This is a genomic window from Arthrobacter sp. JSM 101049 (assembly GCF_041679245.1).
Lineage (GTDB): Bacteria > Actinomycetota > Actinomycetes > Actinomycetales > Micrococcaceae > Arthrobacter_H.
Genome location: NZ_JBGFFC010000004.1, coordinates 57,672 through 113,478, shown reverse-complemented (window position 1 = coordinate 113,478; position 55,807 = coordinate 57,672). Strand labels below are relative to the sequence as shown.

At 68.2% G+C, this 55,807-nt stretch carries 53 protein-coding genes (2 of these 53 only partly in view); 18 read left to right on the top strand and 35 right to left on the bottom strand.

Translation table 11 applies throughout. The features are described from left to right. From mltG to AB8M85_RS12635, 7 genes are all read right to left on the bottom strand, one after another. Positions 1 to 42, bottom strand: the 5' end (the start) of a protein-coding gene (gene mltG / locus AB8M85_RS12665; RefSeq protein WP_372699186.1) for an endolytic transglycosylase MltG. It extends 1,536 nt beyond the left edge of the window; 42 of the gene's 1,578 nt are visible here — the first part of the coding sequence; its start codon is at positions 40 to 42; the stop codon falls past the left edge of the window. A gap of 13 nt (positions 43 to 55) precedes the next feature. Next, a complete protein-coding gene (gene ruvX, locus AB8M85_RS12660) occupies positions 56 to 565 on the bottom strand; it encodes a Holliday junction resolvase RuvX (protein WP_372699185.1) in 510 nt (169 codons plus the stop codon). Between the two features lie 14 nt (positions 566 to 579). Beyond that, on the bottom strand, positions 580 to 3,273 hold the full coding sequence (alaS, locus tag AB8M85_RS12655; RefSeq protein WP_372699184.1) for an alanine--tRNA ligase: 2,694 nt from the start codon (positions 3,271 to 3,273) through the stop codon (positions 580 to 582). Between the two features lie 50 nt (positions 3,274 to 3,323). Continuing rightward, entirely contained in the window at positions 3,324 to 3,569 is a 246-nt protein-coding gene (locus AB8M85_RS12650; protein ID WP_372699183.1) for a hypothetical protein, read from the bottom strand. A 9-nt stretch (positions 3,570 to 3,578) separates the two neighbouring features. Beyond that, positions 3,579 to 3,950 carry a DUF948 domain-containing protein gene (locus tag AB8M85_RS12645; RefSeq protein WP_372699182.1) on the bottom strand — a complete coding sequence of 124 codons (372 nt, stop codon included), beginning with the start codon at positions 3,948 to 3,950 and terminating at the stop codon, positions 3,579 to 3,581. Positions 3,951 to 4,189: 239 nt separating this feature from the next. Beyond that, positions 4,190 to 4,816: a 30S ribosomal protein S4 gene (gene rpsD / locus AB8M85_RS12640; protein WP_372699181.1), complete on the bottom strand. Its 627-nt coding sequence runs from the start codon at positions 4,814 to 4,816 to the stop codon at positions 4,190 to 4,192. Between the two features lie 190 nt (positions 4,817 to 5,006). Next, positions 5,007 to 6,431, bottom strand: coding sequence for a replication-associated recombination protein A (locus tag AB8M85_RS12635; RefSeq protein ID WP_372699180.1), 1,425 nt, complete (start codon positions 6,429 to 6,431; stop codon positions 5,007 to 5,009). An 84-nt stretch (positions 6,432 to 6,515) separates the two neighbouring features. Here AB8M85_RS12635 and dtd point away from each other — a divergent pair, with 84 nt between their 5' ends. After that, positions 6,516 to 6,956, top strand: a complete 441-nt coding sequence (gene dtd, locus AB8M85_RS12630) for a D-aminoacyl-tRNA deacylase (RefSeq protein WP_372699323.1) — start codon at positions 6,516 to 6,518, stop codon at positions 6,954 to 6,956. Positions 6,957 to 6,990: 34 nt separating this feature from the next. Here the strand turns inward: dtd and AB8M85_RS12625 are convergent, their stop codons facing one another. The 3 genes from AB8M85_RS12625 to hisS all read right to left on the bottom strand — a co-directional run bounded on the left by AB8M85_RS12625 (position 6,991) and on the right by hisS (position 12,024). Continuing rightward, positions 6,991 to 8,499: an HNH endonuclease gene (locus tag AB8M85_RS12625; RefSeq protein ID WP_372699179.1), complete on the bottom strand. Its 1,509-nt coding sequence runs from the start codon at positions 8,497 to 8,499 to the stop codon at positions 6,991 to 6,993. 264 nt (positions 8,500 to 8,763) lie between these two features. After that, positions 8,764 to 10,563 carry an aspartate--tRNA ligase gene (gene aspS, locus AB8M85_RS12620; protein WP_372699178.1) on the bottom strand — a complete coding sequence of 600 codons (1,800 nt, stop codon included), beginning with the start codon at positions 10,561 to 10,563 and terminating at the stop codon, positions 8,764 to 8,766. 123 nt (positions 10,564 to 10,686) lie between these two features. Beyond that, the gene (hisS, locus tag AB8M85_RS12615; protein ID WP_372699177.1) at positions 10,687 to 12,024 is read right to left on the bottom strand and encodes a histidine--tRNA ligase; all 1,338 of its coding nucleotides are present in this window, start codon (positions 12,022 to 12,024) and stop codon (positions 10,687 to 10,689) included. Positions 12,025 to 12,248: 224 nt separating this feature from the next. On the opposite strand from hisS, the gene AB8M85_RS12610 reads away from it, so the two are divergent. Together AB8M85_RS12610 and AB8M85_RS12605 are read left to right on the top strand one after the other, a co-directional pair. Continuing rightward, positions 12,249 to 13,766, top strand: coding sequence for a DUF349 domain-containing protein (locus AB8M85_RS12610; RefSeq protein WP_372699176.1), 1,518 nt, complete (start codon positions 12,249 to 12,251; stop codon positions 13,764 to 13,766). A gap of 95 nt (positions 13,767 to 13,861) precedes the next feature. Further along, positions 13,862 to 14,458 carry a hypothetical protein gene (locus AB8M85_RS12605; RefSeq protein WP_372699175.1) on the top strand — a complete coding sequence of 199 codons (597 nt, stop codon included), beginning with the start codon at positions 13,862 to 13,864 and terminating at the stop codon, positions 14,456 to 14,458. Here AB8M85_RS12605 and AB8M85_RS12600 read toward each other — a convergent pair. From AB8M85_RS12600 to AB8M85_RS12555, 10 genes are all read right to left on the bottom strand, one after another. Further along, a complete protein-coding gene (locus tag AB8M85_RS12600) occupies positions 14,455 to 16,683 on the bottom strand; it encodes a bifunctional (p)ppGpp synthetase/guanosine-3',5'-bis(diphosphate) 3'-pyrophosphohydrolase (protein WP_372699322.1) in 2,229 nt (742 codons plus the stop codon). The genes AB8M85_RS12605 and AB8M85_RS12600 overlap by 4 nt on opposite strands. Before the next feature lie 238 nt (positions 16,684 to 16,921). After that, entirely contained in the window at positions 16,922 to 17,929 is a 1,008-nt protein-coding gene (gene secF, locus AB8M85_RS12595) for a protein translocase subunit SecF (protein ID WP_372699174.1), read from the bottom strand. Continuing rightward, the gene (gene secD, locus AB8M85_RS12590) at positions 17,922 to 19,640 is read right to left on the bottom strand and encodes a protein translocase subunit SecD (protein WP_372699173.1); all 1,719 of its coding nucleotides are present in this window, start codon (positions 19,638 to 19,640) and stop codon (positions 17,922 to 17,924) included. The genes secF and secD overlap by 8 nt, the downstream gene beginning before the upstream one ends. Before the next feature lie 92 nt (positions 19,641 to 19,732). Then, positions 19,733 to 20,143, bottom strand: a complete 411-nt coding sequence (gene yajC, locus AB8M85_RS12585) for a preprotein translocase subunit YajC (RefSeq protein ID WP_372699172.1) — start codon at positions 20,141 to 20,143, stop codon at positions 19,733 to 19,735. Between the two features lie 130 nt (positions 20,144 to 20,273). Beyond that, positions 20,274 to 21,338, bottom strand: a complete 1,065-nt coding sequence (ruvB, locus tag AB8M85_RS12580; RefSeq protein WP_372699171.1) for a Holliday junction branch migration DNA helicase RuvB — start codon at positions 21,336 to 21,338, stop codon at positions 20,274 to 20,276. A 9-nt stretch (positions 21,339 to 21,347) separates the two neighbouring features. Then, on the bottom strand, positions 21,348 to 21,971 hold the full coding sequence (gene ruvA, locus AB8M85_RS12575; protein WP_372699170.1) for a Holliday junction branch migration protein RuvA: 624 nt from the start codon (positions 21,969 to 21,971) through the stop codon (positions 21,348 to 21,350). A gap of 98 nt (positions 21,972 to 22,069) precedes the next feature. Beyond that, on the bottom strand, positions 22,070 to 22,666 hold the full coding sequence (gene ruvC / locus AB8M85_RS12570) for a crossover junction endodeoxyribonuclease RuvC (RefSeq protein WP_372699169.1): 597 nt from the start codon (positions 22,664 to 22,666) through the stop codon (positions 22,070 to 22,072). A gap of 7 nt (positions 22,667 to 22,673) precedes the next feature. Beyond that, positions 22,674 to 23,432 carry a YebC/PmpR family DNA-binding transcriptional regulator gene (locus AB8M85_RS12565; RefSeq protein WP_372699168.1) on the bottom strand — a complete coding sequence of 253 codons (759 nt, stop codon included), beginning with the start codon at positions 23,430 to 23,432 and terminating at the stop codon, positions 22,674 to 22,676. Positions 23,433 to 23,434: 2 nt separating this feature from the next. Continuing rightward, entirely contained in the window at positions 23,435 to 24,112 is a 678-nt protein-coding gene (gene pdxT, locus AB8M85_RS12560; RefSeq protein WP_372699167.1) for a pyridoxal 5'-phosphate synthase glutaminase subunit PdxT, read from the bottom strand. Positions 24,113 to 24,272: 160 nt separating this feature from the next. Continuing rightward, positions 24,273 to 25,514 (bottom strand): CapA family protein, encoded by a 1,242-nt coding sequence (locus AB8M85_RS12555; RefSeq protein ID WP_372699166.1) that lies wholly within the window; start codon positions 25,512 to 25,514, stop codon positions 24,273 to 24,275. Positions 25,515 to 25,565: 51 nt separating this feature from the next. On the opposite strand from AB8M85_RS12555, the gene AB8M85_RS12550 reads away from it, so the two are divergent. The 4 genes from AB8M85_RS12550 (at position 25,566) to AB8M85_RS12535 (ending at position 29,136) form a co-directional block, all read left to right on the top strand. Continuing rightward, positions 25,566 to 27,587 (top strand): M3 family metallopeptidase, encoded by a 2,022-nt coding sequence (locus AB8M85_RS12550; protein WP_372699165.1) that lies wholly within the window; start codon positions 25,566 to 25,568, stop codon positions 27,585 to 27,587. Then, positions 27,584 to 28,291, top strand: coding sequence for a GNAT family N-acetyltransferase (locus AB8M85_RS12545; protein WP_372699164.1), 708 nt, complete (start codon positions 27,584 to 27,586; stop codon positions 28,289 to 28,291). The genes AB8M85_RS12550 and AB8M85_RS12545 overlap by 4 nt, the downstream gene beginning before the upstream one ends. Positions 28,292 to 28,448: 157 nt before the next feature. Continuing rightward, on the top strand, positions 28,449 to 28,727 hold the full coding sequence (locus AB8M85_RS12540; RefSeq protein WP_372699163.1) for a type II toxin-antitoxin system prevent-host-death family antitoxin: 279 nt from the start codon (positions 28,449 to 28,451) through the stop codon (positions 28,725 to 28,727). Between the two features lie 4 nt (positions 28,728 to 28,731). Further along, on the top strand, positions 28,732 to 29,136 hold the full coding sequence (locus AB8M85_RS12535) for a type II toxin-antitoxin system VapC family toxin (protein WP_372699162.1): 405 nt from the start codon (positions 28,732 to 28,734) through the stop codon (positions 29,134 to 29,136). A gap of 240 nt (positions 29,137 to 29,376) precedes the next feature. Here the strand turns inward: AB8M85_RS12535 and pdxS are convergent, their stop codons facing one another. The 3 genes from pdxS to thrS form a co-directional block, all read right to left on the bottom strand. Next, a complete protein-coding gene (gene pdxS, locus AB8M85_RS12530; protein ID WP_372699161.1) occupies positions 29,377 to 30,306 on the bottom strand; it encodes a pyridoxal 5'-phosphate synthase lyase subunit PdxS in 930 nt (309 codons plus the stop codon). Between the two features lie 138 nt (positions 30,307 to 30,444). Continuing rightward, entirely contained in the window at positions 30,445 to 31,005 is a 561-nt protein-coding gene (locus AB8M85_RS12525; RefSeq protein WP_372699160.1) for an HIT domain-containing protein, read from the bottom strand. Between the two features lie 3 nt (positions 31,006 to 31,008). Next, a complete protein-coding gene (gene thrS / locus AB8M85_RS12520) occupies positions 31,009 to 33,042 on the bottom strand; it encodes a threonine--tRNA ligase (protein WP_372699159.1) in 2,034 nt (677 codons plus the stop codon). 165 nt (positions 33,043 to 33,207) lie between these two features. On the opposite strand from thrS, the gene AB8M85_RS12515 reads away from it, so the two are divergent. Beyond that, positions 33,208 to 33,828 carry a maleylpyruvate isomerase N-terminal domain-containing protein gene (locus AB8M85_RS12515; RefSeq protein WP_372699158.1) on the top strand — a complete coding sequence of 207 codons (621 nt, stop codon included), beginning with the start codon at positions 33,208 to 33,210 and terminating at the stop codon, positions 33,826 to 33,828. 36 nt (positions 33,829 to 33,864) lie between these two features. On the opposite strand, the gene AB8M85_RS12510 is transcribed toward AB8M85_RS12515, so the two are convergent. The 3 genes from AB8M85_RS12510 to AB8M85_RS12500 form a co-directional block, all read right to left on the bottom strand. Continuing rightward, on the bottom strand, positions 33,865 to 34,338 hold the full coding sequence (locus tag AB8M85_RS12510) for a DUF1990 family protein (RefSeq protein WP_372699157.1): 474 nt from the start codon (positions 34,336 to 34,338) through the stop codon (positions 33,865 to 33,867). A gap of 72 nt (positions 34,339 to 34,410) precedes the next feature. After that, positions 34,411 to 38,028: a DNA polymerase III subunit alpha gene (locus tag AB8M85_RS12505; protein WP_372699156.1), complete on the bottom strand. Its 3,618-nt coding sequence runs from the start codon at positions 38,026 to 38,028 to the stop codon at positions 34,411 to 34,413. Then, positions 38,025 to 38,336 carry a DUF6504 family protein gene (locus tag AB8M85_RS12500; protein ID WP_372699155.1) on the bottom strand — a complete coding sequence of 104 codons (312 nt, stop codon included), beginning with the start codon at positions 38,334 to 38,336 and terminating at the stop codon, positions 38,025 to 38,027. Before AB8M85_RS12500 ends, AB8M85_RS12505 begins: the two co-directional genes overlap by 4 nt. Before the next feature lie 201 nt (positions 38,337 to 38,537). On the opposite strand from AB8M85_RS12500, the gene AB8M85_RS12495 reads away from it, so the two are divergent. After that, entirely contained in the window at positions 38,538 to 38,981 is a 444-nt protein-coding gene (locus tag AB8M85_RS12495; RefSeq protein WP_372699154.1) for a VOC family protein, read from the top strand. A gap of 87 nt (positions 38,982 to 39,068) precedes the next feature. After that, positions 39,069 to 40,610, top strand: coding sequence for a PQQ-binding-like beta-propeller repeat protein (locus tag AB8M85_RS12490; RefSeq protein ID WP_372699153.1), 1,542 nt, complete (start codon positions 39,069 to 39,071; stop codon positions 40,608 to 40,610). Positions 40,611 to 40,667: 57 nt separating this feature from the next. On the opposite strand, the gene AB8M85_RS12485 is transcribed toward AB8M85_RS12490, so the two are convergent. Genes AB8M85_RS12485 through AB8M85_RS12475 form a run of 3 tightly spaced genes read right to left on the bottom strand, consistent with a single transcriptional unit; the run spans position 40,668 to position 42,300 of the window. Next, positions 40,668 to 41,075, bottom strand: coding sequence for a VOC family protein (locus tag AB8M85_RS12485; RefSeq protein WP_372699152.1), 408 nt, complete (start codon positions 41,073 to 41,075; stop codon positions 40,668 to 40,670). 10 nt (positions 41,076 to 41,085) lie between these two features. Further along, the gene (locus AB8M85_RS12480) at positions 41,086 to 41,532 is read right to left on the bottom strand and encodes a helix-turn-helix transcriptional regulator (RefSeq protein ID WP_372699151.1); all 447 of its coding nucleotides are present in this window, start codon (positions 41,530 to 41,532) and stop codon (positions 41,086 to 41,088) included. A 3-nt stretch (positions 41,533 to 41,535) separates the two neighbouring features. Further along, entirely contained in the window at positions 41,536 to 42,300 is a 765-nt protein-coding gene (locus AB8M85_RS12475; RefSeq protein WP_372699150.1) for an SOS response-associated peptidase, read from the bottom strand. Between the two features lie 35 nt (positions 42,301 to 42,335). Here AB8M85_RS12475 and AB8M85_RS12470 point away from each other — a divergent pair, with 35 nt between their 5' ends. From AB8M85_RS12470 to AB8M85_RS12460, 3 genes are all read left to right on the top strand, one after another. Beyond that, on the top strand, positions 42,336 to 42,605 hold the full coding sequence (locus AB8M85_RS12470) for a mycoredoxin (protein ID WP_372699149.1): 270 nt from the start codon (positions 42,336 to 42,338) through the stop codon (positions 42,603 to 42,605). Between the two features lie 102 nt (positions 42,606 to 42,707). After that, positions 42,708 to 43,793, top strand: coding sequence for an S-(hydroxymethyl)mycothiol dehydrogenase (locus AB8M85_RS12465; protein ID WP_372699148.1), 1,086 nt, complete (start codon positions 42,708 to 42,710; stop codon positions 43,791 to 43,793). Next, the gene (locus tag AB8M85_RS12460) at positions 43,793 to 44,422 is read left to right on the top strand and encodes an MBL fold metallo-hydrolase (RefSeq protein WP_372699147.1); all 630 of its coding nucleotides are present in this window, start codon (positions 43,793 to 43,795) and stop codon (positions 44,420 to 44,422) included. The genes AB8M85_RS12465 and AB8M85_RS12460 overlap by 1 nt, the downstream gene beginning before the upstream one ends. Positions 44,423 to 44,481: 59 nt before the next feature. On the opposite strand, the gene AB8M85_RS12455 is transcribed toward AB8M85_RS12460, so the two are convergent. From AB8M85_RS12455 to AB8M85_RS12445, 3 genes are all read right to left on the bottom strand, one after another. Continuing rightward, complete coding sequence (locus AB8M85_RS12455; protein WP_372699146.1) at positions 44,482 to 44,895, bottom strand: DUF4262 domain-containing protein; 414 nt, start codon at positions 44,893 to 44,895, stop codon at positions 44,482 to 44,484. Further along, a complete protein-coding gene (locus AB8M85_RS12450; RefSeq protein ID WP_372699145.1) occupies positions 44,895 to 45,329 on the bottom strand; it encodes a DUF4262 domain-containing protein in 435 nt (144 codons plus the stop codon). Before AB8M85_RS12450 ends, AB8M85_RS12455 begins: the two co-directional genes overlap by 1 nt. Positions 45,330 to 45,535: 206 nt before the next feature. After that, positions 45,536 to 46,288, bottom strand: coding sequence for a biotin/lipoate A/B protein ligase family protein (locus AB8M85_RS12445; protein ID WP_372699144.1), 753 nt, complete (start codon positions 46,286 to 46,288; stop codon positions 45,536 to 45,538). Between the two features lie 37 nt (positions 46,289 to 46,325). Between AB8M85_RS12445 and AB8M85_RS12440 the strand changes: the two genes are divergently transcribed. Further along, complete coding sequence (locus AB8M85_RS12440; RefSeq protein ID WP_372699143.1) at positions 46,326 to 46,931, top strand: uridine kinase; 606 nt, start codon at positions 46,326 to 46,328, stop codon at positions 46,929 to 46,931. A gap of 77 nt (positions 46,932 to 47,008) precedes the next feature. Here the strand turns inward: AB8M85_RS12440 and AB8M85_RS12435 are convergent, their stop codons facing one another. Beyond that, the gene (locus AB8M85_RS12435; protein ID WP_372699142.1) at positions 47,009 to 47,872 is read right to left on the bottom strand and encodes a thioesterase family protein; all 864 of its coding nucleotides are present in this window, start codon (positions 47,870 to 47,872) and stop codon (positions 47,009 to 47,011) included. Between the two features lie 90 nt (positions 47,873 to 47,962). Then, the gene (locus AB8M85_RS12430) at positions 47,963 to 49,432 is read right to left on the bottom strand and encodes a YdiU family protein (RefSeq protein WP_372699141.1); all 1,470 of its coding nucleotides are present in this window, start codon (positions 49,430 to 49,432) and stop codon (positions 47,963 to 47,965) included. Positions 49,433 to 49,492: 60 nt separating this feature from the next. Here AB8M85_RS12430 and AB8M85_RS12425 point away from each other — a divergent pair, with 60 nt between their 5' ends. Next, a complete protein-coding gene (locus AB8M85_RS12425; protein ID WP_372699140.1) occupies positions 49,493 to 49,906 on the top strand; it encodes a DUF2809 domain-containing protein in 414 nt (137 codons plus the stop codon). Positions 49,907 to 50,025: 119 nt separating this feature from the next. Here AB8M85_RS12425 and AB8M85_RS12420 read toward each other — a convergent pair whose 3' ends face one another. Further along, the gene (locus AB8M85_RS12420) at positions 50,026 to 50,619 is read right to left on the bottom strand and encodes a TetR/AcrR family transcriptional regulator (protein ID WP_372699139.1); all 594 of its coding nucleotides are present in this window, start codon (positions 50,617 to 50,619) and stop codon (positions 50,026 to 50,028) included. A 298-nt stretch (positions 50,620 to 50,917) separates the two neighbouring features. Here AB8M85_RS12420 and AB8M85_RS12415 point away from each other — a divergent pair, with 298 nt between their 5' ends. The 3 genes from AB8M85_RS12415 to AB8M85_RS12405 all read left to right on the top strand — a co-directional run. After that, entirely contained in the window at positions 50,918 to 51,232 is a 315-nt protein-coding gene (locus AB8M85_RS12415; RefSeq protein WP_372699138.1) for an iron chaperone, read from the top strand. Positions 51,233 to 51,292: 60 nt separating this feature from the next. Next, on the top strand, positions 51,293 to 51,523 hold the full coding sequence (locus tag AB8M85_RS12410) for a hypothetical protein (protein WP_372699137.1): 231 nt from the start codon (positions 51,293 to 51,295) through the stop codon (positions 51,521 to 51,523). A gap of 743 nt (positions 51,524 to 52,266) precedes the next feature. After that, positions 52,267 to 55,807: the 5' portion of a helix-turn-helix domain-containing protein gene (locus AB8M85_RS12405; protein WP_372699136.1), read on the top strand. The gene runs 500 nt beyond the window's last position; only the first 3,541 of its 4,041 coding nucleotides appear in the window; it begins with the start codon at positions 52,267 to 52,269; the stop codon falls past the right edge of the window.

Sequence of the window (55,807 nt, the reverse complement as noted above, 5' to 3'; positions counted from 1 at the left end):
GCCGGATTCGGCACCGGCGCCCCCGGGATGCTTCTCGTTCATCAGTTGGTGTCCTTCAGTCAAGGTCCGTGCTGTCGGGTCGCGAGCCGTGCCCCACGGCCATTCCTACGTCCCGCTGTAGTGATTTTTGCATGTCCAGCGCTTGTTGCAGGATATCTGCCGCGGCCACCTGGTCCACAACCTGGCGGTGTTTGCGCCCGTCAAGGCCCGATTCGTGCAGCGCCCGGTGGGCCGAGACGGTGGTGAGGCGTTCGTCGATCAGGCGTACTGCGACGCCGGGGGCCGAACGGGCCAACTCCACGGCCAGGTGTTCGGCGTAGTCACGGGCCATGGTCGTGGAGGCCGTCTCGCTGCCGCGCAGCGAGCGGGGCAGGCCGACGAAGACCTGCACGGCAGCATGCTCCACGGCCATCCGGGCCAGGACCCGGATGTCGCTGTTCTTCTTCTGGTCGCGCTTGAGCGTCTTCAAGGGGGTGGCCAGGACGCCGTCGGGGTCGCACAGCGCGACCCCGACGCGGGCCATGCCCACATCGACGCCCAGTTTCACCCCGCGCGGGACGTCCACGCCCGCGGACGAAATCAGGACCGCCCCGAGATCTGCTGGACGACGGCGGAGAGCGCCTCGGAGGTCTTGGAGGCATCGGACCCGCCGCCCTGGGCCACGTCGTCCTTCCCGCCTCCCCCGCCACCGAGGATCCCGGCGGCAGTACGGACCAGGGCCCCGGCCTTGACGCCGAGTCCCCGGGCCGCCTCGTTGGTCGCCACCAGCACCAGCGGACGCGCATTCGCAACGCCGGTCAGCGCCACGGTGGCCGGATCGGAGCCCAGACGGGAGCGCAGATCCAGCGCCAGGGCCCGCAGGTCGTCCGCGGAGGCAACGGGACCGGCCTCGTGCGCCAGAACGCGGACTCCGGAAACGTCGTGTGCCTGCGAGACGAGTGCGGCGGCCTGGGCCGTGCGCTGTTCGGCCCGCAGCCGCTCGATTTCCTTCTCGGCGGCCTTGAGCTTGGCCAGTGTCGCGTGGACGCGGTCCGTCAATTCCGCCGAGGGCACGCGGAAGAGTTCCGTCAGCTCGTTGACGAGGGTTCGTTCGGCGGCACCGTGGCGGAAGGCCTCCATGCCCACCAGGGCCTCGACCCGGCGGTTGCCGGAGCCCACGGACTGTTCGCCCAGCAGCGTGAGCGTGCCGATCTGCGAGGTGTTGGACACGTGGGTGCCACCGCACAGCTCGCGGGACCAGGCCCCGTCGATTTCCACGACGCGGACGGTGTTGCCGTACTTCTCGCCGAACAGGCTCATCGCGCCGAGGTTCTTCGCTTCGGCCAGCGGCATGGTGCTGGTCTGCACCTCGTAGTCGTTCCGGATGGCCAGGTTGGCGACTTCCTCCACCTCGGACCGGGCGGCCGGGGACAGGGCCTCGGTCCAGCTGAAGTCGAAGCGCAGGTAGCCGGCCTTGTTGAAGGAGCCGGACTGCAGGGCCTCGGGGCCCAGGATCTGGTGCAGGGCGGCATGGACCAGGTGGGTGGCCGAGTGCGCCTGTTCGCCGGAACGCCGGCGCTGCGTGTCGACGGCGGCGGTGACCTGGGCGTCGGCGGGCAGCTCGCCCTCGCGCACGACGGCGCGGTGCACCGAGAGGCCCTTCACGGGGGACTGCACATCGAGGACCTCGACGACGAACCCGTCGCCGGTGATCAGTCCGACGTCGGCCGCCTGGCCACCCGCTTCCGCGTAGAAGGGGGTTTCGTTGAGCACGAGCTCGACTTCCTGGCCCTGTTCGGCGTAGGGCACCAGTTCGCCGTCGCGCACGATGCCGCGGACCGAGGAGCCGCTGGTCAGCTCGTCGTAGCCGGTGAAGATGGTGTCGCCGGCACCGTGGAGCTGGGTGAAGACGGACAGGTCGGCGTGGCCCGCCTTCTTGGCCTTCGCGTCCTGCTGGGCGCGCTGACGCTGTTCGGCCATCAGCGTGCGGAAGGCGTCCTCGTCGACGGCCAGACCGGCCTCCGAGGCCATCTCCAGGGTCAGGTCGATTGGGAAGCCGTAGGTGTCGTGCAGGGCGAACGCCTCGGCACCGGACAGTGCGCTGCCGGCTGCCTTGGACGCGGAGACTGCCTGCTCCAGGCGTGCGGTGCCGCTGGCGATGGTGCGCAGGAAGGCACGCTCTTCGGCGTAGGCGATGCGGGAGATGCGGGCGAAGTCGGTGTCGACCTCGGGGTAGACGCCCTTCATGGCGTCGCGGGAGACCGGCAGCAGTTCCGGCAGCACCGGTTCCTCCACGCCCAGCAACCGCATGGCGCGGACCGCGCGGCGGATCAGGCGGCGCAGCACGTACCCGCGGCCCTCGTTGGACGGGCTGACGCCGTCGCTGATGAGCATCAGGGCCGACCGGATGTGGTCGCCCACGACCCGCAGGCGGACGTCGTCGGTATGGTGGGGGTCTTCGGGGTCCTCGGTGGAGGTGTATTCCCGTCCCGACAGCTCGGCTGCGTGGTCCAGTACGGGACGGACCTGGTCCGTCTCGTACATGTTCTCCACGTCCTGGAGGATCATCGCCAAGCGCTCCAGGCCGAGGCCGGTGTCGATGTTCTTCTGCGGAAGTTCCCCGGCGACGTCGAAGTCCGTCTTGGAGCGCACCGCGGAGAGCTGGTACTGCATGAACACGAGGTTCCAGATCTCGATGAAGCGCGTTTCATCCACCGCGGGACCGCCGTCGCGCCCATAGGCGGGGCCGCGGTCGTAGTAGATCTCCGAGCAGGGGCCGCCGGGGCCGGCCTGGCCGGTGCTCCAGTAGTTGTCCTCCTTGCCGGTGCCCACGATGCGCTCTTCGGGGATGCCGATCTGGTCGCGCCAGATCGCGCGCGCCTCGTCGTCGCGCTCGTCGCCGTCCTCGTAGACGGTGACCCACAGACGGTCGGGGTCCAGGCCGAAGCAGCCGTCGTCGACGGAACCGGTGAGCAGCTCCCAGGCGAAGGCGATGGCCTCGGCCTTGAAGTAGTCGCCGAAGGAGAAGTTGCCAGCCATCTGGAAGAAGGTGCCGTGGCGCACGGTCTTGCCGACTTCGTCGATGTCGGCGGTGCGGATGCACTTCTGGACGCTGACGGCGCGGTTGTAGGGGGCGGTTTCCCGGGCGGTGAGGTAAGGGATGAACGGGACCATGCCCGCAACGGTGAACAGCAGTGACGGATCGCTGGAGACCAGCGAGGCGCTGGGCACCGGGGTGTGGCCCCTGGCGGCGAAGAACTCGATCCACCGGGTGGCGATTTCCTGCGATTTCATGGCTGCTGATGATCCCTTCGTGGAACGGCTGAGAGGCGGTGGGTGGCAGGTCAGCCGCGGTGGCTGGGGCCGGTGGTGTGGGCGGTGTCGAGGCCCAGGGCGGTGCGCAGCTCGGCCTCGCGTCCGTGCATGCCGTCGCGGAAGGCATCCGCCGAGTAGGCCAGGGCATCGGCCAGGCGGCCGACGGAACGGTTCAGGCCGTCACGGCCCAGGTTCTGCCGGAGGGAGCCGACCTTGCGCGTGGCCAGCACGCCGACGCCGACGCCGATGCCGACCCAGAAAAGCTTCTTGACCATGGTGTTCTCCTAGCGGCTGCGGCGGCCCGCGCCGCCGGATCGGGCGTTGAGGGCGCTGCGCACCCCGTGGGTGAAGGCCGCGACCTTGATCAGCGGGGCACCCAGGACGGTGGCGGCCAGGGACGACAGCGCGGTGACGTTCGCGGAGGCGTCGGAGACATTGTTCGTGATCCCGTCGACCTTCTGCAGCTGGGCATTGGTCGAGGCCACGGTCGTCGTCACTTCCTCGAGCAGCGGGCTGGTGCCGTCGGAGAGCTCCCGGACGGCCAGGCGCAATTCGTCGAAGACCTTCCCGAGCTTGATCACCGGCACGGCCAGCAAGGCGACGAGTATGGCGAAGACGCCTGCGGCGATGAGGCCGGCGATATCTGACCCGGTCATATGGAACTGCTCCTCCTGGTAGGGGCTAATCAACAAGGACCAACATTACCGTTTCCCCGCCCCGGCGCAGGTGGCCCACCCCGGATCGGCCCGAATCGCCGGTGGCGGCGGTGGGACCAGCGGACCCCCGCTGCGCCATGCACGACGGCGGCCCCCAACACACGGAGCCCGTGACCGGCTGGTCACGGGCTCCGTGTGGTGCGCGTACTGCGCCCCGTGGAATCGGCTGTTGCCGGTTCCTAGCGGGCGTAGTACTCGACGACGAGGTTCTCTTCGCAGGTCACAGGGACCTCGGAGCGCTTCGGGCGGCGCACGAGGCGTGCCTGCAGCGATTCCAGCTTGACGTCCAGGTAGGCCGGGGCGGCCGGAAGGACATCACGGTGCGCGCCGGCGGCGGCAACCTGGAACGGAACCATGGTCTCGGACCGCTCGTGCACGGCGACCAGCTGGCCTTCGCTCACGCGGTACGAGGGACGGTCAACGCGCTGGCCATCGACCACGATGTGGCGGTGGACGACGAGCTGGCGGGCCTGGGCGATGGTGCGGGCGAAGCCGGCACGCAGGACCAGGGCGTCCAGACGCATCTCGAGGAACTCGACCAGGTTCTCACCGGTCTGCCCGGCAGTGCGCTTGGCTTCCTCGAAGTAGCGTGCCATCTGCGATTCGCGGATGCCGTACTGGGCGCGCAGGCGCTGCTTTTCGCGCAGACGCACGGCGTAGTCGGAATCCTGCTTCTTGCGGGCGCGTCCATGCTGGCCGGGGCCATACGGACGACGCTCCATGTACTTCTCTGCCTTGGGGGTCAAGGCAAGGCCGAGGGAACGCGACAGGCGAACCTTACGGCGGGCACGGGTGTTGTTAGCCACTGGTGTCCTTCTTCTCATTCGGCGGCTAGGTGTTACTGGCCTCCATGTCGGAGAGTTAAGGGAAGCCGCTCCCTTGGTACTACAACTCGATCTCCACCCGCGGCACAAAACGTCCCCGAGGGGTCATGCGGATGGAATCGGCTTGCCAGCCAAGGATCCATCCTAGCATTGCGGGGGTTTCACCAGCACATCAGCGTCTGCGGATGATCCTGCGGATCCGGTCGAGACGTTCGCCGATCCCGCGTTCGTTGCCGTTGGCGGTCGGCGCATAGTAGTCGCGCCCGACCAGGTCGTCCGGCGGGTACTGCTGTTCGGCGATGGAGTGCGGGGCATCGTGCGAGTAGACGTACCCCTTGCCATGGCCGAGCTGGCCGGCTCCCGGGTAGTGCGCGTCACGCAGGTGCGCGGGAATGCCGTGGCCGCGGCCGGCGCGTACATCGGCAACCGCTGCGTTGATGCCGTTGTAGGACGCGTTGGACTTCGGGGCCGTGGCCAGGTGCACCACTGCCTGGCCGAGGATGATCCGGCCTTCGGGCATGCCGATCAGCTGGACGGCCTGGGCGGCGGCCACGGCGGTCTGCAAGGCCGTGGGGTCGGCCATGCCGATGTCCTCCGAGGCACTGATCATGATCCGTCGGGCAATGAACCGGGGGTCCTCCCCCGCTTCGATCATCTTGGCCAGGTAATGCAGTGCGGCATCGACGTCGGAGCCCCGAATGGACTTGATGAACGCGCTGATGACGTCGTAGTGCTGGTCCCCGGCCCGGTCGTAGCGCTGGACGGCTGCATCCATCGCCCGCTCGGCGTGGGAAGTGGTCACCGTGATCGTTGCACGGATCGGCACCTCCCCCGCCGTCGGAGCCTCGACTTCGTCCTCGGATCCGGCGCCGCCCTCGCCCTCGCCCCAGGCGACGCCCGCGGCGGCCTCGAGCGCGGTCAGCGCGCGCCGGGCGTCCCCACCCGCGAGGCGGACGATGTGATCCAGGGCCTCGGGTTCCAGGGCCACGGTGTCGTCGAGCCCGCGCGGGTCGGCAACGGCGCGGAGAACCAGACCCCTGATGTCGTCCTCCTCGAGCGGCTTCAGGGTCAGCAGCAACGACCGCGAGAGCAGGGGCGAGACGACGGAGAACGAGGGATTCTCGGTGGTGGCGGCGATGAGCACGACCCAGCGGTTCTCCACGCCCGGCAGCAGCGCGTCCTGCTGGGCCTTGGTGAAACGATGGATCTCGTCCAGGAACAGGACGGTGGTGATGCCGTTCATGTCGCGGTCCGTCAGCGCCTGGTCCATGACCCGGCGGACGTCCTTGACCCCGGCGGTGATAGCGCTGAGCTCCACGAACCGGCGGCCGGGGGCCCGGGCAATCACGTGCGCGATGGTGGTCTTACCGGTGCCAGGAGGCCCCCAGAGAATGACGCTGGAGGGGCCCGATGGCCCTGGGCCGTCGACGCCGGCCAGCTGGCGCAGCGGCGAGCCCGGCTTGAGCAGATGCTGTTGCCCGACGAGTTCGGCGACCGTGCGGGGGCGCATGCGCACCGCCAGCGGCGGACGCGGGCGTGAGGGGCCGCGGCCGGGCTCGTCCTCGGCATCGTCCTGGGAGCTGAGCAAATCGGTCACCCGTCCACCCTAGTGCCTGCCACAGCGCCGCCCCGGGACCACTACGGTGGAAACGGAATCAGCAGCCGATGGAAGGACATGGACGTGCGAGCCGTAGTACAGCGGGTGGACCGGGCCTCCGTCGAGGTTGATGGGCAGGTCGTCGGCAGCATTGCCGAACCGGGGCTGCTGGTATTGCTCGGTGTCACCGGCTCCGACACTGGAGACGATGCGGGCCGCTTGGCGGCAAAGATCTGGAAGTTGCGGATGCTCGAGCAGGAAAAGTCGTGTTCAGACATTCACGCCCCACTGCTGGTGGTGAGCCAGTTCACGCTCTACGGAGACGTTCGCAAGGGCCGCAGACCCGGATGGTCGGCTGCAGCACCACGATCTGTTTCCGAACCGCTCTATGTCGAGTTCATGCAGCAGCTGCGCGGACTTGGGGCCCGGGTGGAGCATGGGGTGTTCGGAGAACACATGGACGTCTCCCTGGTGAACTCGGGACCCTTCACCCTCATCGTCGACACGGCCGATCTGCCCGGCTGAGAAGCGCACGCGCCGTAGCGGCGCACGCTTCCAGTCAGGGCCTGGTGCCGGGGAGAGCGGGTGCCTGGGCGCGGTAGGTGTGTCCGGTGGGGGTGGTCGTTTCGATGGTGTGCCGGTCCCCGGGGACTTCGCGTGAGTGCCATCCGGGTGCTTCCTTGCCCAGGTTGCAGGCCTTGCACAATCCCGCACCGTTCGCCGCGGTGGTCTTCCCTCCAGCGGCCCAGCCAAGAACATGATCCCGCTCCCTGATGGGCGCCTCGCACCACGGCCGGGCGCAAACCTGATCGCGTAGTTCGATGAATCGCCGCAAGCCGTCGGGGAACAACCTCGCCCGTGAATCCAATCCCACCAACGCCCCGGTCCCGGGAGCCGTGTACAAACGTCGCAGCCACACCAGTTCCTTCGCCTGTTCCCCCGGCCCGTCCGACCGTCCGGCATCCGCCGCATCGCGGGTGGCCTCCCCGCCTCCGGAAGGCCGGGCCCTCCCGGGAGTGCCGCGAGGACCCGCATTTTCCGTTTCGGCTCCTGCCGGGGTTTCCGGGGCTTCGGGAGCGGTGGGTGTGGTGGCCTGCAGGAGCAGATCCCGTGCGATCTGGGCCGGGACGACCCCGTAGCCCGGCAGGAACGCCGGTTCGACATCGCCTTGGAACAAGGTCCGGTCCGTCATCACCAGTTGGACCTCCACCGGGGTGTCCCCGGCCCGTGCCTGGCCGGTGACGCGTTCGACCAGCGTGTCGGCCATGACCTGGCCCCTGGAACGCACTTCGCCCTGGCTCGACGCAGTATCCGCGGCCCTGGACAGGGCCTTGAACACCGCGACCGCCTGCGCCACCGGCAACACGACATTCAGGACGCCCATCGTATCCGCAGCCGGCCTCAGGCTCACGTGCCGGTCCCCCACCGCCTTGCGAGCCCGCCGGACCAGTGCCGTGGCATCCATCTGCCCGGCCAGCTGCTTGGCCATCGCCACCAGTCTCCGGTCCCCGACGCCGTCGGTGGTCTGCGGGTCTGCCATCAATGCCTCGTCGACCTTCTGGCGGTCCTCCAGCGACAGGCAGGCGGTCTCGCGCACCATCAGCATCGCCCGCCACTCGCTGATCCGCCCCGACCGCAAAGCGGCCACGGTGTGGGGCATCTCGTTGACCAGCACCCGGGAAAAGCCCATCCACCGCTCGCCCCGATGCGGCGACTCCCGACGGGCCAACGCCAACTGCGCCCCCGCCGAGGCCCCCAGCTTCTCCTGCCGCACCCCCGCGGCGCGCTCACGCTCGACGACCCGTTCCCGCAAGGCCACGGCGGCACGTGCCTGGTACGCCGACGCTGCCGACTTCACGGCATCCAACGCCGCCAACAAGTCCACCAGGCCCTTTTCCGGCAGATCGACACCGCCGGCGGAAAGCTGTTCGACAAGAGCCTCGACCTCCGACACCACATCGCCGGCAAACCCGGCGGTGCCGGCCGGGGCAGCAGGGGCACCAGCAGGCGCTGGTGCGGGGACATCCCCGTCGCGCGCTGCTTCGGAACCACTAAACTCTTCGAACATGTATTCGAGTCTAGTGACGATCCGGACACCCTCGAAGGCCCTGCCCGGCCGCTGTGGACAACAGCCGGGCCACGAAACCTGTGGAGGAAAAGACGCGCACCCGACACTGGAAATGAACGCTACCGGCACCGAAGGAAACGACCATCAACCCATCACAGCCAGGGAACAGCGACACGCCCGCAAGCCCCGGAAACGCCGCAGGGGCACCCGCCATCGGCGAATGCCCCCACGGGGAACCAGAATTGAACCGGAACCGGTCCAGGACTACTTGGCTTCGGCGCCCTCGTCGACCTTGGGCGCCTTCTTCGGCTCGGGCTTGGAGTCCACGCCGGCTTCCTTGCGCTGCTGCGCGGTGATCGGGGCGGGGGCCTGGGTCAGCGGGTCGAAGCCGCCGCCGGTCTTCGGGAACGCGATGACGTCGCGGATCGAGTCCGAGTTGGTCAGCAGCTGCACCACGCGATCCCAGCCGAAGGCGATGCCGCCGTGGGGCGGGGCGCCGAACTTGAAGCCCTCGAGCAGGAAGCCGAACTTCGACTGCGCGGCCTCCTCGTCCAAGCCCATCAGCTTGAAGACCCGCTCCTGCACGTCGCGCTGGTGGATGCGGATGGAGCCCCCGCCGATCTCGTTGCCGTTGCAGACGATGTCGTAGGCGTACGACAGTGCGTTCTCCGGATCCTGGTCGAAGGTGTCCAGGAACTCGGGCTTCGGGGACGTGAAGGCGTGGTGGACTGCGGTCCACTTGCCGGCACCGACGGCCACGTCGCCGGAAGCGACGGCGGCTTCGGCCGATTCGAACATGGGGGCGTCGACGACCCAGACGAAGGCCCAGTCGCCGTCCTTGATCAAACCGGTGCGGTGGCCGATCTCGACGCGGGCCGCGCCGAGCAGGGCGCGCGCTTCGGCGGCGGTGCCGGCGGCGAAGAAGATGCAGTCGCCCGGATTGGCGCCCACGGTCGCCGCCAGGTTCTCGCGCTCGAAGTCGGTGAGGTTCTTGGCCACCGGCCCGGTGAGCGTGCCGTCTTCCTGGAGGAGCACGTAGGCGAGGCCCTTGGCGCCGCGCTGCTTGGCCCATTCCTGCCAGGCGTCCAGGGTACGGCGCGGCTGCGACGCACCGCCGGGCATGACGACGGCGCCGACGTAGGGTGCCTGGAAGACGCGGAAGGTCGTGTCCTTGAAGAAGTCCTTCAGCTCGGTCAGTTCCAGGCCGAAGCGCAGGTCCGGCTTGTCGGAGCCGTACTTCTGCATCGCGTCTGCATAGGTCATCCGCTGGATGGGGGTCGGGACCTCGACGTCGATCAGCTGCCAGAGGGCCTTCACGATGCCCTCGCCCAGGGCGATGATGTCGTCCTGCTCGACGAAGGAGGCCTCGATGTCCAGCTGGGTGAACTCCGGCTGCCGGTCGGCGCGGAAGTCCTCGTCGCGGTAGCAGCGGGCGATCTGGTAGTACTTCTCGAACCCGCCGACCTGCAGCAGCTGCTTGAACAACTGCGGGGATTGCGGCAGGGCGTACCAGGACCCCGGGGCCAGGCGTGCGGGCACCAGGAAGTCGCGGGCGCCTTCGGGGGTTGAGCGGGTCAGCGTCGGGGTTTCGATCTCGACGTAGCCCTCACCGTGCAGCAGCTCGCGCGCCACCCGGTTGGCCTCGGAGCGCAGGCGGATGTTGGCGTTGGGGCCCGGACGGCGCAGGTCCAGGTAGCGGTGGCGCAGGCGCGCCTCCTCGCCGACCTCGACGTGCTCGTCGACCTGGAACGGCAGCGGGGCAGAGGTGTTGAGCACGACGACGGAATCCGCCATCACCTCGATCTCACCTGTGGCGAGGGCCGGGTTCTCATTGCCCTCGGGGCGGCGTTCGACGGTGCCGGTGACCTGCAGGACGAACTCGTTGCGCAGGGAGTGGAAGTCGGCTTCGTCGCGGACCACGATCTGGGCCACGCCGGAGGCATCGCGCAGATCCAGGAAGGCGACCCCTCCATGGTCCCGGCGGCGGGCTACCCAGCCGGCCAGGGTGACGGATTGTCCAATGTGCTCGGCCCTGAGCGTGCCCAGGTCGTGAGTGCGCAGCACTGATGTCCTTTCGAGGGGATCCTCGCGTGCTGCCCGGATGTCTGCCGGTCACGGCACGCGCTGGTCTGGTGGTGGGTTTCGTTTGAGTTTACCGGCAGCCGGCGGCGCCGGGGCAACCGGGGGTCAGGAGGTGGTGATTCCCGGCTGCAGGTCCTTGGCCGGGGGCGTCCAGGCCTGCGGGTCGGCGGCGACCTGCTCGCCGGTGCGGATGTCCTTGACCTCGTGGGTTCCGTCGGCTGCGGTGAACCAGACGAAGGGGATGCCGCGGCGGTCGGCGTAGCGGATCTGCTTGCCGAACTTCTCGGCGCGGGCAGCGACCTCCACGGCGATCCCACGCCCGCGCAGCGCGGAGGCGACGTCCTGGGCGCCGTACCAGGAATCGTCGTCGTTCAGTGCCACCAGCACGGCGCTGGGCACATCACGGGTGGCTTGCAGACCGCCGTCGGCCAGCAGGCGGGAGACCAGCCGGGACACACCGATGGACAGCCCGACGCCGGGGAAGACCCGGTTGCCCTTCGCGGCCAGGGACTCGTAGCGCCCGCCCGAGCAGATGGAACCGAGCTTCTCGTGGCCGACCAGCACGGTCTCGTAGACGGTGCCGGTGTAGTAGTCCAGGCCGCGGGCGATGGACAGGTCGGCGACCACGGTGCCCGGGGCCCGGTGGCTGGCGGCCTCGATGACCTCGGTGAGTTCGGCCAGGCCCTCCTCCAGCAGCTCGTGCTCGACGCCGAGGGCGCGCACCTGGTCCACGAACGTGGTGTCCGCGGTCCGGATGGAGGCCAACGCCAGGGCGGCGCGGGCCTGCTCCTCGGTGGCGCCGAGTTCGCTGACGAGCAGTTCGGCGACCTTCTCGGGCCCGATCTTCTCGAGCTTGTCGATGCTGCGCAGCACCCCGGCGGTGTCCTCGAGGCCGAGGCCGCGGTAGAACCCCTCGGCGAGCTTGCGGTTGTTCACCCGCACCGTGAAGTCGCCGATCGGCAGCGACCCGAGGGCGTCGGCGATGACCAGGGCCAGTTCGACGTCATAGCGGAACGGAAGGGTTCCATCGCCGACGACGTCGATGTCGGCCTGGGTGAATTCACGGAAGCGGCCGTCCTGCGGGCGCTCGCCACGCCAGACCTTCTGGATCTGGTAACGGCGGAACGGGAAGGCCAGGTGCCCGGCATTCTCCACCACGTAGCGGGCGAAGGGCACGGTGAGGTCGAAGTGCAGGGCCAGCGCGTTCGGGTCCGACCCGCTCGATTCGCCCTCATCGGACTGGAGGCGGGAGAGCCCGTAGACCTCCTTGTCGATCTCGCCCTTGCGCAGCAGCTGCCCGACGGTTTCCACGGCGCGCGTCTCGATGTTGCCAAATCCGTGCAGTTCGAAGGTGCGGCGCAGGGCATCCAGGACGTGGAGTTCCACCAGGCGTTCGTTGGGCAGCCACTCGGGGAAACCTGACAGGGAGGCCTTGCGTGCCATAGAGGTGGATGCTCCTTCGCGGATGTTCGTGGGTCCCGCTCAGCCACGCCGGGACACGGCACGGGGAGGGGGTGGTGACCGCACAATTCTAGGACGTTCGCTCCGGGCCTCGCGACCCGGCCCCGGGTAAAGTACCGTGTTTCCGCGCCGACTCGGTAAAGTGACGGGGGAAACATGGGTCCCGGGGCACTTCCGGGACGATCCCGAGCGAAAGAGTTCTAGCGGTGACCAGCTCCAAGCAATCCGACGACAACGCCCAGCAGCCCGACGAAGCGGCTGCCGGAGTACCCACTGGCGAGGCACCCACGGGCGCCGACAACCCGGTGCCCGAGGCCCCCCAACCGGCCCCGAAGCCGGTGCCCACCCCGCGTCCGGTACCGACACCGGCCGCCATGCCCCGCCCTGCGGCCCCGACCGCCAGCGCCACGGCCACCGGCCAGGCAGCGCCGGCCGCCCCCGTCGTGGCCGCTCCCCCGGCCTACCGCAGCGACCTGGCCGAGGCGGCCAAGTTCGCCCGCGTGACCGAGGACGGGCACGTCTTCGTCATCGTCGACGGCGAGGAGTTCCCCGTCGGCCAGTACCCGGACGCCACCCAGGACGAAGCGCTGTCCTACTTCGTGCGCAAGCACGACGACGTCGTGAGCCAACTGCTGCTGCTGGAGCAGCGGGTGGCCGCCCAGGCCCCGTCGGCCGACATGAACAAGACGCTGGACCACCTGCAGGAACTGGTCTCCGCCCGCATCATGGTCGGGGACCTGAAGGCCCTGCAGCAGCGCATCGATGTAGTGCGCGGCGAGGTCGCCGAACGGCAGAAGGCCGAACGCAAGGCCCAGGAGGAGAACCGGGCCCGCGAACTGGCTGCCCGCGAGGCCATCGTCGCCGAGGCGGAGGAGCTGGCGGCGCAGGATCCGGCCACCATGCAGTGGAAGCAGGGCAGCAACCGCATGAACGAGCTGTTCGAGTTGTGGAAGTCCGCCCAGAAGGCCGGCCCCCGCCTGGGGCGCCCGACCGAGGACGCGCTCTGGAAGCGGTTCCGGGGCGCACGCACCACCTTCGACCGGCACCGCAGGGCGTTCTTCTCGCAGCTCGATGCCGACAACTCCGAAGCCAAGCGCGTCAAGGAGGACCTCATTGCACGCGCCGAAGCCCTGTCCAGCTCCACGGAGTGGGGACCCACGGCCGGCGAGTACCGCCGTCTGATGGATGAGTGGAAGGCTTCCAAGCGGGCCTCCCGCAAGGACGACGACGCCCTCTGGGCCCGGTTCCGTGCCGCGCAGGACGTCTTCTTTGATGCCCGGACGCGCGCCAACGAGGAACTGGACCAGGAGTTCGAGGCGAACCTGTCGGCCAAGGAAGCCATCCTCGCCGAGGCGCGTGCGCTGCTGCCGATCAAGGACCTGGCCGCCGCCAAGAAGGCCTTCGAGCCGATTCGCGACCGGTGGGAGGCAGCAGGCAAGGTGCCGCGGTCGGCCATGCAGCGGATGGAAGGGGGCATGCGCACGGTCGAGGATGCCCTTCGCGACGCCGAGGATGAGAAGTGGCGCCGCTCCAACCCGGAGACGAAGGCGCGGACGAACAGCATGCTCACCCAGCTGGAAGACACCATCGCCGAGCTCGAGGCCGACCTCGAGACGGCGAAGGCCTCGGGCAACGACCGGAAGATCCGGGATGCTGAGGAGGCATTGGCGGCACGCCGGGCGTGGCTGGAGACCCTGCAGAAGTCGGCGGAGGACTTCGAATAGGAGCACCACCGCAGCCTGTGAGGGGCCGGTCGCCAGTATCCACAAACTGGCGGCCGGTCCTTTTGCCGTCCGCGCCACTTTGCAACAGTGGGCTCATGACAGAGCCCATGCTCGCGGCGCCCGACAGCACCATCCTGCAGCCCGGCCACCCGTTCACCGCCCCCGAACTCGCCGTCTTGTGCGCAGAAGGCACCCTGCGCCTGGTCCTGCCGGGCACCTTCGTCTGCGCTGCCGTGGACGACTCACCGGCCCTGCGTTCGGCCGCCGTCGCGGCCCTGGTCGGTCCGCGGCTGCGGGAGGACGCGGTCATCGGCCGGCTGACCGCTGCCTGGGTCCACGGCCATCATCCGATGCCGGCCGGCCTGGAGCTGCTGGTCACCCGGTTCCACCGGCTGCCCCTGCACCGCGACGGCCTGCGGACCGCGCTGCACGAATGCCTGCTCCAGGAATCCGAGATCGACAGGGAGCCTCCGATGGCGGTCACGACTCCGCTGCGCACCGCGCTCGACTTGGCCTTCCACGGCGAGCCGGTCTCGGCCCGGCGGGCCATCTCCCGCATGCTCGTGGCACGGCATTCGCATTGCCGCCGGGAGCAGCTGCTCGAGGCGATCCAGGCCACGGGCCGGCGGCCGGGCAAACGCGCGGCGCTGGAACTGGTCCACGCACTGCCACGGCTGGGGAGCATCCCCTAGCTTCGGCGCTTGCCCTCGGAGGCGCGGTAGACGTCATAGACCCCGTCGATCCGGCGGACCGCGTTGAGGATGTGGTGGAGGTACTTCGGATCGCCCATCTCGAAGGAGAAGCGAGAGATCGCCACCCGGTCGCGGCCGGTGACGACGCTGGCCGAGAGGATGTTCACCTGGTTGTCGGAGAGCACCTTCGTGACGTCCGAGAGCAGCGACTTGCGGTCCAGGGCCTCGGCTTGAATCTCGACCAGGAACACGCTGGACTGCGTGGGAGCCCATTTCACGTCCACAAGCCGTTCGGAGTCCGCGCCCAGGGCCAGCAGGTTGGCGCAATCAGCGCGGTGCACCGAGATCCCCGACCCCCGGGTCACGAAGCCGCGGATGGCGTCGGGTGGGACCGGGGTGCAGCACCGGGCCAGCTTGGCCATGACGTCTCCCGCGCCGGCCACCACGACGCCGGCGTCGGAGGTCTGCCGGGAGGTCCCGGGGGTGAAGGACGGGGTCTCGTCGAAGTCCGCTTCATCGGGGTGCGCGGCACCGACCAGCGCCGTGAGGTGTTCGATGACGTTCTGTGCCGAGGTGTGTCCGTCGCCGACGGCCGCGTACATGGCGGCGATGTCGCTGTGCCTCAGCTGCTGGGCGACTGCGGTGAGCGTGTCGTGGGTCATCAGCTTCTGCAGCGGCAGGTTGTTTTTCCGCAGGGCGCGGGTGAGCTGGTCCTTGCCCTTGTCGATCGCCTCTTCACGGCGTTCCTTGGTGAACCACTGGCGGATCTTGTTGCGCGCCCGGGGGCTCTTGACGAAGTTCTGCCAGTCCTGGCTGGGGCCGGCGCCTTCGGCCTTGGACGTGAAGACCTCGACCCAGTCGCCGTGGTGCAGTTCGCTGTTCAGCGGCACCAGCTTGCCGTTCACCCGGGCGCCGATGGTGCGGTGACCCACCTCGGTGTGCACCGCGTAGGCGAAGTCCACCGGCGTCGAACCGGCGGGCAGTGCCATGACCTCGCCCTTGGGCGTGAACACGAAGACCTCGGCGGCGTTGATCTCGAAACGCAGCGAATCGAGGAACTCCCCGGGGTCGCGGGTTTCCTGCTGCCAGTCCATCACGCTGCGCAGCCAGTTCATGTCCTGGCCATCATGGCCGACGGCCTTGGTCTTCGCCGGGCCGGACTTGTACTTCCAGTGGGCGGCAATGCCGTACTCGGCGCGCCGGTGCATGTCGTGAGTGCGGATCTGGATCTCGACCGGCTTGCCATCGGGACCGATCACCGTGGTGTGCAGCGATTGGTACATGTTGTACTTCGGCATCGCGATGTAGTCCTTGAACCGGCCCGGCAGCGGGTTCCACCGCGCATGCAGGCTCCCCAGCGTCGCGTAGCACTCGCGGACGCTGTCGACCAGGACGCGCACGCCCATGAGGTCGTGGATGTCGTCGAATTCCTTGCCGCGGACGACCATCTTCTGGTAGATCGAGTAATAGTGCTTGGGGCGTCCGGTGATGGTCGCGCGGATGCGCGCCTGGTGCAGGTCATCGGCGATCAGCGTGCGGACCGTCGAGAGGTACTTCTCGCGCTCGGGGGTCCGGTCCCCCACCATGCGCACGATCTCCTCGTACACCTTGGGATGCAGGGCGGCGAACGAGAGGTCCTCGAGTTCCCACTTGATCGTGTTCATGCCCAGCCGGTGGGCCAGCGGTGCGAAGATCTCCAGGGTCTCGCGCGCCTTCTTGGCGCTGGATTCCGGGGAGACGTAGCGCCAGGTGCGTGCGTTGTGGAGCCGGTCAGCGAGCTTGATCAACAGCACGCGGATGTCGCGTGCCATGGCGATGACCATCTTGCGCACGGTTTCGGCCTGGGCGGCATCGCCGAACTGGACCTTGTCCAGCTTGGTGACCCCGTCGACGAGCATGGCGACTTCGTCGCCGAACTCGCGGGCCAGGTCGTCCAGCGAGTAGTCGGTGTCCTCCACCGTGTCGTGCAGCAGGGCGGCGGCCAGCGTGGTGCCGGTCATGCCCATCTCCGCCAAAATCGTCGCCACGGCGACGGGGTGGGTGATGTACGGGTCCCCGCTCTTGCGCTTCTGGTTCTCGTGGCAGCGTTCGGCCACGGCGAAGGCGCGGGTGATCAGGTCCAGGTCCTCGCGGGGGCTGTTGGCCCGGACCGTTCGCAGCAGGGGCTCGAGGATCGGCGGCTGCCCGGAGGCGCTGCGCCCCGCGAAGCGGGCCAGCCGGGACATGGTTCCGCCGCGGCGACGCGTCGTCGGCGGCGAGGCCGGCGCCTCGGCTTCGCGCGCTGCCCGGGCTGTGGGTTCGGCCATGGCAGCTCCTCTCGCTGATCCCCGGCAAGCACGGTGCTTCCGGGCCTGGGTAACGGTAGGCCACGAGTGGGTATTCCCACCCGTGGCCCGTCCGTTATCCACCGTTATAGCACCCGTGGGGCCTTGGGGTCACATGCGCCCCACGGGGACCGGCTGCCTAGCCGGCAGTGGCAGCCTGCGAGACCTGGTTCTCGCCGCGCTTGGAGAGGACCTTGGCGTTGTGCTTGCGCACGTCGGACTCGCCGTGGCGCAGGACCGCATACAGCGGTGCCTGCACGAAGATCGTGCACAGGGTCCCCACGATGATGCCCACGAACAGGGCCAGCGAGAGGTCCTTCAGCGTGCCGGCTCCCAGCAGGTAGGCCCCGATGAACAGGATCGAGCCCACCGGCAGGACGGCGACCACCGAGGTGTTGATCGACCTGACCAGCGTCTGGTTCACCGCCAGGTTGATCTGCTCGATGAACGTGCGGTCGGTTTGCTGGAAGGTGTGGGCCGTGTTCTCGCGGATCTTGTCGAAGACCACCACCGTGTCGTAAAGCGAGTAGCTCAGGATCGTCAGGAAGCCGATGATCGCGCTGGGCGTGACCTCGAAGTCCGAGAGTGAGTAGATCCCCGCGGTCACGATGACGACGGTGAACAGGCCGATGATGGCTGCCAGGGACATCTTCCAGGTGCGGAAGTAGATCGCCATCAGCAACGCCACGAGGACGACGAAGGCGATCAGGCCCCAGAATGCCTGCTGGGAGACATCCGCGCCCCAGGACGGCCCGACGTAGGACGAGGTCACCTCCGAGTCGGAGACGCCGTAGGCCTGCGCCAGGGCATCGGCGACCTGGAGTGTCTGTTCGTTGGTGAGGCGCTCGGTCTGGATGCGCATGGTGTTCGGGGCGATGTTGGTGACCGTCGGCTCGTGGTCGGGCGCGGCGGACTTCACGGCCTGCTCGCCGACCTTGACCTCGGTGTGCTGGACTTGCGAGACGGTGAATTCGGATCCGCCGCGGAACTCGATGCCCAGGTTGAAGCCGCCCTTGACGATCGGGACGATGATGGAGGCGATGACCAGCACGGCCGCGATCGCGAACCAGAGGTTGCGCTTGGCGATAAACGGGTAGGAGCGCCGGCCCGTATAGAGGTCGTTGCCCCAGGTGGCGAGATTAGGCATTGTCGTTTTCCTTCGTCGCGGAGGACTGTCCGGAGCCGGAGCGTGCCGCTGCCTGCCGGCGTTCGGCGATCGTCTGGCGTCGCTCGGCTTCCTTGGACGCGCTGGCGTTGCGCTTTGACGGGGCCGGGGTGGGCCGATAGGTGCGCACGCGCCCCGCGCCTCGGTAGAGCGGTTCGGCGCCGAGCAGCGACGGGTCGAGCCCGGAGAGCCGGTGCCCTTCGCCGAAGAACCGCGTGGTGGCCAGCAGCTGCAGCGTCGGGTGGGTGAACAGGAACACCACCAGGAGGTCGGCGAGGGCCGTCAATCCCAGGGTGAAGGCGAAGCCCTTCACGCCGCCGACGGCGACGATGTAGAGCACGACGGCGGCCAGCAGGTTCACTGCCTTGGAAGCCAGGATGGTGTGCTTGGCCCGCTTCCAGCCGGTCTCCACGGCCGAGGGGAGGCTCCGGCCGTCGCGCAGTTCGTCCCTGATGCGTTCGAAGTAGACGATGAAGGAGTCCGCGGTCAGGCCGATGGAGACGATGATGCCGGCGATGCCGGCCAGTGAGAGCCGGTAGTTCTGCGCCCAGCCCAGCAGCACGATGGCCAGGTAGGTCAGGATGCCGGCGACCACGAGCGAGAAGATGGTCACGAATCCCAGCAGGCGGTACTGGAAGAACGAGTACAGCGCCACCAGGACCAGGCCGATGATGCCGGCGATGAGACCCATCCGCAGCTGGTCCGCGCCCAGTGTCGCGGAGATCTGCTGGGAGCTCTGGATCTCGAAGGAAATGGGCAGTGCACCGTACTTGAGTTTCTCGGCCAGCGCCTTGGCGGACTCCTCGGTGAAGTTGCCGCTGATCTCCGCCTTGCCGTCCGCGATGAGCGCATTGGTCGTCGGGGCCGAGAGCACCCGGCCGTCCAAGACGATCGCGAACTGGTTCTGTGCCCCCTGCATGCCGACCAGGCGCTCGGTGACCTCACGGAACTTGGTGGTGCCCTCGCCGTTGAACTCGAGGTTGACCACCCACTGGCCGGTATTGAATCCCTGCTGGGACTGCTGCATGCCCGAGGTCGCATCGGCGATGTCGGTGCCAGGGATCGCGACCGGCCCCAGGATGTACTTCACGTGCTGGTCCGGATCGCAGGCGATCATCGGCTTCTCGGGGTCTGCCGGTTCGATGTCCTGCTTGGCCAGTTCGGCGGTGCAGTCATAGGCCTCGAACTTCTTCTGCAGTTCGGCGTCGATCCAGTTCGTGTCCGAACCGTTCTCGGGTTCCTTCTTCGGGTCCGGCAGGTCCTTGGCGGGGGTGCGTTCTGCCTTGGGCAGCGGATCCCAGGAACCGGCCTTGATGACGGGGCGGAACTCCATGTTCGCGGAGGCCTGGATCAGTTCCCGGGTCTTCTCATCCGGGACGCCGGGCATGGAGACGACGACGTTGCGTCCGGACTGCGTGGTGATCTCGGCCTCGGACACGCCGGAGCCGTCGACCCGCTGGCGGATGATCTTCACCGCCTGCTCGAGCTGCTCCTGGTTGATGTCCGCGCCGCCCTGGACCTTGGGCGACAGGATCATCTGCGTTCCGCCCTCCAGGTCGAGGGCGAGCTTCGGGGCAAAAGTCGATTGGTTGGTGGCGACGCCGGAAACCAGCACCGCCGACAGCGCGATGATGATCACGCCGAGCCACAACAGCGCGCGTCTGGCGTGCTTGATCGGGCCAGTCTTAGTCATGGTGGGACTTTCTGCTCAAGACACCCGCGGGAGGCATCGAAGTACGGCAGAACGCGGCGTCGGCCCCCGTGGGGACCGACGCCGCGATGCACTTAGTCGTTCTGGTTCTTGCCCTCGCTGTCGAGGCGGCGGAGCGTTTCCTCAGCCGTCTCGTCCCCGGAGGACTGCCCGGCCGGGGCCTCGTCCTGCGCTTCGGGGGCCGGTACCGGCACGACCTTGGCGATGGCCTGGGAGTGCACGGTGGCGGTGGTGCCCGGGGAGATCTCCAGGGTGACCTTGTTGTCGTCGGGGTTGATGGCCACGACCGTGCCGAAGAGGCCGAAGTTGGTCATGACCTCCGAGCCCGGCTCGAGCTGCGAACGCAGCTGCTCCTGCTGCTTCTGCGCCTTCTTGCGGCCGCGGAACATCATGAAGATGAGGAACGCGAACGCCAGGATGAGAATGAGGGTCATCGGGTCGAAGCCCGACGGTGCTGCAGCCTGGGCCAATATCGTGGAGGTCAAGGGTTACTACCTGTTTCTGTTCTGGGGGCTTCAGTGGGCGCTGGCAACAGGGCGCACTGGAGGGCAAGTCACCATTGTATAGGTCCATGCTGGACGTTCAGTGACCGGTGCCTCACGGGAAGCCCCGGGCTCACGCTGATCCGTCGGCCGGATCGGGGGCCGGGCGGCCGAACTGGTCCAGCAGGGCCGCGTCGGCCGGGGCCGCGAGGCCGAGGTGCTCCCAGGCGGCGGGCATGGCGATCCGGCCCCGCGGCGTGCGCCCCAGCAGGCCTTCACGCACCAGGTAGGGTTCGGCGACGGTTTCCACCGTTTCGGTTTCCTCCCCGACCGCGATGGCCAGGGTCGACAGGCCCACCGGGCCTCCCCCGAACTTGGTGCACAGGGCGGTCAGGACATTGCGGTCCAGGCGGTCCAGGCCGCGGCCGTCGACTTCGTACATATCCAGTGCGGCGGATGCGGAACGGGCGTCGATCTGTTCGATCCCGTGCACCAGCGCCCAGTCCCGGACCCGGCGCAGCAGGCGGTTGGCGATGCGCGGGGTGCCGCGGGACCGCAGGGCGATCTCCGCGAACGCCGCCGAGTTCACCGACAGGTCCAGCAGCATCGCCGAGCGGCGCAGGACGAGCTCGAGTTCGTCCGTGGCGTAGAACTCCAGGTGCCCGGTGAATCCAAAGCGATCCCGGAGCGGGCCCGGCAGCAGGCCGGCGCGCGTCGTGGCGCCGACGAGCGTGAACGGGGGCAGTTCCAGGGGAATGGCAGTGGCCCCGGCTCCCTTGCCGACGACGATGTCGACGCGGAAGTCCTCCATGGCCATGTAGAGCATTTCCTCGGCGGGCCGGCTCATCCGGTGGATCTCGTCGAGGAAGAGGACCTCGCCCTCGGTCAGCGAGGACAGGATGGCGGCCAGGTCTCCGGCATGTTGGATGGCCGGTCCGGAACTGATGCGCAGCGGGGCGTTCATCTCGGAGGCGATGATCATCGCCAGGGTGGTCTTGCCCAGTCCCGGGGGGCCGGAGAGCAGCACGTGGTCGGCGGAGCGTTCGCGGATGCGCGAGGCCTCCAGGACCAGGGAGAGCTGTTGGCGCACGCGGGCCTGGCCGACGAAATCGTGGAGGTTCTTCGGCCGCAGCGCCGCCTCGAGCGCACGCTCCTCGGGCTCCGAGGCGGAGGCGGTGATCTGCTGGTTCTCCGTCATGGGCGTAGCCTAGCGTCCGCCCACGGTCGCACCGCGGCCCAGGTCGCGAAGCACCGACTTGAGGATGTCGCCGACATGTCCGGTGGCGGCCAGTTCCGGTTCGGCCGCGGCGGTCGCCTCGAGGGCCTTGCCGGCGTCCTTCTCCGACCAGCCCAGCCCCACCAGGGCCTGCAGGACCTGGTCCTTCCACGCCGGCTCGGCGGCCGCCGGCAACGTGGTGGTGGCCTCCCCGGTGGGCGCCAGCTTTCCGGCCAGCTCGAGCAGGATCCGCTGGGCGCTCTTGGGCCCGATGCCCGGGACCCGGGTGAACGCCTTGGCATCGCCGTCGCTCACCGCAACGCGGACCTCCTCGGGCCCGTGCACGGCCAGGACGGCCAGAGCCAGGCGGGGGCCGATGCCGGCCACCGAAAGCAGCACCTCGAAGACCTCGCGCTCGGCCGGACTGGCGAAACCGAACAGGGTCATGGAGTCCTCGCGCACGACCATCGAGGTGTGCACGAGCGCCCGGCGCCCGATGTGGAGGCCGGAGAGCGTCTGCGGGGTGGCCTGGATGAGCATCCCGAACCCCGAGACCTCGACGACGGCGCTGTTCAGGGCCACATGGGTGACCTCCCCGTTCAGGGAACTGATCATGAAAAGCCTTCCTCCGCCGTCGTGCCGTATCCGGCAGCCACTGCGCGGCATCCGAACATATCTACGAACAGCCTACCTGCCGGCGGCGCCCGGGCGGGTCAGCGACGCGGCGCGCGGGTCGTACGCGCGGCGGCCTCGGCGGCCGCCCACGCCCGTTGGGCAGCGGTCAGGCCACTGGAACCGCCGCCAATACCGGCGGAGGCCTGTGCCCCGGGGGCGGCACCGCGCCAGCCGTGCGTGATCGCCAGGGCCGCGGCGTCGGCTGCATCGGCCGGGGACGGGGGTGCGTCCAGGCGCAGGATCTTGGCGACCATCTTCCCGACGGCCGCCTTGTTCGCCTGGCCGCTGCCGGTGACCGCCGCCTTGACCTCGGTGGGGGTATGCAGGGCCACCGGGATGCCGCGCCGGGCGGCGGCGGCGATGACGATGCCGGAGGCCTGCGCGGTGCCCATCACGGTGCTGACGTTGAGCTGGCTGAAGACGCGTTCGACGGCGAGGACATCCGGGTGGTGCCGGTCCAGCCAGGCGTCGATGCCCTCGGCGATGGCCAGCAGCCGCTGGTCCAACGGGGTGTCCGGCGTGGTGCCGACCACGGTCACATCGACCAGCGAGGCCCGGCGGTTGGGTTCGACGTCGACCACGGCCAGGCCGCAGCGGGTCAGGCCGGGGTCGACGCCGACCACGCGCAATGCCACGGCGGTGCTAGTCGTCCGCTTCGAGCTCGGCCATGACCTCGGCGGAGAGGTCGGCGTTGGAGTACACGTTCTGCACGTCGTCGAGCTCCTCGAGCGCGTCGGCGAGCTTGAGGAACTTGCGGGCGGCATCGGCGTCGAGGTCCACCTGCATCGAGGGGACGAATTCGACCTCGTCGGACTCGTACTCGATCCCGGCCTCCTCCAGTGCCGCGACCACGGCGCGCAGGTCGGTCGGCTCGGAGTGGATCTCGAAGCTCTCGCCGGACTCCTTGACCTCGTCGGCGCCGGCCTCGAGGACCGCCATGAGGATGTCGTCCTCGGTCAGGTCCTTCTTGGGCAGCGAGACGACCCCCTTGCGGGCGAAGAGGTAGGCAACCGACCCCGGGTCGGCCACGGTGCCGCCGCTGCGGGTGATGGCCAGGCGGACCTCGGAGGCGGCGCGGTTCTTGTTGTCGGTCAGGCACTCGACGAGCAGCGCGGAGCCCTGCGGGCCGCGGGCCTCGTAGATGATCTCGGCGTAGTCGATGACCTCACCGGTCAGTCCGGCACCGCGCTTGACGGCGCGGTCGATGTTGTCGTTGGGGACCGAGGTCTTCTTCGCCTTGGAGACGGCGACTTCCAGGGCCGGGTTGCCGGCCATGTCGGCTCCGCCCGCGCGGGCGGCGACCTCGATGTTCTTGATGAGCTTGGCGAACGACTTGGCACGCTTGGCGTCGATCGCGGCCTTCTTGTGCTTGGTCGTTGCCCATTTGGAGTGGCCTGACATGCTTACGCTTCTCCCTTGATCAGCTGGATGAAAAGTTCATGGATCCGGCGCTCCCCCGTGACCTCGGGGTGGAAGGAGGTGGCCAGCAGCGATCCCGAACGTACTGCAACGATTCTACTGTCCGTTGCCGGATCCGCGCCCGGCTGCCCGGACGGGACCTGCACCGAGGCCAGGACCTGCACGTCGTCGCCGACGCTTTCGACCCACGGGGCGCGGATGAACACGGCATGGACCGGGTCGGCGGCCGCGTCGGCGGCGGCACCGGCGGTGCGGTCCAGCGCCTCCAGTCCGGCGAAGTCCAGGTCCGTCTCGAACGACTCCACCTGCCGGCCGAAGGCGTTGCGGCGCACCGTCATGTCGATCCCGCCGAAGCTCTGCTGGGCCACGCCGGCGCGGTCCGTGGCCGGATCCAGGATGCGGTCGGCCAGCAGGATCATCCCGGCACAGGACCCGTAGACCGGGAAGCCGTCGGCGATGCGCTCCTGCAGCGGGGCGGCGACGCCGAACATGCGGGCGAGCTTGTCGATGGTGGTCGATTCGCCGCCGGGTAGCACCAGCCCGTCGAGTCCGTCGAGCTCCTGCGGGCGGCGCACGGGCACGGTCCGGGCGCCGCAGGCCTCCAGCGCAGCGACGTGTTCGCGCACGTCGCCCTGCAGGGCCAGGACTCCGACTGTGAGCATGCAGAACCTCCTTCCCCGACCGCGGCCGGGTGCCGGGCCGCGCCGGGCGGCCGAAAGATGGGGACGCTCCAGCATAGTTCGCCGCAGCGGCCAGCCGCGCGCCCGGCGACACGTTCGCCCGGGGGGCCACGTTCGCCGGGGGCCACGTTCGCCCGGAGCCTCAGGGGGCGTCGGGGTGCCAGGGACGTGCCCCGTCGTCGTCTGCGCCCAGGGCCTCCAGCCGGGTGCGGGTGCGCTGCAGCGAGGCGGCGTCCACGGCCTGCGTCGTGCAGGGCGTGGCAGCGGGCAGGGCACACCAGCGCACCGGGTCCTGCGCCATGATGTGGGCCGCCCACTGAGGAGGAGCGGCCCGCCAACGGCCGTCGCGCCGGGTGAACTCCAGCTTGAGGCTGACGCCTTCGCGGTTCACGGCCAGGTCGGTGGCATGGGCGGAGACGCTGTTGCCCAGCCCATAGGCGATCCACACGCCGTCGTGCTTCTCCACCGGCAGGACCGAGTGCGTGTGGTGGGAGTAGACGACGTCGAACTCGCCGCTGTCGGCCAGCGTGTGGGCCGTGCGGCGCTGGGCGGCCGTGGGCCGGGCCGAGTACTCGGCTCCGGAGTGGAACCCGGCCAGCACGACGTCGGCACCGGCTGTCCGGGCGGCCTTCGCCTGGGCGATCATCCGGTCGGTGTCGATGATGTCGACCCTCCAGCCGGTGTCCGCGGTGAGCCCGTTGAGGCCGTAGGTGGCGGTGACGATGCCGACGCGGACTCCCCCGGCGTCGAGGACCAGAGGCCTGGCCGCCTCCGCGGCGCTGCGGTAGGTGCCCGTGTGCTCCAGGCCGGCGTCGTCCAGCGCATCGAGGGTGCGTTCCAGCCCTGCAATACCGCCGTCGATCGCGTGGTTGGTGGCGGTGGTGCAGGCGTCGTACCCGGTCTCGGCGAGGGCGGGGAGGATTTGCGGCGGCACGACGAACGACGGGTATCCGCTGAACGGACCGTCTGGTGTCCCCACCGGCGTCTCCAGCGAACACACCGCCAGGTCGGCATCGGCCAGGTAGGGGCGCAACCCGGAGAGCAGCGGCCCGAAGTCGGGGTCGGCCGCCGATCCGTCCCGGCGGGCCTGCGCCCAGAGCGGTGGATGCAGCAGCACGTCCCCGGTCACGACGACCGAGACGCTCCGCGGGGTAGCCGGCCGGCTGCCGCGCGTGCCCGAACCGGCCTGCGGCAGCGGGGTCGTGGCCTGCGGCGGGGTGGAACCCGGCGCCGTGCCCGTGGGTCCCGTGGCGGTAGGTCCGGTGGCCGCCGGCCCGGCGGCGGGAGCGCAGCCGGTGAGCAGCAGCCCCGCGGCCAGGACGGCGGGCAGGATGCGGGACCTGCTGCGGGGCAGGATGCGGGGCGTGGCGCGGGCAGCGGTCATCCTCCGATGGTAGGCGTCGCGCGCCGGGCGGTGGTGTGAAAAACTGCCTTCATGACGAACCCACTGCTCACCCGCAGCCCCCTGCCCTTCGAGATGCCGGACTTCGGCGCCATCACGGCGCAGGACTACGTCGAAGCCGTCCGGCACGGCATCGCCGGGCAGCTGGATGCGCTCCGGGACATCACCGGTTCCGGCCAGGAACCGACGTTCGCCAACACCACGGAGGCCTTCGAGGCCAGCGGCGAAACGCTCCGCCGCGCCACCATGGCCTTCTCCAACGTCAAGCCCTCCCACGGAACCCCCGACATCCTCGCCGCCCACGGGACCATCCAGGCCCTGCTGACCGAGCACTCCGACGTCGTGCACCTCGATGCCGCGCTGTACGACCGGCTGGCCGCCGTCGACGCCGCCGGAGGGCTCGAGGGCGAAGCCGCGCGCCTCAGCGCGGAGACCCTGCGTGCCTTCCGCCACGCCGGGGCCGGGCTCGACGAGGCCGGAAAGACCCGTCTGCGCGAACTCAACGGCGAGATCTCCGCCCTGTCCACCCGGTATTCCGCGGCGCTGCTGGCCACGATGAACGACTCCGCGGTGCTCTTCGACTCCCCCGCCGACCTAGCCGGGCTCTCCGAGGCGGAAATCGCCTCCGCCGCCCGGGCGGCCACCGAGGCAGGGCACGACGGCGGATACCTCCTCACGCTGGTTTTGCCCACCCACCAGCCCGCCCTGGCCCGGCTGGAAAACGGCGCCTCGCGCCGCCGGCTGTTCGAGGCGTCGACCCACCGCGGACAGGACGGGGAGCACCGCACCCTGGACCTCGCGGTGGCCATTGCCCGGCTGCGCGCCGAGCGGGCCGCCCTGCTCGGCTACCCGAACCACGCGGCCTACGTCCTGGAAGCCCAGACCGCCCCCTCGCTGCAGGCCGTCCGCGACCGCCTCGAGGCGCTCATCCCCCCGGCCCTGGCCAACGCCGCCAGCGAGGCGGCCGTGATGGCCGAGGACGCCGGCCACGACATCGCGCCCTGGGACCGGGCCTACCATTCGGCGCGCGTCCAGCGAGAACGCTATGCCGTCGACGCCGCGGCCCTGAAACCCTGGTTCGAGCTGGACCGGGTCATCCACGACGGGGTCTTCGCCGCCGCGACCCGGTTGTACGGCGTCACCTTCGCCGAACGCCACGATCTGCCCGTCTACCATCCGGACGTGCGGGTGTGGGAGGTCTCCGACGCCGACGGCAGCACGCTCGGCCTGTTCCTGGGCGACTACTTCGCCCGGCCCACCAAGGCCGGCGGCGCCTGGATGAACAGCATCCGCGTCGGCGCCTCGCTGTTCGGCGAACTGCCGGTGGTCACCAACAACCTGAACATCCCGGCCCCGGCCGACGGCCAACCGGCGCTGCTGACCCTCGACGAGACGCGCACGTTGTTCCACGAGTTCGGCCATGCCCTGCACGGGCTCTTCGCCGCGGGGATCTACCCCTCGCTGGCTGGCACCGCCGTTCCCCGCGACTTCGTCGAATACCCGTCGCAGGTCAACGAGATGTGGCAGTTCGACGAGGAGCTGATCGCCGGCTACGCCCGACATGTCGACACCGGCGAGGCCCTGCCCGATGGCGCCCTGGACCGGATCCATGCGGCCGAGCTCTGGGGCGAGGGATTCGCGACCACCGAGTACCTGGCCGCCGCGGTCCTGGACATGGCCTGGCATTCACTGGCGCCCGGCGAGGACCCGGGCGAGCCGCTGGCGTTCGAGGACCGCGCGCTGCGCGAGGCAGGCTTCGACCCGGCGGTCCTGCCGCCGCGCTACCGCACCGGCTACTTCAAGCACATTTTCGACGGCGGCTACTCGGCGGGCTACTACTCCTACATCTGGAGCGAGGTGCTCGACGCCGACACAGTGGAGTGGTTTACCGAAAACGGCGGCGGGACCCGGGAGAACGGCGACCGGTTCCGCTCCGGGTTGCTCTCGCGCGGCAACACCCGCGACCCGCTGGAGTCGTACACCGATTTCCGCGGCCGTGCCGCCCGGCTCGAACCACTGCTGGTGCGCCGCGGACTCGACGCAGCCGCCCGGTGACCACCATTGCCGGGGCGCAGGCCGCCTTTGCCGTCTGGCACCGCTCGCTCGCGGCGGCGACCGGGGGCCACGAATTCACCACCCACGGCTGCCAGTGGGTCTGGCAGCCGACCCGGGCGCGCTTGGTGCTGCTCTTTCCCGCCCGCCCGGAGGCTGCGGGCCTGCGCCCGGGATTGGCCGAAGGCACCCGGCTCGGGGCCCGTGAGGTCCACGTCTGGCTCAATGCGGCCGCCCCGGACCGGGACCTGACGGCCCTGGGCTTCCGCGACGCACCTCCGGTGTTCTGGCACGCCGGCAGCTTCGACGACGTCGCCGCAGCGACCGATGCGCACCGGGCCTGGGACGGCCGGGTCGGGCTCGACCATGAGCTGCCGGAGGCCACCGGCGCCGACCGGGACGAACTGGCCGTCGCCGTTCCAGGTCGCATCGAACACGCCACCGCACGTTCGGCGGCCGGGGACCTGGCCGGACGGGGCTTCGCCCAACTGCACGACGGCGGTGATGTGGCAGTGCATTCGCTGGCTGTTGGTCCGTCATCCCGACGCCAAGGGGCGGGCACGGCTCTACTGGCCGCCTTGGCGGGGCCCTTGGGAACGCGTGGCGGACCCGACCAGCTGCTGGCCGGCTCCACCCCGGGTGCCTCAGCGTTCTTCCGGGCCAATGGGCTCGACCTCGTCGGCAAGGGCCGCCACCTGGTCCTTTAGCTGCGAGACCCGTGTCGGCACGGCACGGACGGGTGCCCGATCGTCGTCGTGTTCCGCAGAACCCCGTGCGATGAAATCCTGGCCGAGGACACCGTCCCAGCGCCGGAACGCTGTGCTCGAACGCCACAATGTCTGACACCGGTAGTACAATTGGTGCATGCAAACGGTCAGCAAGCGCGAACTCAATCAGCAAACCGCCGCCGTCCTCGACAGGGTCACGGACACCGACGACGTGGTGGTGACCGAACGGGGCAAAGCTCGTTGGCGGATTAGCGCCGTCCGGGAGTCCGACACAACATTGGCACGGCTTGAACGCGAGGGACGCTACACCCCGCCAGCGAGGCAGCCGCGACCTTGGCCGGAGACCGCAGGTGGGCGTGCGTACACGGCAGCTGAGGCGGATGCCCTGATCGACGAGACGCGAGGGGATCACTGATTCAATGAGTGGCCCCTTGATCTACCTCGACTCCTCAGTTGCCCTCCGCACCATCTTGGACGTGCCCGAACGCGAACGGCTGCAGTCCTGGATCCAGGAGGCCGGGACGATCGTCTCCTCCCGCCTCCTCCGCACGGAGGTGATCCGCGTCTTGCGCCGCGAAGACAGGCCGCTCAGCGACGGCGCGCCGCTTCTCGACCGGGTCGGCCTGCTCGACATCAGCCGCGAGACCCACGCCGTCGCCGAATCCATTGAGCGCCACATCAAGACGCTCGACGCCCTGCACCTGGCCACTGCGATCCTCGTCGGAGAGCCGGCCACGATTGCGACACACGACCAGACGATGAAGACCGTCGCCGGACATCTGGGCCTGGAGGTTACTGATCCGGTCGAGCCACCGTCTCGCTAGGGCCAGGATCTCAGAATCCTCGCCCGGGCCAACGTCCTACCAGGCCCGCTCGGAGGCCTCGGCGCTGGGGCATGCCAGGGTGGCCGCTCCGCTGGGCTGGTGAAGCGCCCATTCTGGCTCGTCAGCCGTAGCCGGGGTCAGCCCGGAAGATCGGACCGCGGCACGGAACGCCGACCCTGGGCTGGCCGGCGATCGTGGCACGCCGCCGGATGACGGCGGCGTGCCACGGAATCGTCGCGTTTACCAGCCGCGCTCGGCGAACTGGATCGAGCGGGCGGGTTCGTCGACGTTGATGCCGACCATGGCCTCGCCCAGTCCGCGGGAGACCTGGGCGATGACGGAGGGGTCGTCGTGGAAGGTCGTGGCCTTCACGATGGCTGCCGCGCGCTGTGCCGGATTGCCGGACTTGAAGATGCCGGAGCCGACGAAGACGCCGTCGGCGCCGAGCTGCATCATCATCGCGGCGTCGGCGGGGGTCGCGATGCCACCGGCGGTAAAGAGCACCACCGGGAGCTTGCCGGTCTGGGCGATCTCGCGCACCAGCTCGTAGGGGGCTTGGAGTTCCTTGGCCGCGACGTAGAGCTCGTCCTCGGGCAGCGACGACAGGCGGGCGATCTCGGAGCGGATCTTGCGCATGTGGCCGGTGGCGTTCGAAACGTCGCCGGTGCCGGCCTCGCCCTTGGAACGGATCATGGCAGCGCCCTCGTTGATCCGCCGCAGGGCCTCGCCGAGATTCGTGGCACCGCAGACGAAGGGAACCGTGAAGTCCCACTTGTCGATGTGGTTCACGTAGTCCGCAGGGGTCAGGACCTCGGACTCGTCGATATAGTCGACGCCGAGGGACTGCAGCACCTGGGCCTCGACGAAGTGGCCGATGCGGGCCTTGGCCATGACGGGGATGGAGACCGTCTCGACGATGCTGTCGATCATGTCGGGGTCGGACATGCGCGAAACACCGCCCTGGGCACGGATGTCGGCCGGGACCCGCTCGAGGGCCATCACGGCCACGGCGCCGGAATCCTCAGCGATGCGGGCCTGCTCGGCGGTGACGACGTCCATGATGACGCCTCCCTTGAGCATCTCGGCCATGCCGCGCTTCACCCGGGAGCTGCCTGTGGTCGAAGGCTGCGCGGGGGTGTTTTCAGTGCTGGACACGTCGGGTCCTTTCAAAAGGGTGGGAGAGTACGTTCCATCCTAAGCCTCTATGCCGCCCATCACCGCCCACCGTGACGCTGGGCGTAAGCGATCAGCCGGCGCCAAGGTCCCAGCAGACCCGGAGGCCGGCGAACCACTGGTGCTCGTCAGGCGTCAGTTGTCCGGCCAGGCCTCGGCGATATCCCGGCGGATGTCCCCCAGGACGGCCGGGATGGCCTTGGTCTGGGCGATGATCGGGAAGAAGTTCCCGTCCCCGCTCCAGCGCGGAACCACGTGCTGGTGCAGGTGCGCCGCGATGCCGGCACCCCCGGACGTTCCCTGGTTCATGCCCAGGTTGAAACCGGTCGGCTTGGCCACAGCACGCAGCACCCGCATGGCCTGCTGGGCGAGCGCACCCATCTCGGCGGTCTCCTCCACGGTGATATCCGTGTAGTCGGGCACGTGGCGGTACGGGCAGACCAGCAGGTGGCCCGAGTTGTAGGGGAAGAGGTTCAGCACCACGAAGGCGGTCTTGCCGCGGTGGACGATCAGCGATTCCTCGTCGCTGCGCGACGGCCCCGTGCAGAACGGGCAGTCGTCCTCGTCGGTGACCTGGCCCTGCCCGCGCTTGATGTAGGCCATGCGGTAGGGCGTCCAGAGTCGTTGGAAGGAGTCGGGAACCCCGGGCAGTTCGAAGTCGTCGGTGATGTCCTCGTCGTGTTCCGGGGTCCCCATGGCCTAGGCTTCCCGGTTCTTCACGGCCGCGACGATGCGCTCGATGGCCTCGGCCACCGGCACGCCGTTGTCCTGGCTGCCATCGCGGAACCGGAAGGACACGGCACCGGCCTCGGCATCCTCGCCGCCGGCGATCAGCACGAAGGGCACCTTGTCCTTGGAGGCGTTGCGGATCTTCTTCGGGAAGCGCTCGGTCCCGAGGTCGGCCTCGGCACGGATGCCGCGGGCCTTCAACTGGGCGACGATGTCCTGCATGTAGTCGTTGAACGTCTCGGCCACGGGTACCCCGAGGACCTGGACCGGTGACAACCAGGCCGGGAATGCCCCGGCGTAGTGCTCGATCAGCACGCCCATGAAGCGTTCGACGGAGCCGAAGAGGGCCCGGTGGATCATGACCGGGCGCTGGCGGGATCCGTCGGCTGCCTGGAATTCCAGGTCGAAGCGCTCGGGCAGGTTGAAGTCCAGCTGGATGGTGGACATCTGCCAGGTGCGCCCGATGGCGTCGCGGGCCTGCACGGAGATCTTCGGTCCGTAGAAGGCCGCTCCGCCGGGATCCGGGACCAGCTCCAGGCCCGACGCGGTGGCGACCTCTTCCAAGGTCCGCGTCGCCTCTTCCCAGGCGTCATCGCTGCCGACGTACTTCTCGGGGTCCTTGGTCGACAGTTCGAGGTAGAAGTCGTCCAGTCCGTAGTCCTTGAGCAGATCCAGGACAAAGTTCAGGGTGGTGGTGAGTTCGTCCTTCATCTGCTCACGGGTGCAGTAGATGTGGGCGTCGTCTTGGGTCATGCCGCGCACGCGGGTCAGGCCGTGCACGACGCCGGACTTCTCGTAGCGGTAGACCGAGCCGAACTCGAACAGCCGCAACGGCAGCTCACGGTAGGACCGCCCGCGCGAAGCGAAGATCAGGTTGTGCATGGGGCAGTTCATCGGCTTCAGGTAGTAGTCCTGGCCGGGCTTGCGCACCGAACCGTCCTCGTTGATTTCCTCGTCGACGTGCATCGGGGGGAACATGCCGTCTCGATACCAGTCCAGGTGCCCCGAGACCTCGTAGAGGTGCCCCTTGGTGATGTGCGGGGTGTAGACGAACTCGTAGCCGGCTTCCTCGTGGCGCTGGCGCGAGTAGTCCTCCATGGCCCGGCGGATGATCCCGCCCTTGGGGTGGAAGACCGGCAGGCCGGACCCGAGCTCATCGGGGAAGGAGAACAGGTCCAGCTCGGCGCCGAGCTTGCGGTGGTCGCGGCGCTCGGCTTCGGCCAAGCGGTCCTGGTAGGCCTTCAGGTCGGCCTTGGTGGGCCAGGCGGTGCCGTAGATGCGCTGGAGCTGCTTGTTCTTCTCGTTGCCCAGCCAGTAGGCGGCCGCCGTTCGGGTCAGGGCGAAGGCGTTGGAGATCAGCTTGGTGTTGGGCAGGTGCGGGCCGCGGCACAGGTCGCACCAGACGGTGTCTCCCGACTTGCGGTCGACGTTGTCGTAGATCGTGATCTCTCCGGCCCCGACCTCGATGTTGGCGCCTTCGCCGACCTCATCGGCGGTGGAGGACTTGCCGAGCAGTTCCAGCTTGTAGGGTTCGTCGGCCATGGCCTGGCGGGCTTCGTCCTCGGTGACCACGCGGCGGGCGAACTTCTGGTTCTGGTTGACGATTTTGAGCATCATCTTCTCGAGGGTCTTCAGGTCCTCGGGCGTGAAGGGCTCGTCGACGTCAAAATCGAAGTAGAAGCCATCGGTGATGTAGGGGCCGATGCCGAGCTTGGCGTCCGGCCGAAGCTGCTGGACCGCCTGGGCCATGACGTGGGCGGTGGAGTGGCGCAGCACCTCGAGACCGGCCGGGGAGTCGATCGTGACGCGCTCGACGACGGTGCCGGCTTCCAGCTCGCGGGAGAGGTCCTGCAGGACCCCATCCACATGCATGACGACGACGTCGCGGTTATCGAAGTACAGCTCGGCGCCGGTAGTGCCCGCAACCACCTCTCGCTGTTCGCCGTCGACGCTGAGGGTGATCTGCTCTGACACGTGGGTCTCCTGGTTCGTTGGGGGCTTCATGACTTGTGGCATACGGTGACCACAGCCAGCCGGGATCCAGCTTAACGGACTCCTTCACCCCCGAACCAATCCGCAGGCGGGACGACGCCCCGGGCGCTTTGGCACGCCGAGGCCCGGCTCGGTAGTCTCCTGCCATGGCGAAACGGCAGGGAGCAGGACCCGGCAATGGCTGACAGCTCATGGGATGGGCGACGCGATGCCTTCCGCGAGGCGACGATGTGGTTCGTGGAGACCACCCGGTCCTGTGCCGGAAGGTGGGACGAGGTGGGCCTCGGCGAGTGGACGGTCCGCGACCTCGTGGGTCACACCAGCAGGGCCCTGTTGACCGTCGAGGCCTATCTGGACCAGCCATGCGCGTTCGTCGTCGTCCCGTCTGCGGCGGAATACTTCACGAGTTCCTTGGCCACACGAGGCGATCCCGCTGCCGTCGCACAGCGGGGACGCGATGCGGGAGCGGCCCTGGGACCGGATGTGGTCCGGTCGGTGTCCGACATCGCCTCGCGGGTCCTCGACAGGATCGAGGGCGAACGAGCGGATGCCACGGTCGCCACGCCCGTCGGCGGCATGTATTTGGCGGATTACCTGCCGACCCGGACCTTCGAGCTGACCGTCCATACCTCTGATCTTGCAGCGGCCCTCGGCTTGACGCTGGACGTCCCCCAGGGCGCCGCCATCGAAAGCCTGGACTTGGCGGGTCAACTGGCAGCACGGAGCGGGCAGGGAGGCGCCATGTTGCTGGCCGCCACGGGACGGCGTGCGCTGCCGACTGGTTTCACCGTGCTCTAGTCGCCCGCGTGCCACTCCGCCCTTTCGTTGCACCGATCAACGTAGGGCACGAAGGTATCGCCGGCGAACTACGCGCTGGGCGATGAGCAGGAGGGGGTAGAGGGCGCGCCAGGGCTGCTGCGGAGCGGCCCGGGTGAGGGACCGGATCGTGAGGCTCACCGTGTCGTCGTGGCGATGCACGATGAAGGCCTCTTCTCCCTGGACGGGATGTCCAGGCATCGTCCGGTAGGCGAACCCGACGCGTTCGGGCTCCAGGACCACGGAAATGACTTCGACGGGCTCGACAATGACCCTGCCGAGCAGGTGGACACGGATGTCCAACCGGTCTCCCGTGGATACCGGTTCCGCCGAGTCCACGGTGAATCCGCTGGCCGTCTTGACGCGCCAGCGAAGGACTTGGGTCGTGGTGCGTGCCCACACGGCGGCGCCACGCCCCAGGAACGCCGAGTCCTCCGACCTGCGGTAGCGGGGATCGGTGGCCGGCCACGCGCTGAGTTCCGGGCTGGTCATGCGGCACATCCCCTCGTCATGGTGGCTCTCGGGCTGGTTCTGCCCCAGCCTACGTCGCGGGCGGCGTCCGGGTTAGCCGACGTCGAATTCCGGCCAGTCCTCCGGAACATTGCCTGGTCCCCGGTGGTCCAGATCCTCTGCTTCCATCCTCCGTGCCAGCGGCTGCGCACCGCCGTCGTGCTTGTCGGACTTGCCCCGCAGGCCGGTGAAGGACTCCTTCACCCGGTCAGGGTTGGACAGATGGCCGGGGGCAGGAAGCGAATCCTGGTCGGCCAGGTCCCAGGCCTGCAATGCCTGGAGGCTGATGCCGCGCGGTCCGGTGCGCCGGGTGATTCCGTGCACCAGCAGCAGGCGGGTGGCAAAAAGCAGCGGTCCCGAGTTCTGCTGTGCCTCGTGGAAGAACGTGCAGTCCACGCAGCCGGTTCCGTCGTCCAGGGAGATGAACACGACCCGCCGTCCGCCGCGCATCGGTGGCGTCTGGGTGGCCACCCGGACCCCAGCCACGAGGACCTCGGTGCCGTTGCGCAACCCCAGCAGGTCCTCGGCAGGCGTCGTACCCAGTTTCGAGAGCAGTGGGGCGTGCGAGGACATGAGGTGTCCGCTGGCATCCACTGCCATCAGGTCCAACTCGGTGCGCACGGTCTCGTCCAGGCCGGGTTCGGCCTCCCCCACCGCCAGCCCGCCGAGTTCGATGTCCCCCAGCGGCAGCGGGAGCTGTCCGGTGATCGGGCGGTACCGTTGCGGCAGCGTCGTGGTCGGGCGTCCGGCGAGGTGGGCCACCAGGTCGGCGCGGTTTCCCCGTCCTGCCGCTTGTTGGAGGCCGTCGAACGCCCCCAGTGCCGCGAAGGTGCGCAACGAGGAGCGGCTCAGTCCGGAGCGGTCGCGCACATCGGCGAGCGAATCGTAGGGCTGGCCGGCCACGACCCGTTTGACTTCGGTGCCCGAGACCCCGTGGATCCCGCTCAGGCTCAACCGGATGCCCAGCCGGCCGGCCGGCGTCGTCCCCGGGGCACGGTAGACCGGTGGGACGGTGGCCGGCGGCAGCAGGCCGGACACCTTTTCGACCCGGTAGGAGGCATCGGAGCGGTTGATGTCCAGCGGCAGGATCGGGATGCCCATCCGGCGTGCTTCGGCCACGAGCAGGCGCTTGGGGTACATCCCGGGGTCGTGTTCCCAGATGCCGGCGAGAAAGGCCTCCGGATGGTGGGCCTTCAGCCACGCCGACTGGTAGGTCGGCACCGCGAAGGCCGCGCCGTGGGCCTTGCAGAACCCGAAGGAGCCGAAGGCCTTCAGCGTCTGCCAGACCGCATCGATCACCTCCAGCGGGTAGCCGCGGTCCAGCGCACGGGCGCGGTAGAGCTCCTCGACCCGCGGCTCGGCCTGTTCGTTGCCCAGCAGGCGGCGGTAGACGTCGGCCTTGGCCAGACCGCACCCGGTCATGACATCGAAGATCCGCAGCACCTGTTCGTGGAAGACGGTGACCCCGTGGGTTTCCGCCAGTGCGGGTTTCAGGTCGGGGTGCGGGTAGTTCTCCGGGGCGAAGCCGTGCCGGTTCTCCAGGTAGGGCTTGACCATGTTCGACTTCATCGGACCGGGCCGGAAGAGCGAGATGTCGATGATCAGGTCGTTGAACTCACGCGGGGCGAGCTTGCCGATCAGTTCGCGCTGGCCCGGGGATTCGATCTGGAAACAGCCCAGCGTATCCGTGGTGCGGATCAGCTCGAACGTCGGCTCGTCGTCCAGCGGCACGCGCTCCAGGGCAATCGTCCCGTCGGCATACACGTAGTCCGGCAAGGCGCCGCCGGGGCCGCGCGGATGGGCGCCGGCGGCGGCCACGGATTCGCCGTCCCCGTGGATCCGGATGACCTCGGACACCGCGTAGGCCATCGCCGACTGCATGCGCACCCCCAGCACATCGAGCTTGAGCATGCCCATGGGGTCCATGTCGTGCTTGTCGAACTGGCTCATCGGCAGGCCGAGCCCGCTGGGCTGGACCGGGGTGCGGCCCAGCAGTGTGTTGTCGCCGAGGATGACCCCGCACGGGTGCATGGAGATGTGCCGGGGCAGCCGGTCCAGGCGCTCGGTCAGATCCACCAGCAGGTCCAGTTGCCGTTCGGTGCCCATCCGTTCGGCGAAGGGACGCAGCTCGGGCTTCTCGTCCAGGGCCTCGCGGAAGTTGCTGGCCGAGAAGCGCCACAGCTGCTTGGCGATGACATCCAGTTCGCCGTCCTCCATGCCGAGCGCCTGTCCGGCATCCCGGACGGCGCCGCGGGCGCGGTAGCCGTTCTGCATGCTCATCAGGGTGACCCGTTGGGAGCCGAAGCGCTCGAAGATGTGCTCGTAGACCCGGTGCCGTTCGGCGGATTCGACGTCGATGTCGATGTCGGGCAGAGTCGTGCGGTCCCGGGAGAGGAAGCGTTCGAAGAGCAGGTCGTGCGCCAGGGGGTTCACCTGGCTGATGCCCAGCAGGAAGTTCACCAGCGAGGAGGCCCCGGACCCCCGGGCCGCATTGCGCACCCCCATGCCGGTGATCATCGTGCTGACCTCGGCGACGGTGAGGAAGTAGGTGCCGAATCCCAGGTCGGCGATGGTGCCCAGTTCCAGGTCCAGCCGCTCCCGCAGTTCCCGGGAGCCTGCCTCGTGCGGCAGCAGCCGGGTGATGCCGGCTTCGCAGCGGGCGGCGAGTTCGGCGTCGGGACGGCCGGTGATCCCGATGACGGTGGCCTCGGGCACCACCGGGATCCCCCAGCCGGCATCGTCGACCGGGTCCATCCGCGCCCAGTCGGCAACGGCCCCGGTCTGGCGCAGCAGTTCGGAGGCCAGCGCCCCCTCCCCCGCTTCCCGGGCGATTTCCCGGGCCAGGGCCTGCATCCGTCCCGGGCTCTTGAGCCATCCCTGCCCGTTGGGCTGCAAGTCGGTGAGCGTCGCCAGCGAGCTCAGGGCGCGGGCAGAGTCGAGCACGTCGGCGGTGGCGGCCCCGTCGGGGTCGGCGTAACGCACGGCGTTGCTGAGGACGGCTGGTACCTGCAGCGCCTGGGCTGCCCGGAGCATCCGGATGGCGTGGGCGCTGCTGAGGCGCTCGCCGGGGGTGTTCAGGTGGGTGACCAGCTCCACGCGGACCGCGTCCCGGCCCAGCTGCGAGAGCCAGCCGGCCAGGGCGGCGCGCGCCCGGGACGGATCACGCCGCAGGGCGGCCTGGCCGACGTCCGAGTCCGGTCCCAGCAACACGGCCAGCACCGTTCCCTCCTCCGGGTCGCCGGTGCAGGTGGCCAGCTCGGCAGGGGTCACCCCGACCGGCTTGCCGGTGGCCCCCCGGTGCGCCGAGGTCCCCTCGTGTGCCAGGGAGACCAGCCGGCACAGCGCACGGTATCCGGCTCCGCCGCAGTTCCCCTTGGCCAGCACGATGACCCGTCCCTGCACCTGGAGGCGTGGGCGCCCCCGTCCGTTCCGGGATCCCCGGGCGGCATCGACTGCGGGTTCCAGGACGGCCAGGTTCACGCCGAGGACCGGATCGAGGCCTGTCTCGCGGCAGGCCTTGAGGTGCTTGACCGCCCCGTAGAGGCCATCGCGTTCGGTGCTGGCCAGGGCGTCGGCTCCCTCGGCGGCGGCACGGCGGGCCAGGTCCAGGGGCCAGGAAACGCCGTAATGTGCGCTGAACGCGGAAGCCACGTTCAGATGGGTGAAGCTCACGCGCTCTCCAACAAGGCATCGTGGATGCGGATGAGCCGCCAGCGACCGGTTTCCACGTCGCGGGAGACCTCGAAAGTGAGCAGCGGTCCCCTGCCGGCCAGCCGGACCTGCAGGCGCCAGATCTCATGGTCCACGAGTCCCGGTCCGCGGCCGCGTTCGGCCCGGACCTCCTCGGCCCACCACTTGCGGCGCTCGAACCAGCGGACGGGGTCGGCGGCCACACGGTATTCCCGGCCCTGCCAGCGCAAACGCAAGGGCAGCCCGGCGGTGCTGCATTCCACGTCGACGGACTGGGTGAAAAGCCCCATCTGGTACCTCCAAACCGCCCCGGACAACAACGTGGGTCACGGGGCACTATGTGACGGACGGGGCCGCGGATCCGCAGGGGCATGACGACCACTCCATTCTATTCGAATCTATGTTCTAAGCAAGATCAGGGTAGGAAGTCTGTACGACGTTTTGGTGCCGTACCGCTGGAAACCGGGGCTGACCGGGCATAACGTAGCGCCATGACTTCCATCACCGGTCCCGGGATCACCGCCATCACCCTCGGGGTGCGGGACGTTGAGACGTCCCTGGCCTTCTACGCCGAGGGCCTGGGCTTCTCCCGGGTCAACCACGTCCCCGGCGAAATCGCCTTCGTCCAGGCAGGGCGCGGCCTGCTGCTGGCCCTCTGGAACGCCGAAAGCATGCCGGGCGAATACGGCGACGTCGGCCATGGCCCCCTCGCCCCGCCGCTCTCCCTCGGACACAACACCGACACCGCCGACGAGGTCCGTAGCCTCTACCGGCGCGCGCTCGAGGCCGGGGCCACCGCCATCACCGCACCGGCGCTGCGCTCCTGGGGAGGGACCAGCGCCTGCATCGCCGATCCCGACGGCTTCCGCTGGGACTTCGTGCACAACCCGAACTTCACAGTGCACGACGACGGATCACTCACCTTGACTGCCTGAGCGCCAAACGGCGTTGTCCAGACCCGGACTTATCCACATTCCCGCGAACTGCTGTTGCCGCCTTCGGCGCGCCGATAGCTTCGAGGCATGGGAAAACACCTCACGACCAGTCTCACCGTCCTCGCACTGCTGCCGTTGGTCCTCACCACTGCCTGCACCGGCCCTCCGCCGTCCTCGGCATCCAGCCCCGCCCCGGGCCAGAACGCGGCCACCGCATCGGCAGCTCCGATCGCACCGCGCAGCACCGCATGGATCAAGCCCGTCTGGACCAAGAAGTTGGAGCCGATCGGGCAGCCGTTGCTGCACGACGGCGTCGCCCTGGCCATCACCGGCGAGGGCCAGCTGATGGAACTGGTCGCCCTGGACGTCAAGAACGGCAAGGAACTCTGGCGCAAGGACTACCACCCGGGCGACGTCAGCTCCGGCATCGTCAATGGCCCGGCTGTCGCCGAAGACAGCAAGGGGCACGTCCGTGCCGTCTTCCTCCAGCGTGGGCATATTCCCGATGAGGACTACGGGACCTACAACTGGACGGTTCCCGTCGCCGTCGACCTGAAGTCCGGCAAGGAGGTCTACCGCGGAAAGAGCCCGGAACTTGCCACCTCCCGGCCCGACGAATGCGACGATGGAACCGATCTCTGCTACCGGCGGTGGCGGCTTTCCGAAGACATCACGGAACTCGTGCACGTCGATCTGGCCACCGGGCAGGTCAAGCACGGCAAGGAAGCAAGCCCGCTCGGCGAGCAGGCCCAGCCGATCGGAGCCGGTGGCCTCGTGGTGAGAGGGGGCGATCAGCAACGGCTCGCACGCGCTGACCAGGGCAAGGTCCTCTGGCAGAAGAACCTGAAGTCAGTCTTCGGGGCGGGCGCCAGTACCGGCTGGGGTTGGTCATTCGACTACCTGGAGGAGAAGAACCTCTTCATTGGTGCCGTGGGCATTCGTCCGCGCCCCGACTTGAGCGACGAGGACTTCGATGAGCTCGACTCCTACACGATCGATGCAACGGACCAGGTGCTGGTCGGGATCCAGGCGACGACCGGAAAGGTCCTGTGGAAGGCAGGGGGCGCCCATCTGTGGTGCCGCTCCCAGATGGGTACTTCGGGAACCCGCTTCCACGACGGAGAGGCGTATCCGGTCCGATGCGAATTCCTCTCGGGAAGCGTGCAGGTCCCCGGCAAGAACACCTACCGCAAGGGCAAAGCCCGGCTCGTCGGGTACGACCCGCTCACAGGAAAAACCGCCTGGAAGTCCAAAACCGTGAAGCTGGCCCAGACCGACGAACTCCTCAGGCCCACGGCCGGACGAGGGGACTATGTCCTGACAGGAAAGGCCAGCGGAAACCTGATCGTAGACGCCGCGATCGGCAAGAACCGGCGGGCAGCCGCAGGTGAGACATTCTTCTGCACCGCTGATGTCTACTACAACCTGCCCATTGAACCCGACGAGGAATCGCCAGGCCACGGAGCGGGCGGAGACTTGTATACCTCCTGCAAGGCCAACGGCAAGAAGGCCAAGGGCTACACCGTCGGAGCCGTCAAGGACGTCGACAATGCGGAGCAGGGCGTCACCGTGGTCGCCGAGGAGGGAAAGCTCCTGGGCTTCAAGCTCCCGCCGGGTAAGAAGTCCTGAGGACGCGGGGCGGGCCGCCTAGATCGGCGGGCCGCCCACGCGGTTCGGAGCATGTAGTCAGCTGGCTGCCTGGTTGATCCGCACCATGTTCCCCGACGGGTCGCGGAACGCACAGTCCCGCGGGCCCCACGGCTGGTCGATGGGTTCCTGAAGAACCTCGGCACCCGTGGCACGGATGTGTTCGAAGAGGGCATCGACGTCGTCCGTGGTGAAGATGGTCATGGGCAGCACGCCCTTGGCCAGAAGTTCCTGCATGGCGTTGCCGTCCTGTTCCGAACGCCCGGCGTGGGGATCGGACAGGACGATCTCGGCGCCGGGCCGGGAATCGGAGCCGAGGGTGACCCATCGGTGGCCGCCGCCGGCGACATCGTTGCGCACCGTGAGGCCGAGCGCGTCGCGGTAGAAGGGAAGGGCTTCGTCCACGTCGTGGACGGTGACGTGGCAGTACTGGAGTGAAATGTTCATGCCCCCAACGCTAGGCGCCCACACCGGGCTCCGCTTCTCGAATCCTGCTCGGTTTGACCGAGGAGGGCCGGGCGTTGAGCCGCGCGATGCAGGCCGGCATGGCCTCGATCGCCGCGTGGTCCCGGTTCCGGTACTGCGTGGGCGTCTCGCCGGCGATCTGGGTGAAGCTCGAGCTGAACGACCCCAGCGACGTGCACCCCACCGCCATGCAGGCGTCCGTGACGCTGACGCCACCGCGCAACAACGCCATGGCCCGTTCGATCCGCCGGGTCATCAGGTAGGCGTAGGGCGTCTCGCCGTAGGCCGCCTTGAAGCGCCGGGAGAAGTGCGCCGGGGACATCAGCGCCCGCGCGGCCATGGTCGGCACGTCCAGCGGGCGGGCGAAGTCCCGGTCGATCAGGTCCCGGGCACGCCGCAGATGGACCAGTTCGGCGAGGTCGTGCCCGTCCAAGGCCATGGGCTACTCCGCGAAGAGGCCGACGACCGGCTCCGTCAGCTCCGGCCCGTCGTTCCGGACGTTGCCCACGGCCGGGGGCACCTCCCGCAACGTCCAGTGGCTGGCGACCCCGTGGGCCTCCGCGCGGAGCTGTTCGACCAGGGGCCCGGCTTCCTTGTTCGCGGGATTCAGCCATTCGGCCATCATGTCGCGGCCCATGGGGATGGGCAGCCGGTCGTGCAGGCCATGCAGCCCGTCGAGCACCTCGGATTCCCCGGTCTCCTCGGGTGAGGCCATCGTGAGGATGGAGCAGCTGAGCAGCCAGCGTCCGGCGTCGTCCTCTGCCTTGGAGCCGTCCTTCCACCATTCGTAGATCCCGGCGAAGTAGATCAGCGAATCATCCTCGGGGTGGACGAAGTAGGGGCGCTTGACGGCGGTCTTGCCGGTTCCTGTCTTCTGCCATTCGTAGTAGCCCTCGGCCGGGACGGCGCAGCGGCGGGCCTTCACGGCCGAGCGGAACGTGGGCTTTTCCAAGACGGTCTCGCTGCGGGCATTGAAGGACCGCACGCCGACGGAGGGGTCCTTGGCCCAGATGGGCACCAGGCCCCACTTCGCGAGGTGGACCTGCCGGACGAGCTCGTCGTCGACCAGGCGCTCGAGCACGATCGGGACGTCGGAGGTCGGGGCGACGTTCCACGACTGCCGCAGTTCCAGCGCGTCGTCGGCTTCCGCCTCGGCGTCAGCGACCAGGTCACCGATGGCCCGCGCCATCACGTATCTGCCACACATGGAATAAGGGTCTCACAGGGCTGGTTGTGCCGGGTATGACTGATGTGAAAACCGCTGAATTCGTCCCGGCCGCCGGAACCGTCACCATGTTCACCACCTCCTGGTGCGGCTATTGCCGGAACCTGAAGAAGGCCATGGACGCCGATGGCATCGCCTACCGCGAGGTCAACATCGAGGAGGTCGCCGGGACGGCCGAGATCGTCGAGTCCGTCAACGGCGGCAACCAGACCGTGCCGACGTTGCTCTTCGCGGATGGGTCCGCCGTAACGAATCCCCGTATTGAGCAGGTGCGCGAGCGCCTCTGACCGCTCTGTGACAGGATGAAGGGTGCCCGCGGTTCGTCCGCTCGGGCACCTTTTTCTTTACCGAAACGGGCCGTGCGCTGCGGCCGAGAGGATGGAAACCACATGCCACAGAAGGTCAAGGCCGTCGTCGTGAAGGCCAAGGACGCACCGGTGGAAATCGAGACGATCGTCGTCCCCGATGCCGGGCCAGGAGAAGCCGTCGTGGACATCCTGACCTGCGGGGTCTGCCACACCGACCTGCACTACAAGCTCGGCGGGATCGGCGACGAGTACCCCTACCTGCTCGGGCACGAGGCCACCGGCGTCATCAGCCAGATTGGCGAGGGCGTCTCCAACGTCGCCGTCGGCGACCGCGTGGTGCTGAACTGGCGCGCCGTGTGCGGGCAATGCCGTGCCTGCGCCAAGGGGCAGCCGCAGTACTGCTTCGACACCGCCAACGCCACCCAGAAGATGACCCTCGAGGACGGCACCGAGCTCTCCCCCGCACTGGGCATCGGCGCCTTCGCGGAGAAGACGCTCGTCGCCGCCGGCCAGTGCACGAAGGTCGACGAGGACGTCGACGCCGCAGCTGTCGGACTGCTCGGCTGCGGGATCATGGCCGGCATCGGCGCGGCGATCAACACCGGCGAGGTCAAGCGCGGGGAATCCGTCGCGGTCATCGGCTGCGGCGGCGTGGGGATCGCGGCCATCGCCGGTGCCCAACTGGCCGGGGCGACCACCATCATCGCCGTCGACATCGACCCCGCCAAGGTCGAGCTGGCCAAGAACCTGGGTGCCACCCACGGGATCAACTCCAAGGAGCAGGACCCGGTGGAGGCCATCCGCGAACTGACCGGCGGATTCGGGGCCGACGTGGTCATCGACGCCGTCGGACGCCCGGAAACCTACAAGCAGGCCTTCTACGCCCGCGACCTGGCCGGCCGCGTGGTGCTGGTCGGGGTCCCGACACCGGAGATGCAGCTGGAACTGCCGCTGCTCGACGTCTTCGGGCGTGGCGGGTCGCTGAAGTCCTCCTGGTACGGCGACTGCCTGCCCTCCCGCGACTTCCCGATGCTGGTCGACCAGTACAAGCTGGGCCGCCTGGACCTGGATGCTTTCGTCACCGAGCGCATCGGCCTGGGCGACATCGAGGCCGCGTTCGAGAAGATGCACGACGGCACGGTGCTGCGTTCGGTGGTGGAACTCTGATGCCCGCACAGATCCAGAACCTCGTCACCTCGGGCACCTTCAGCCTCGACGGCGGCACCTGGGACGTCGACAACAACGTGTGGATCATCGGCGACGAGAGCGAGGTCATCGTCATCGACCCCGCCCACAAGCCGCAGGCCATCGTCGAGGCCGTGGGAAGCCGTACCGTCAAGGCCATCCTGCTCACCCACGGGCACGACGACCACATCCGCTTCGCCCGCGAATTCGCCGACGCCGTCCGTGCCCCGATCCACATGAACCCGGACGACCAGATGCTGTGGGAGGACGTCTTCCCCGACACGACCCCGGATGCCGAGATCAGCGACGGCGACACGTTCGAGATCGCCGGCACGACGCTGCGGGCCATCCACACCCCGGGCCACTCCCCCGGGTCGACGTGCTTCCACGCCCAGCGCCACGGCACGCTCTTCTCCGGCGACACCCTGTTCAAGGGCGGGCCGGGGGCGACCGGACGCAGCTACTCGAGCTTCGAGACGATCATCGAGTCCATCCGCGATCGCCTCCTGGTGCTCCCCCCGGACACCGTGGTGAACACCGGCCACGGCGAATCCACGAGCATCGGGGCCGAGGCACCGCACCTGCAGGAATGGATCGACCGCGGCGAATAGCCGACGCTGGTCGGACGAAGCGGCGGTGGCGGGTCCTTCGGGGCCCGCCACCGCCGTTTTTAGCCGGCGCCCCGGGCGCGGCCCCACCAGGGCGTGTCCGCGATGAACTCCAACACCGTGATGCCCTTGCCGTAGCGGCGCCGTGCACCGAGGAGCAGGTGGGCGCGGGGCCGTCCGTTCGCCACCCGATAGCGCTCTCCCGCCAGGACCCACGGCTCGCCCACCTCGAACCGGCGATGGCCGCCGACAACCTGCGAGGCGGCAGTGCCGAGCACGAACTGGGCGAGGCGCGGAGCGCTGCCCAGCATGACCAGTTCCGGGTGCCGGACTGCGGTAAGCCCCATGCTGTAGGACAAGCGCCCGGCCGGGTCCTCCGACTCGACATGCGTCACCATCCAGCCGGAGCGCGCGATCTGCTCGTCGTCGCGTCGCAGCGATTCCTGGATCGACATCCCCTGGCAGATCTCGCACATCAGGCGCCGACCTTGCCGCGGGCCAGCTCGAGCACTCCGCCGGGACGCAGCGCCTTCGGCGGTGCCGCAGGTGCCGGGACGACCTGCAGGACTCCGATGATTCCCTCATAGCGCACGATCGCCTGCGTGAGCTCGATGCTGTGGGCGTAGCGCCGCAGGATCAGTTCCCGACCTCCGGGACCGGTCGCGGTGCCCGGTTGCAGCCGCGCCGGGCACTCCGCGAGCCGGTCCACCAGCGCATGCAGGATCCCGTGGGCCACCCCGTAGGCCACCTCGCGGATGATCAGCTCGGGTTGGTCCAGTCCGGTCAGCCCGACCGTATAGGCGACGGGCACTCCGCGCCGCCCGATCGCGTGCTCGACGAACCAGTCCCCCGGCGGCGGAGCCGCCGCCGGTTCCAGCCGACGGGCTAAGGTGCTGCAGTTGGTACACATGATGCCTCCTCACCGGCACCGGTCGCCCCGTCGCGCCCGGTGCCACAGACACCAGCATCGACGGGCCGCGAAGGCCGGGGCACGTGAGATCGGCAGGGTGTGCACAACGAGCGGCCGGATCGGACCTGTGGGGGTGCCGTGGAAGTCCGCGAACCCGTCGGCCGGCGGTGGCCGGTGGCCGGTGGGGAACCGGCTGGAGGGCTCTGCTAGGCGTGCACGATCCCCGGGTCCACGAGCGTGGTGTGCCGGGCGTAGGCGGCCAGCAGCGCACGTTCGACGTCGGGGACGGTGAGGCCCGGAACCAGGTCCTCGGCGGCCCCGGCGGTGGCCGGATCGAAGGGCAGCGCCATGTCGCGGTAGACCGCCTCGAGCACGCGGCGCAGTGGCGCGGAGTCCTCCACGACGAACACGCTGGCGAACAGCCAGGCCCCGGCCACGACGCGTTGCGCGGTGCCCACGAGCTTCACGGGACCGGTTGCGGCCGACAGACTGCTCGGGATCCCGTGGACGCTGAATTCCCCGGGGCAGTATTCACCTGGGATCTCCCCGACCCCGGCGGCGATGCCCAGCGATCCCAGGGCGTTCGCGTACAGCTCCCCCAAAACCCGGAAGCGCTCCTGGTGGCCCCCCATCGCCTCGGCCGCCGGTTCGACGTGGTCGACGATGAGCGTCCCGCGGTGGTAGGCGGCCGCCCGGCCACCGGCTTTGCGGACCACCGGGGCAAAGCCGAGGCCTCGTGCGGAGGAGGCAGCGGCGTCGTACCCGGGTAGGCGGACGTCTCGTTGGCCGAAGGCCAGCGTCGGTTCCGGGCGGTACAGCCGCAGCGTCGCCCCGGCCTGCCCGTCGCGTACACGCTCCAGCAGCCGGATGCCCTCGAGCAGGTCGGCCGCCGGGTCGCCGACGGCCTCGGACCGCCAGATGGTCAGCGGCAGGTCGGCTGCGGGATTCCAGGCGGTCATGGTCTCGATTGTAGTTGTGGGCGTACCTCCCGGGATAATGGACGGCGTGCCTGAACGACCCCTGCCCCTCATCCTGCTCGGCGGCTCCTCCGGATCCGGGAAGTCCTACCTCGCCGAACGGTACGGCCGACCCCACATCGAACTGGACAACTTCTACCGCGAGCTGGCCGAGGACTCCCCCACCACCCCGCTGCCCCGCACCGGGTACGGCGAGGTCGACTGGGACCATCCCGGCACCTGGAACTGCGATGCGGCCGCCGAGGCCGTCCTGGCGCTGTTGCACACTGGCAGCATGCAGGTGCCCGACTACTCGATCTCCACCTCGAGCTACTCCGGATACAAGCGCGTTGACCTGGCCGGCAGCCCGGCCGTCGCCGAGGGCATCTTCGTGGACGAGATCCGGGCGCCGCTGCTGGCCGCCGGCGTCGAGGTGCACGCCTACTACATCGACGTTTCTCCGATGACGACGGCGGTGCGCCGGCTCGTGCGCGACGTCAGGGAACGCCGCAAGCCCCTGCCGTTCCTACTGCGCCGCGGGTGGGCCCTCTACCGCAGCGAGGGCCAGCTGCGCCGGCGGTACGTCGATGCCGGGTTCGTGCCCACCCCGAAGGCCAGGATCCGGGAACTGCTCGCCGCGGCCTGAGCCCGCCCGCTTCTGCTGTTCCGGCTCCCGTTGCCGGCGACCTGTCCCGGCGCCGCCCGGGGCCGAGCCGACGGAGGCTAGCGGACGGGCATCGGGCGCACGGTGAGGATCTGTTCGCTGCGTCCGAACGGTCCCTCGACGTCGTGCAGGACCGCGGAGGTCAGGCCGATGCCGTCGGTGCCGTAGGTCTGCTGCGAGGAGATGCCCAGCCATTCACCGACCGGACGGCGGTGCATGTGGATCTGCAGGTCCACGTTGGGGAACATCCAGGACGCCGGGCCGGGTGCCACGCGGGGGGCGACCCCGTTGGCGGTGTCCACCATGCCCAGCAGGCGGACCATGTCATCGGAGGCCTCGCCGTCGACCATGGAGTTCGGGTTGCGCATCCAGACCATGCCCTTGCCCAGGCGCAGTCCGGGCTCGACGCGGAACTCGAGCTGTTCGATGTAGCCGCCGGGCCACATGTCCATGCCCTCCCAGGCGGGAAGCTCCTCCGGATGCGTGACCTGCGGGTCCTCGAGGCCGGCCACGGAGGTGGAATCGTGCGTCTTCAGCCGCCAGGCCCGGGCGACGATCGCCGTGCGGCCCTGGCAGGCCATCTCGGCCTCGACGAGTTCGATGGTCTTGCCGGGACGGACCATGCGGGTGGTGATCTCGATGTCGCCGCCGTGGATGATGCCCAGGATGTCCAGGCTCACCCGGGCCATCCGCATGTCCTCGCGCGGCTCGAACTTCTCGAGCTCGTGCACCAGCAGCCCGGTGGCCGGGGCCATGTGCTGTTCGTGGGCGTTCCAGGCGCCCTGGGTGTGGATGGTGGAGCGGTACCTGCCCGGACCGAGCGGAACGTAGAAGGACGTGGGCGCCGAGCCGTCGGGAAGGTGGGCGAGGTGGTCGGCGGAGGCGTCGGGGTTCTTCCCCTGGCCGAGCGAGGTCGCGGTCATGGATCCATCCTTTCAGCACGGCGCAGTGGGCACCAGATTTTCCAGCCTAACCGCTTTCCCGGGTTCCTTCTCCGCAGGCCGGGCGGCTGCTCAGGTGCCGCAGAAGGTGCGGTAGGGGCCGAAGTCGTCCGGTGCGCCCGCAGCGTACCGTTCCAGGCCGGGGCGTTCGCGGTACGGGTCGGTCACCGCGTCCAGCAGGTGCATGAACGGATCCATGTCGCCGGCCGTCGCCGCGTCCAGGGCCTCCTCCACCAGGTGGTTGCGCGGGATGTAGGCCGGGTTCACCTGGTCCATCAGGTCGGCGTCGGGGCCGAGCTCCCGCCAGGATCCAAGCCAGGCATCGAGGGCTGTGGGGTCGGTGAACAGGCTGCGCACCGGCTCGGCGTCCCCGCACGCGGCGGCGCCGAGCCGGCGGAAGAAGGAGGTGTAGTCGATCCGTTCCTGTTGCAGCAGGGCGATGACCGCGTCCACGGCGCTCCCTGCCGCGTTCTCGTCACCCGTCGGGCCCTGCGCCAGCCCGAGCTTGCGGCGCATCCCCTCCGACCAGGCGCTGCTGTACTGGTCGCGGAAGGTCCGCAGCGAGGCCATGGCCAGTTCGACGGCCCGGTCCTCGTCGTCGTCCAGCAACGGCAACAGGGCTTCGGCCAGACGGGCCAGGTTCCACTCCGCGATGACCGGCTGGTTGCGGTAGGCGTAGCGCCCCTGGGTATCGATTGAGCTGTACACGGCGGCCGGGTCGAAGCCGTCCAGGAAGGCGCAGGGGCCGTAGTCGATGGTCTGTCCGGAGATCGTCATGTTGTCGGTGTTCATCACGCCGTGGACGAAGCCGACGAGCATCCACTGGGCGACCAGCCGGGCCTGGACGGCGACGACGGCGTCGAACAACGCGAGGTAGGGCCGCTCCGCGGTGGCGGCTTCGGGATGCAGCCGTGCGACGGCGTGGTCGGCCACGCGGCGCAGCAGCGCCGCATCGCCCGAGGCCCGCGCGTACTGGAACGAACCGACCCTCAGATGGCTCGAGGCGATGCGCGCCAGGACCGCACCGGGCAGCATCTCGTCGCGCCGGACCATGCCGCCGGTGGCCAGCACGGCGAGGGACCGGGTGGTGGGTACACCGAGGGAGTGCATGGCCTCGCTGACGAGGTACTCGCGCAACATCGGACCGACAGCTGCCTTGCCGTCGCCACCGCGGGCAAAGGGCGTGCGGCCCGAGCCCTTGAGGTGCAGGTCGTGCAGCGTGCCGTCCCGTCCGGTCAATTCCCCCAAGAGCAGGGCCCGGCCATCGCCCAGCCGCGGTGAGTAGGAACCGAACTGGTGCCCGGCGTACCCCTGTGCGACGGGGGTGGCCCCCTCGGGCAGGATCGTGCCTGCCAACAGCCCGAAACCCTCGGGACTGCGCAGGAAATCCGGTTCCAGGCCCAGCTCGGACGCCAGCTCGGCGTTCAACACCAGCAGTCGCGGGTCCACGGGCGACTCGGCCTGCCAGGCAACGGAAAGTTCGGGCAGGTCATGGGCAAAGTGGCCGCCGAGGACGGCGGTTCCCTGGAGTGCAGCGCTCATCATTCGACCATACGCCGAGCTCCCTCCGGGTGTCGTCCCCCCGGGCGGTAGACTGCCCGGATGCAACGCCCCGGATCGGCCCCGCCCCGCGCCAGCCGGCGCCTCGGACTGGGCATTGCCGCCGTCGTGGTGGTTCCGGTGGGGCTGGCCGCCCGCTTCCTGCTCGACGGTTGGGTCGGCGACGCCGCAGGCGGTGTCCTGTATGCGGTCCTGGTGTACCTGTTGGTGGCGGTCGTCGCACCGTTCTGGCGTCCACGGACGGTAGCCGTGCTGGCGTTGGCCATCAGCTGTGCCGTGGAGCTCCTGCAGTTGACGCCGCTCCCCCGCGAACTGGCTGCGGCCGTGCCAGCCGTCCGACTGGTGCTCGGGAGCACCTTCGTTCCCTCAGATCTGGTGGCCTACCTCCTGGGTGTGGTGGTGGCCTCGGCGGTGGACCACCGGGCGATATCAGCGGCGGGCCACAGCCCGCGGTGATTCAGCGGTCGCAGGGACTGCACTTGTGCGAGCCACGCTCGTGGCCTGGACTGCCGGCATACGTTGGGCCGGACCATGGCACGTTTTCGAGGGGCCTCAGGCAAGGAACGTCGGCCATGTCAGGCCGATGATTCGCCATACGCGTCCATGAACATGCCGATCAACCCGTCAATGGCGTGTTCGTCGATCGGCAGGGGCGTCAACAGCCACCGGTAATAGAGCGCTCCGGCCAACACTTCGGCCGCGTACGTCAGGTCCACGTCCCTTCTAAGCTGCCCGTGGCGTTGAGCGAGTTGAACACGGTCCAAGGTCCGCTGCTCGACGGTTGCGAGGAACCTCCTGTGAAGGGTCTCCCTGAACTCGGCATCCGATTGCGCATCGGCAATCACGGCGCGGTAGATGGGGCCCATCGGGGGACGCGACAAGCCCCGGCTGGAGCGCACGAACTGCTCGCGCAGGTCCTCCCGTATCCGACCGGTGTCGCGGTAGTCCAGATCGCTGATCCACACATGGTTGAGGGCGTCCAAAAGGAGTTCCGAGATCGACGACCAGCGCCGATAAATCGTATGCTTCCCCACGCCGGCGCGACGGGCGATCGCCTCGATCGTCAGTCCCCGGTAGCCGACCTCCGCGGCAAGGTCGAGCGTCACTTCCAGCAGCTCCAGAGTGCGTTCCCGCCCTCGACGGCGCGGTGGCGTAGGCAATGACGTCATGGAGACATGCTACCACCAACGGCACGAAGCGTGCCGTTGACATCGTCGTCAGGGGTCACTAGCATGACCGGCATCGGTACGAACCGTGCCGTTAGCGGGAAGCGGCTTGGATACGGCGTTGACTCGCTTTAAACCAGACCATGAGAGAGGACGCCCGAAATGGTCACCAGCACCACGAGCACCCAGAATTCCTTTTTCTGCCGAAGAGCGCGCCGCCATCAAGGAACGTGCCAGGTGAGCCAGGGCAGCGGCACGTCGCATCTCCCCTGTAGAGAAGGCCGCCGAGGCCCGACAAGCCGTGCTCGAGAAGATCGCCGAGATGCCACAACCGGATCGATCCATCGCCGAGCGCATCCCCGCGATCGTCGAGGAGGCCGCGCCACAGCTCGCGCCGAGGCTCTGGTACGGCATGCCTGCCTACGCGCAAGACGGTGCCATCGTGTGCTTCTTCCAGAATGCGGACAAGTTCAAGGCGCGGTACCCGCCCCTCGGGTTCAGCGACAGGGCCCACCTGGACGACGGTCCGGCATGGCCCACGAGCTACGCAGTCACCCAGGTCTCCCCGGAGGTCGAAGAACGGATTTCCGGGCTGATCCGCCGCGCCGTCGGCTGATGGCCTCGACACCCAGCCGGTCACCCGGCCGCTCAAGAATGAAACGATGAGGAGATTCCGATGAAAACCATGACGTGCCGCCAGTTGGGCGGCCCCTGCGACCTGGCCCTCGAGGGGCAGACCGCCGACGAAATCATCAAGGCACAGGATCGCCACCTGCGTGATTCCGTCCGGGCGGGCGACGAGTCCCACCAGCCTGCCCACGAGGCGATGAAAAGCAGGTGGCGGCATCCAAGGAAGGCGATGGGCTGGTACCGCGACACCAAGAAGGCCTTCGCCGATCTCCCCTGAGCCGGCCTGGTCCTCCCCGGTGCCCTCTGCCCCCAGGAAGCCGGCGTGAGAAAGGCCCGGGCCTGCGGAATACCACAGGCCCGGGCCTCCCGCCGCCCACACGGGCGCTGGGGCTCAATCGGTGCTTTTGTGAGACGCCGACCTATGTGAGCAAATGCTCAGGTACGGAAACGCCTTGTTAGCGCGGATCTTTGCTTATGCAGCTCCGCATCATCAATCTTGCAAACTGAACATTTCCCGACGCGCGGCGATGGATTGATAACTGCGGGCCCGGGCGTCAAGAGCAGGCTGGTCACCTAATGACTCAACCGGCAGCGTGGTCGGTGATGTCGATGCTGAAAGCGGCCCCCATCGACGGAGTACTCGACGCCGTTGTCCACGGCCCCCAGAGGTGCAGTCGTCGATCCTCGCCGGTTCGGCAATGATGGCGGCAGCCGGGGCCGATACGTTTGCCCATCAGCTTTCAGGTCTGTCCGGCGTCATGGCTCACATGGACGGTGCCGCCTGGGGCGCGATCCGCCGGCAGTGCCCGAATCGGCGAACGCGTTGAACAGCAGCAGGTGTGTCCCGTCCGGGATACCAATGCTTCGTCGGTGGAGCGCTGGACCCCCGGTTCGGCAGGCTTCCTGACGCCCGGCTGGGGCACATACATCAAGTGGGTATGTGCCTCTCAACGGCAAAAGATGCGTGTATGCCCTACGCATTATTCTTGTACACGCATTAAATGCGTGTAGTATGGCTGCATGACTTATCCGGCGTTAGGCGCCCTGCTGCGCAAAGCTCGCGAGGCCCGCGGCCTGGATCAGAGCGCGGTCGCGCGCCAAGTTGGTCTTCGGCAGCAAGCAATTAGCACCTGGGAACGAGGTGCGTCGCGTCCTCGCGTCAATCAATTGCCTCAGCTCTGCGAACTCCTTGATCTGAACCTGTCCACGGTTCGGGCAGCTGGAGATTATGACGCCCCTTCGAGCCCTGCGGGTCGGCCACGTCCTCAAGTGCTGCCTTTCGAACAACTTAGCGACGAGGCGTTCGAGGCCTTTGTGCGCGACCTCTACCGCGGTCTGCATCCGGCGTGGGAGGTCACACGGAACGGTTCTACCGGCTACAAGCAATTTGGTGTCGATGTGTTCGCAACAGGGGAAGACGAACGAGTAGGCATCCAGTGCAAGCACGAAAAGCGCTTTGGGCCGGCCGACATCCAGAAAGTGGTAGAAGAAGTCCAGCCCCAGGCCGAGATCACGTCAGGACTGATTGCGCTCAGCCGTCCGACGGCTAGCCCCGAAGCGCGGCTTGAGGTACGGAAGCACCCTGGATGGGCGCTTTGGGACGGCGAGGATTTAGCGGCGCGAGTGCGCGAGCTTTCGAAGGAAACCCAGCTCATGCTAATTGATGCCTATTTCCCTCGCCTGCGGGAATTGTTCCTTGGCATAGCGGACCCGTCGCCTTGGCTGCCCTTGGCCGAGTATGAGCCGGCCCTTGCCGGTCGGCTCGGATACGACAAGCAATTCGGCCTTGTAGGACGCGACGAGGAATTAGGGCGGCTCACTCAACTGGTCGCCAACCATGAGCCTATTGTGCTCGTGGTGGGGCGCGGCGGCATCGGTAAGACTAGGCTCCTTACGGAGTTGGCGCACACGGAGTCGGCTCGAAAAGTACGCTTCGCTTCCAAGGGTCCGGTCACTGCGGAAATGTTCGACCTCCTGCCTGAAGGCGCTCCAGTCATTGTCCTTGACGACGCTCTCAGCCTCGGCTCCTCTGCAGAGTCACTCGTTGCCGGGATCCGCACGGCTCGCCCGCATGCCACGATCGTGCTCTCAGTGCGCCCGAATCGCGAGGAAGAATTGCTCGCGAAAATGTCGATTGCGTCAGCCACTGCCAACAAAATCAAGGTAGAAGTTGCCGATCTGCCACTTCCCCAGGCTGAGGAGCTGGCACGTGCAGCGCTTGGCGATACCGCATCGCCTAGGACGGTAGAGCAGCTGGGTCTCATTGGATATGACTGTCCGTTGCTCATTGTTGTCGGTGCACACCTCGTTAAGGAAGGACACCTCCCGCCTGAACTGCTCTACGGAAAAGCTGGCCTTCGCGCGGAAATCCTGACGCATTTCGCCGACATCCTTATGCGAGGTTCGCACGAAGACAGGCAACGCGCCGTCCTTGACGCGATTGCCTCCGTACAGCCCGCTCGGCTTGACGATGCAGACTCGCTCGGCGCTCTCACGGCATTGAGCGAGCAATCTGAACACGCTGTCCTGCGGACTATCGACGAATTGGAAGACCTCGGGGTGGTCATGCGTCGAGGCCAGTCGGTGCGTGTCGTGCCGGATCTTCTTGGTGAAGCAGTTCTGGAACGCGCCCTTGTTTCTCGTAGTGGCATTGACACAAGATGGTCGGCACGTATCGCCCAACTCGTCCGCGGCGGCGCACTTACCAATGCGATTACCAATGTCAGCCTGATCGACTGGTACCGGCGTGGGGAAATGGCTTCCCATCTGGGCGAAAGGCTTTGGGCAAGCTTGAGGCAGTCCATTCTGGACATGAGCAACTCAGAGCGCCAAAGCGTCGTCAACGGAATTGAGGCCGTGGCCGCTGTCTACGCAGAAAACGCCCTGAACCTCGCACAGCACATCATTGACCATCCTGCACCCGACGAAGAGCGTGCCATCGCCCGCATCTGGGGCGGCAACCCCTACATCACCGCTGAAGACACGAACCAGGCCCTGGCCGGCCTCGTCCGCAATGCGTCCTATGACCCGGACCAATTGGAACGAGGCATGGAACTGCTGTTTGCCATCGGACGAAGCGATACCCGCCCGGAACACCAAAACCCCGGGCATGCGATGCGCCTTCTCCGCGAACTTGGCGAGTACCACCCTCGGAGGCCCGTAAGCTTCAACGTCCAATACATCGAGATCGTCGGACGTTGGCTCGTCGACAGCTATCGAGCAGACGACTATCCTGCTCTGCTCTCGCTGCTCAAAAACGCACTGAGTATCGAAGTCACGACAACCCGTTCCAAAGGCATGTCTGTTCAGTTCACCCGTCACCCCATCAACGCGGAGGCCGTTGAACCGCTGCGAAGGCAAGTCGTGGAGCAAGCCGGCGCACACCTGCGCTCAGAACCGCGCACGGCATTGGCAGCGATCGACGTCCTGGTTGAAGCTCTACGGACGGCGGGCCGCGACGCCACCATAACCACCGAAGTCGAGCGTGTCTTCGACCTCCTCGGTGACATACTCGCGGATCCGACAGTGCCGCCTGGCGTCCGACTATCGGCAACTCTTGCCCTAGGTTGGCATGCCAAATACGGCACTGGCGAACGCCGCGACCAGGCGCGCACTCTACGTCGTCAAGTCATCATCGACGCAGACTACATGGTCACCCGATTGCTGCGCCCTGGTTGGGCACTGGACGATGCAGATGAAGGGGAAGACGAAGATTCGACGATGTCGAGATACCAGCGCTCCGTCGAATCGTCGCAGCGCATGGTCGACAAAGTACTCGGGCTCTGGTCTAAAACTCATACCGATCAGGAAGTCCTCGAGCGGTTGCACCAACTCATGCGGGACGAAGAATCGGCGTCTGGCTCGTTCCTTTCGCCCGATCATTTCCTGATCCGCCTGTTTGAATCCCGTCCTGGGTTGGCCCGTGTTGCACTCGACAGCCCCTCACGGGGGGATGAGGCGTTGATGACCACGCAGCGCATCGCGCTGATGACGCTGTTTGCTCGCAAGGACCCTTGCGCGCGCGCTGCTGCTGCGACCTTCATGGACACGGGCGCGGCTGGAGCGCACTTCGTCGCATCTGCAATTGCGAGCCTGCGCGGAGAGGCCCTGGTGGATGATCAAAAACTTGTCGTTCTCCAACTCGCAGCCCGAGACGACGAGACCATCACATCAAGGCTTCTCGGAGCGGCCCGTTGGTGGCAGCCGGAGGACCATGATCTGGTGCTGGAACTCGTCATGGGCGCACCGGTCGACCGGGACTCCAAACTGGCCGAAGTGGTGGCCGAAATACTGGCCGACGGAAGGATCGTTAGCTGGTCGGAACTTCGTGAAACCGACCGGCAAACTCTGCTTGACCGCTTCGCATTGACACCCTCATTGGACAACTACGATTTCGCCCGCCTGCTGAATCTGCAGATCCGAGACGATCCGGCGTCGGTGCTTCACCTCCTGCAAAGTCGAGTAGACAACACCGTAGATAGGGAACGCCCCTATGAAGCGCTACCCCACAATTGGAGCGAAGATCTGGAGTTTCGCTCCTCGGATTACTTTCCGACCGCAC

What these genes read in the sequence shown, in the direction of transcription:
- alaS (WP_372699184.1), bottom strand. Translation starts at nt 3,273, where the DNA reads ATGAAATCGCAGGAAATCGCCACCCGGTGGATCGAGTTCTTCGCCGCC.
- AB8M85_RS12650 (WP_372699183.1), bottom strand. Translation starts at nt 3,569, where the DNA reads ATGGTCAAGAAGCTTTTCTGGGTCGGCATCGGCGTCGGCGTCGGCGTG.
- AB8M85_RS12645 (WP_372699182.1), bottom strand. Translation starts at nt 3,950, where the DNA reads ATGACCGGGTCAGATATCGCCGGCCTCATCGCCGCAGGCGTCTTCGCC.
- AB8M85_RS12625 (WP_372699179.1), bottom strand. Translation starts at nt 8,499, where the DNA reads ATGTTCGAAGAGTTTAGTGGTTCCGAAGCAGCGCGCGACGGGGATGTC.
- hisS (WP_372699177.1), bottom strand. Translation starts at nt 12,024, where the DNA reads ATGGCACGCAAGGCCTCCCTGTCAGGTTTCCCCGAGTGGCTGCCCAAC.
- AB8M85_RS12605 (WP_372699175.1), top strand. Translation starts at nt 13,862, where the DNA reads ATGACAGAGCCCATGCTCGCGGCGCCCGACAGCACCATCCTGCAGCCC.
- AB8M85_RS12600 (WP_372699322.1), bottom strand. Translation starts at nt 16,683, where the DNA reads ATGTCCCGGCTGGCCCGCTTCGCGGGGCGCAGCGCCTCCGGGCAGCCG.
- secF (WP_372699174.1), bottom strand. Translation starts at nt 17,929, where the DNA reads ATGCCTAATCTCGCCACCTGGGGCAACGACCTCTATACGGGCCGGCGC.
- secD (WP_372699173.1), bottom strand. Translation starts at nt 19,640, where the DNA reads ATGACTAAGACTGGCCCGATCAAGCACGCCAGACGCGCGCTGTTGTGG.
- ruvB (WP_372699171.1), bottom strand. Translation starts at nt 21,338, where the DNA reads ATGACGGAGAACCAGCAGATCACCGCCTCCGCCTCGGAGCCCGAGGAG.
- ruvA (WP_372699170.1), bottom strand. Translation starts at nt 21,971, where the DNA reads ATGATCAGTTCCCTGAACGGGGAGGTCACCCATGTGGCCCTGAACAGC.
- AB8M85_RS12565 (WP_372699168.1), bottom strand. Translation starts at nt 23,432, where the DNA reads ATGTCAGGCCACTCCAAATGGGCAACGACCAAGCACAAGAAGGCCGCG.
- pdxT (WP_372699167.1), bottom strand. Translation starts at nt 24,112, where the DNA reads ATGCTCACAGTCGGAGTCCTGGCCCTGCAGGGCGACGTGCGCGAACAC.
- AB8M85_RS12555 (WP_372699166.1), bottom strand. Translation starts at nt 25,514, where the DNA reads ATGACCGCTGCCCGCGCCACGCCCCGCATCCTGCCCCGCAGCAGGTCC.
- AB8M85_RS12550 (WP_372699165.1), top strand. Translation starts at nt 25,566, where the DNA reads ATGACGAACCCACTGCTCACCCGCAGCCCCCTGCCCTTCGAGATGCCG.
- AB8M85_RS12540 (WP_372699163.1), top strand. Translation starts at nt 28,449, where the DNA reads ATGCAAACGGTCAGCAAGCGCGAACTCAATCAGCAAACCGCCGCCGTC.
- AB8M85_RS12535 (WP_372699162.1), top strand. Translation starts at nt 28,732, where the DNA reads ATGAGTGGCCCCTTGATCTACCTCGACTCCTCAGTTGCCCTCCGCACC.
- AB8M85_RS12525 (WP_372699160.1), bottom strand. Translation starts at nt 31,005, where the DNA reads ATGGGGACCCCGGAACACGACGAGGACATCACCGACGACTTCGAACTG.
- thrS (WP_372699159.1), bottom strand. Translation starts at nt 33,042, where the DNA reads ATGAAGCCCCCAACGAACCAGGAGACCCACGTGTCAGAGCAGATCACC.
- AB8M85_RS12515 (WP_372699158.1), top strand. Translation starts at nt 33,208, where the DNA reads ATGGCTGACAGCTCATGGGATGGGCGACGCGATGCCTTCCGCGAGGCG.
- AB8M85_RS12510 (WP_372699157.1), bottom strand. Translation starts at nt 34,338, where the DNA reads ATGACCAGCCCGGAACTCAGCGCGTGGCCGGCCACCGATCCCCGCTAC.
- AB8M85_RS12500 (WP_372699155.1), bottom strand. Translation starts at nt 38,336, where the DNA reads ATGGGGCTTTTCACCCAGTCCGTCGACGTGGAATGCAGCACCGCCGGG.
- AB8M85_RS12495 (WP_372699154.1), top strand. Translation starts at nt 38,538, where the DNA reads ATGACTTCCATCACCGGTCCCGGGATCACCGCCATCACCCTCGGGGTG.
- AB8M85_RS12490 (WP_372699153.1), top strand. Translation starts at nt 39,069, where the DNA reads ATGGGAAAACACCTCACGACCAGTCTCACCGTCCTCGCACTGCTGCCG.
- AB8M85_RS12485 (WP_372699152.1), bottom strand. Translation starts at nt 41,075, where the DNA reads ATGAACATTTCACTCCAGTACTGCCACGTCACCGTCCACGACGTGGAC.
- AB8M85_RS12480 (WP_372699151.1), bottom strand. Translation starts at nt 41,532, where the DNA reads ATGGCCTTGGACGGGCACGACCTCGCCGAACTGGTCCATCTGCGGCGT.
- AB8M85_RS12475 (WP_372699150.1), bottom strand. Translation starts at nt 42,300, where the DNA reads ATGTGTGGCAGATACGTGATGGCGCGGGCCATCGGTGACCTGGTCGCT.
- AB8M85_RS12470 (WP_372699149.1), top strand. Translation starts at nt 42,336, where the DNA reads ATGACTGATGTGAAAACCGCTGAATTCGTCCCGGCCGCCGGAACCGTC.
- AB8M85_RS12465 (WP_372699148.1), top strand. Translation starts at nt 42,708, where the DNA reads ATGCCACAGAAGGTCAAGGCCGTCGTCGTGAAGGCCAAGGACGCACCG.
- AB8M85_RS12460 (WP_372699147.1), top strand. Translation starts at nt 43,793, where the DNA reads ATGCCCGCACAGATCCAGAACCTCGTCACCTCGGGCACCTTCAGCCTC.
- AB8M85_RS12455 (WP_372699146.1), bottom strand. Translation starts at nt 44,895, where the DNA reads ATGTGCGAGATCTGCCAGGGGATGTCGATCCAGGAATCGCTGCGACGC.
- AB8M85_RS12450 (WP_372699145.1), bottom strand. Translation starts at nt 45,329, where the DNA reads ATGTGTACCAACTGCAGCACCTTAGCCCGTCGGCTGGAACCGGCGGCG.
- AB8M85_RS12445 (WP_372699144.1), bottom strand. Translation starts at nt 46,288, where the DNA reads ATGACCGCCTGGAATCCCGCAGCCGACCTGCCGCTGACCATCTGGCGG.
- AB8M85_RS12440 (WP_372699143.1), top strand. Translation starts at nt 46,326, where the DNA reads ATGGACGGCGTGCCTGAACGACCCCTGCCCCTCATCCTGCTCGGCGGC.
- AB8M85_RS12435 (WP_372699142.1), bottom strand. Translation starts at nt 47,872, where the DNA reads ATGACCGCGACCTCGCTCGGCCAGGGGAAGAACCCCGACGCCTCCGCC.
- AB8M85_RS12430 (WP_372699141.1), bottom strand. Translation starts at nt 49,432, where the DNA reads ATGAGCGCTGCACTCCAGGGAACCGCCGTCCTCGGCGGCCACTTTGCC.
- AB8M85_RS12425 (WP_372699140.1), top strand. Translation starts at nt 49,493, where the DNA reads ATGCAACGCCCCGGATCGGCCCCGCCCCGCGCCAGCCGGCGCCTCGGA.
- AB8M85_RS12420 (WP_372699139.1), bottom strand. Translation starts at nt 50,619, where the DNA reads ATGACGTCATTGCCTACGCCACCGCGCCGTCGAGGGCGGGAACGCACT.
- AB8M85_RS12410 (WP_372699137.1), top strand. Translation starts at nt 51,293, where the DNA reads ATGAAAACCATGACGTGCCGCCAGTTGGGCGGCCCCTGCGACCTGGCC.